The organism is Klebsiella sp. JN_Kp121, assembly GCF_040062145.1.
In the GTDB taxonomy this organism is placed as follows: domain Bacteria; phylum Pseudomonadota; class Gammaproteobacteria; order Enterobacterales; family Enterobacteriaceae; genus Klebsiella; species Klebsiella aerogenes.
This window is the reverse complement of the sequence record NZ_JBEAHX010000003.1, coordinates 115,344-173,014: the sequence shown is the minus strand read 5'-3', so window position 1 is coordinate 173,014 and position 57,671 is coordinate 115,344. Positions and strand designations below refer to the sequence as shown.

Below are 57,671 nucleotides of genomic sequence, written 5' to 3'. Positions count from 1 at the left end.
ATCAATATCGAACATTGTTCATTTGCTTGAAGTTAATGGCGTTAGAGTATTTTCACTAGCTGAGAATTGCGTTGAAGTGGATGCGTTTTCATTTTGGATGGACGACAAACCTTTCGTCCTATTAAATACGATGAAAACTCCAGAACGAAGCCGCTTCGACGCTGCTCATGAGCTTGGTCATTTGGTTCTTCATAAGCACTCAAGCAACAATGGTCGACAAGCTGAACAGGATGCTGATCGTTTTGCTTCAGCATTCTTGATGCCTGAGCGTAGTATCTTAGCCTCGGTACCGAGGATGCCTAGCCTAGATCAACTCATTATGTTGAAAAAGAACTGGAAAGTATCTCTAGCGGCATTAGTTCGGCGTACATTCGATGTCGGTTTGTCTTCTGAGTGGCATTACCGACAACTTGCGATAGAACTTAACCGTCGTGGTTATCGCACGGGGGAACCGCAAGGTATGCCAGAACGAGAAAACTCATTAATTTTGGAGAAAGTTTTTTCCGCGTTGCGCTCTCAGGGGGTTAAGCGTTCCGAAATCCTCAGGCAACTGTATTTCCCTGCTGATGAAATAGGTGCACTCACATTTAACAATCGTTTCTTCATGGAAGCGATTACGGGTAACGGCCTTTCTTCATCTGTTGAGCATAAGCGACCACCTCACCTAAGTCTTGTCAAATAACCTTACCTTTTACATACGGCGGTTGACTCCGCCGTACTTTACATCCCCTTAATAACCCCTACATCACCGTCTTAAATGTGTTTCTACAGACAGCCAATGCTTCAGATTCCCACTGTCTCAGTTGGGTATACCCGATATAGACCATGAAACATTGTCTCAATAGGGTTTAAATAAACTCTATTGAATACAAACACAGGTGATGTATCATATGGGTATTGATTAAACACTCTAATGAGATAACCCATGAATGTCCGTATCTATTGCCGCGCATCTACAGAAGGCCAACATGCCGATCGTGCACTGATTAGCCTGCGCGAATTTGCGCAAAGCAAGAACTGGCAGATTGCCGAAGAGTACATTGAGAATGCCAGCGGTGCGAAGCTGGATCGCGTAGAGCTAATGCGCCTCCTTGCAGAAGCTCAACCGGGTGATCTGCTTCTTATTGAAGCGATTGACCGTCTCAGCCGTCTTAAACATGAAGAATGGGCTGAACTCAAAGCTACGCTGAATAGTAAAGGGCTGGTTATTGTATCAATGGATTTGCCAACCAGTTGGCAGATGGTTGAAATATCCGGGAATGACCTTACCAGTGGCATTCTGCGTGCAGTCAATGCAATGCTGATCGATATCCTCGCGACAATGGCACGACAAGATTATGAGACCCGGCGTAAACGTCAGGCGCAGGGGATCGCGAAAGCAAAACAGGCAGGTTTGTACACGGGGAAAGAAAAAGATCTGGAAGCCCGTGAGACAGTTCGCGAAATGCTGGCGCAGAACGTTAAACCAGCTCACATCATGAAAGCGGCGGGTATCAGTCGCGCCACGTTTTACCGAATCAAGAAGGAGTTTGTAAGCTACTCGAACTGACAGTTTCAGCAGACAGACTGCAACCGATCTGTCCGTCCACTCTGAGTGATGAGCAGTCATGCTTCTCTATTGAATAGATGCTAGTTGGTGGCATCACTTGATAATGAAGGGATGAAGGGATGAAGGGAAGCAGACCAACGAATCGTAACAGGAAAGCCCAGTATACGCGTGTATACTGGGCTTTCCTGTTACGATACGGCGAGCTTAGTGAAGGTCCTCAGCGAGTGAAGAGCAGACGTCAAAACATGACGACGCGGTAGTTCTGCCACATTCGGCATAAAAATCTAAGAGTCAAGCAGCGTACATTTTGTACGCACAAGTAAAGTATTTAAAAATCACTTTTGTTTTGCTTTTACTCAGAACATACTTGACACTTAAATCCCTAAACAGCATATCAGAGGCGTTACATGTCAGATTCGTTTTGTACTCCTTATAAAAATCCCAGAACCAAAAATGTGACCTATGGCGGAGCTGCTCGGAATGGTCGAATTAAAACTCTTGGTGGCATGGATAAGATCAACGAAAGAATCACAGATAACGTCATGTCCGAGCTTCTTCAAGCAGCTAACGCTCCTGAAGGTGATTCAAAGCAGGGAAATGAATGAGTAAGGTCGTACCATTCCCGGGAAAGCCAGTTACTCCGGAAGAGCAATTACGTAAAAAGATTGCGAAATCTTCAATGGATCTGCTTCTTAAAGAAGCGGATTTTATTGCGGAAACACCTGATAAAGTAGAACCTACCCCTTCCTTTCAAATCATTCGAATCATGGGTTCTACTTTACTCATGACTTCCTTATCAATCGGAAGGATTGGCATGCTCAACGCCTACGATAAAACACGCATATTGATCATTAAAAAATCAAAGTCAGGGCGAGTTTACAAAGCATCGTTTGGAAAGAGGAAAAAAACTTAGCATCTAGTGTTGTGATTTCTTGATTGTTGTTTATAACGTGCTGCGCTCAAGAAAAACTCCTTCATTCTCAGTCTAAATCCGATCTGTTCAAGTTAATAGCCATTATCAGTCGCGCCACGTTTTACCGAATCAAGAAGGAGTTAGTAAGCTAATTATATTAGCTCGAACTCCAGTTGACGGCGAAAAGCGGGCGTTACAGCTGCACCTTTCGGAAAATTGAGTGCATCAGAATTTCGCCCGCGAGGAAGGTTTTGTTTGACACTATTTGACGACAAAATGTTGCAATGGGTTCTGCGAGCCTTGATATGTATCAATTTTACCTACTGACAACTTTGTGAACTCGCCGTTGCCGATTTTTGAAATTAACTCTTGCTCTAATGTCGATATAGACTCCTTAGCCCTACGTATATCCTTACCTAGATATTTCGCAATAGGGTACTCATCACCGACGTTGAACTCTTTGAGTTTTTCGCTAAGCAACTCCTTGAAATGTTCATATCTGGAAACTGTAGTTTCAATATTTCCATTTGCTTTCTTTTCGAGGATATACACAGAAGCTATCAAATGTTCTACGATTTGAAGTGCAACAGATAGCGCAGTACCTTTAGGTGTTTTTATGTCATGGGCTGCATCATTGCCCATAAATCTTATCCCATGTAATCGATCCGCATCATTTTTTGAAATGTATCCAGAACTTGCTAGTTTGTTAATTCTTACCTCAAGATATCGTCCTGGAATTTGTAAATCATTGCAAACCGCTTCGACAGCTGCTCTTAATCCTAATCCGGCGAGGACTTTCGAATCTTCCCGCAACGCTATGAGTACTTCGGAATAGATAGTTTTTACGATATCTGGCAGCTCCCATAAGTTTTGTATTTCCTTGTGGCCCTCAACAGCCTTGGGATAAACAGTCACATCCTCGGGAACTTCCCAGAGGTCATCATACGTGGGATACGCAGCTTCGAGATCGTAAAACACCTGACGGAAGGATTTTGTGTCACACCCTAAACATTGCAATATTTGATACGAAATATTGCAATTGTATTCTTCGCGATGCGACTCAGTATGTTCTGATAAAACAGTGTGATTAGTTTTTTTGCAACAATCGCGACAATAGCTTTTAATTTTCTTATTGCTCATTTTTCACTTTTCTTTTTCGCGTCTAAAGATTGTTCGATAGAAGGAGCCATCTTGACCACAAATTTTTACACATTTTGGATTAATCTACAGAACACTACAGGATCACCAGTATAAAAAACGATGTAGGGTATTTCGATAAAAGCTGCGTATAATTACACGATTTACCTTTTACTGAAAAGTTAGGAAGCTACGCCACAGCAGTATCAGGTCAAACCTGAGCTAATACATTTAGTTTTTTTCTGACCAAAACCATAAAACCTCGCTGGACTGAGAAGCTCGATTTCACATATACACTATGAACTGTATCAATCAGCACAATCTCTTGGGCTCTTGGGTTTTAAAACCTAACAGCGTACGTTAAAATCATAAGCTAACCAATAACCATATCTGAAAAACATCGCCAGAGGCCCTGAGAGCGATTCTCAGCAACTTTTATCACAAAAACGAAAAACCCACAACTGTTGAAATTAAATCTCTCTACGAGCTCCCTACGCAATATTTACGAATTCTGCGTTTTACTACTCAGCTTCGATGTTGAATAGTTTCGTGTTCCCTGATCTTGACCCGCCTTCTCCGTCTACAACTTACTTCTCTCTTTTGCCGGTTAGGATATCAGTCGCGCCATGTTGGTGGAATTAATCTCCCCCTCCTTCCACCTTATCAGTTGTTAAGTACGATCCTAATTACCGTTTAGGAATCAAAATTCGGAGAATACTTCACAGGAGACATTGCCCCTTTCTTTCTAAGGTCATCAGGGACTTTTTTACCGAGATAAAGCTGTGTAACTTCAGCGGATGCCACACGTCCACGGAAGCCAAAGCGTGCATTTTGAGTAGCTTCAAACTCATCATCTTCATCCCATTGGCGCATTTCAGGAAAGTTATCACGGGTAGATTTTAACCACTCATCAGCTACATATACCCCCCTGACAATTCCTTTTACGGTAGCCAGGATAACTTCAGCTTTACTTGCACGTTCGAGACTTACACGCCAACTGAAGCGTACTGCATCATAAAGATCAACGTCCTTTGAACTTCTGTTAACAGATATCATCAAAGCCTTATGCTTAAACTCTACTGTCTCAGGTTGGTAGGTTGCGATTAATTCTTTGATATGTGCAGCGCCATACTCGTTACTGCCCGCACCATTCATGATGTTGGTCAAACCTGGGTAAGCATCGATTAGAGCAGCCTCCACCTCGTAAGCAGTCTTTTCATCGGCAATACCATGCCGATGGATAACATGGATGACCTCCAGACCAGCTAATCTAATCTCACGAAGTTGCTTGAGTTTGTTACTGAGAAGTTCATCATCATCAGCGGCAGCCACTTCACCGCGCATGTGAGCAAAAACGCGATTACCTTTCCCCTTACCCACATAAAAAGTACTTCCATCTCGTGGATCAATCAGGCGATATACATACCAACCAAGATGTTCGATTACTCCCGGAGGGAACTCATTAATATCCATATCACAACACACCTATCACTTGATTAGTGGGGTATAAGTTATACTTTCAGCTGCCAATTGACAATTTGTAAGCATACAAAAATTCACACCTACCACCGTTATCACGTTCAGATACCATCCCCCTCATCAAGTAGATATTTCTACCCCTTAATCCTGGGGCGAGAGTCTTAAAAGGAAGTCCTTTTAAGACTCTAAAATCACAACAATGGCATGCGGCGCACATATGTCTCAAAAGTTTGATTTATTATTTCAAGACACTTAAAATAATAAGACATAGTTTTGAGATATGAGGATGAATAATGTCAACTATCGGATATGTTCGTGTAAGTACAGATGAGCAGACGACAGAGAATCAACAACAGCAGATAGCCGAACGCTACCATATTGACAAATGGTTTATCGATGAAGCCACCAGTGGCACGACAAAAGCCATAGGGCGTGATGGATGGTCATCACTGATGAATTATGTTCGTGAAGGAGATACAGTTGTATGTGTCGCTGTAGATCGTATTGGACGAAACACAATCGATCTATTACAAACAGTCGAAGCATTAAAAGAAAAAGGAGTCAGTGTTGTCAGCATGCGTGAAGGCTTCGATCTAAGCACTCCTGCTGGGGAAGCCATGCTTACCATCATGGCAGCATTGGCAAAAATGGAACTGTCTGTATTAGATGAGCGTAGGAAGGCAGGAATTAAACGCGCTAAATCTCAAGGGATCCATTGCGGTAGGCCTGCCAAGGCGACGACTGAAGACATACTGTTACTGATTGCACAAGGTAAGAGCCGTAGAGAGATTGAAAAGGAACTTGGGATTAGCAAGGCAACATACTTCCGTCTCAAAAAATTTTAGCTGACTATTTTATAGCCAGCTTGTGGCGTTTGAGTCAATTTCCAAGATATTTAGTAATTGCTTCAATAGCTAAAGGAGCTACCTTATCAAGGCTAGCATTTAATACTCGTTCTCCAGCTTTGCCTAGCCAATCATAAACTTTAGGCAGGAATTTTCCAGTTTCTCTTGGTGTAGGTTCGCTATCCAAAACTAATTTTAGATCCAATACATCTTCTGCCGTAAAGCCCAGAGACTCTAGATATGACTTCAAAGAGTCAAAATTGCCAGTAGTAATCTGTTGCACATTATGCTGATTAAAGCCGTGGTTTTCTGCGCCAATCACACCCGCATTGTTGATATTGCCATTAAAGTGAAAATTATTAGTTGTCATAGGTGCTCTAACCTTGTCTTGCTGTGAAAATTGTAGATTCTCACCAAGTATACCTTGCTGTTCTAGTTCCAGCGACCAGCTGAGAAGGCGATTACGAATATGTTCCACTACATTCAACATTTTACTTTGGGTGATCCGTCTTACAATTGGAAATCGCAAAAAATCAGGCTGATTACTCTGTAGTTGATTTGAAAACTCAGTTGACAAAGGAAAAACCATTGTAGAACCGGGGCTATCATACGCCAAAGCGAGTTCAGTGATTGGCGCTCTAATATGTACAGTACTCAACATATCCTCATCCTGTTGATTACTTACCAACATCGGAATGAGTCCATTTATCGGGTTATGCCCTAAGATCCTTCCCCTCGTGATGCGATAGTCAGGTACGGTCACTCCCGCAGGATACCCATCAAGCTCAAAATCGATCCATTCAATTACATCTGTCAATTGAAGCTTTACTGCAATAGCTTTAGCCATCCTGAGTAAATCTGACGTAGATGTTTCGTTATCAAGTGCCATCCTCTGGAAACGGAGGACCATTGGCTCACTCATTTGCTCTCCTTCGTGTAGAACTTTATCTGGGTCAGTATCAGTTATCAGAAAATCATGTGTGTGGTTAACATGTTTTCGATAGGATTTCAAATCTAAGTCAATAATAAATATTGACTTTCCTATTTGACAATGGTTCTTATCACTCATATCCTGTATGCCAACAACGTAATTTTCACGGGGCGCAGCAACCTCTCCAGACTGGACCGTGATGCCAGGAAGTGATGACCTGGTCCAAGGGAGCAAACCTATTGCTTCTTGTAGTACACGATGTACTACTGTTTGTCCGCAACTCCCTTCTATTGATCCCTTTCCAGATCGGTTTTCTTGACCTTAACGGTAAACCCTTTGCCTTTATTCCGTCTTGAAATCATCGAATGAATGATCTTTACAACAATATTTTATTCTGATCACTGATCTGAAGAATTTGTTACGTCTTTTCGTTTTTTTCCCGAAAAGGGGGAAGGACAAGAGGACAAGGGCATCAATACTATGTTGCATAAATACTACTAACAAATTACCGCAAACCCGTGTACAGCAAGGCCTCCAGCCCACTTAGCGGTTTTGTAAAACGAGAATATGATATGAACCTTAAACCACGCAACTTTGATGAAGTCATTGAAAATGTATTAGTTGATAAAGGTGTTTGCACCTCTGATATATTGAATAAATATTCAAAAAAAGAGAAATCTTATTACTTTAATCAGTTTCTGATCGGAGCCACCAACAGGAGAAAGCATCCCAAAGATGAGTACGCTTTCTTACTTTATTCCTCTGAGAGACGAAAACATATACCGAGAGCTTCGAGATTTGATGACATGATAAAAGATATTCCTTTAATCAAAAAAAGTTGTAATTACTGGGCAGATAATTGGCCTAACGGCTATAGAGTAACTAGTGCTGGATATAACATTTTTTCGGCATGTTGCAAGGCAGTTCCTAGTAAATGCGGTCTCTATAACGAAGGAAAACCATACAACCCACCTCGGAATGGCATCCGCTCCCAATTAAAAAATAGCAATAAATGTAGTATAGAAGTCAAGGTCCCTAAAGAAATTCTTCTTAATGAGTTATCTCTCAGGCGATACCTGAAGAGCCTCCAACAGAGTGACAACCATAGAAATATGATTAGTCAAATTGAATACCTGTTAACGCTTGCGAAAGCGAGTAAAAGTGGTTTATTACCGATAACATACGTGCAAAGTAATGGGGGACGTTTATATGCAGAAGGCTCTGTAAATCTTCAAAATTGTAAGAGAGAGATTCGTAAAGCTTCATTGGCTGGCATGTTTGATGTGGATATCGAGAATTGTCACTACAACTTACTGGAACAGATGTGCGCTCGGATCGGTATAAAAACGCCGCGTATTAGCCATTATGTCCGTAACAAAAAACAGGTCCGTAAAGAAGTAGCCACTACGTTACAATGCACAGAAGAACAAGCGAAGGTAGTTTTGATTGCCCTTATTTATGGCACAAATCTAGGGCCTCGTGGGGTACTAAAAAAGCTGGACATTGATACCAGTGACGAGGCTATCAAAGATACCTGGATTAGCAAACTAGCTGAGGAAGTCACCAATGTGAGACGTTATGTGATTGAGGATTATACAGCGCGGACTAGAGGCTGTTACAAAATCAAAAACGACGCTGGGATGATTGTTAAGACCATAACAGAAAACGGAGAATCGGTTAAGAAATCAAAATTATTAGCTCATCTTCTCCACGGTGCAGAATCACTGATACTTCAGCACATGATTAGCTTTCTTGGTGATAATGTTGTCTTGCTTCAGCATGATGGTGTCACATGCCCCAATCCTGTAGATACAGATGAACTCAGTGACTATATCGCAGAGAAAACAGGCTATCGTGTTCAATTTGATATTGAGCAACTGAAACTAGACCTCAATGTCGATGCCACTGATCGATTTCAACAACAAGACCTGGAAGACATTTTTGAAGATGAAATGGCTGCGTGATAGCTATCCTATAAGAGAATGGGGGAATCCCCCCCATTCCTGTTGATATAAAAAACCAAATATACATCACCAAAGGTTATGTGTTAGCAAGCGATGTTCTACAAATACTTATGGTGCTGTGCTGGACTCCAAGTGAAGCAGATAAGTCATAGCGGCGTCACGATCCGTTGAACACATATCTAAAGAAGGTTGAAGATTACCGCACACTTTTGGTCGTAGTTCCGAACCGAAAATGTTACATAAGTTGTCATTAGATAATTGAACACACCTTACATTCGCGGGTTTCCCCTCAGGCATGCCAGGAATTGGGCTTGATATAGACGGTGCAATACAACAAGCCCCACAGTCAATACGACACTGCATTAGATATGCCTCACGCTACCTTATACTTCCCATGACATTAACAGAAGGCCACGCAATCAGATAGTCTGCCCCATACTTACCAGTTGGCATACTATGAATAATTGACAATTAGGCTTGCCGTCAGGCATTCCGGGAATGGGGCTTGAGATGGACGGCGCGGTGCAACAGGCTCCGCAGTCCGGGCGACATTCCATACCTAACTCCTTAATGAGTGGGAGGCGGACAGTAGCAAAATATCGCCCGTCAGGAAAGCTGAAGCTGGCGACACGGCTTTTTCAGCAGCGCCGATCGAAGATTTGCCAGGAGATAGCAAAAGTCGCGAATTCCGCTTGCCTGAAAGGCCCGGCGCGAGTAGTTTTACGCGATATTTTTGACCCTTTAAGTGACAGGATTACTGCAATGCCAAGAGCGAATGAAATTAAAAAAGGTATGGTGCTGAATTACAACGGCAAACTGCTGATTGTTAAAAATATTGATATTCAGTCGCCAAGCGCCCGTGGCGCAGCAACGCTGTATAAAATGCGTTTTTCCGACGTGCGTACCGGCCTGAAAGTAGAAGAACGTTTTAAGGGCGACGACATCGTTGATACCGTTACCCTGACCCGTCGTTTCGTTGACTTCTCCTACGTCGATGGCAACGAATACGTGTTCATGGATAAAGAAGACTATACCCCGTATACCTTCACCAAAGAGCAGATCGAAGAAGAGCTGCAGTTTATCCCGGAAGGCGGCATGCCGGATATGCAGGTTTTGACCTGGGATGGCCAGCTGCTGGCGCTGGAGCTGCCGCAAACCGTTGACCTGGAAATCGTAGAAACCGCGCCGGGAATCAAAGGCGCTTCCGCCAGTTCGCGCACCAAACCGGCCACCATGAGCACCGGGTTGGTGATTCAGGTTCCGGAATACCTGACCAGCGGCGAGAAAATCCGCATTCATATCGAAGAGTGCCGCTATATGGGCCGCGCGGACTAACCTCCCGCCTCTGACGGTTGCCAGGCCCAGCGTCACGCAGGCCGGACTCTTCCCGGATAGCGGCGCTGCGCGCCTTATCCAGGCTACCCGCTGCCAATATCAGGCACAAAAAAGGACAGCCGTTGGCTGTCCTTTTGCTTTCCCTCACGCCACGATTACAGCAGCTCAGGGTATTTGGTCATCTTCAGCGCCAGCTCAACGCCGCGCACTTCCGCCATGCCTTTCAGACGGCCAATCGCCGAATAACCGGGGTTGGTTTTCTTACGCAGATCGTCAAGCATTTGATGCCCATGATCCGGACGGAACGGGATCGGGCGCAGATCGCCGGCTTTCTTACGACGCAGCTCTTCACTCAAAATCGCATCAACCACCGCCACCATATTGACGTCACCGTTCAGGTGCGCCGCCTCGTGGAAGGTTTTAGGATTCTCTTCACGGCAGGTAGAACGCAAATGGGTAAAGTGGATACGATCGCCGAAGGTTTCCACCATCTTCACCAGATCGTTATCGGCACGCACGCCGTAGGATCCGGTACACATGGTAAAGCCGTTATAAATGCTGTCCACCGTCTCTTTCAACCACTGCATATCTTCGATAGTCGACACGATACGCGGCAGGCCGAGGATCGGACGCGGCGGATCGTCCGGGTGAACCGCCAGGCGCACGCCGACTTCTTCGCACACCGGCACAATCGCCCGCAGGAAGTAAGCCATGTTCTCACGCAATTGCGCTTTATCGATATGGTCATACTCCGCCAGACGTGCGCGGAACTGATCGAGGGTATAGCCCTCTTCCGCTCCCGGCAGACCAGCGATGATATTGCGGGTCAGCTTGTCGATATCCGCCGCGCTCATCGCCTTAAAGTAAACGTCCGCTTGCTGCTGTTCTTCAGCGCTATAGTCAGCTTCGGCGCCCGGGCGTTTAAGGATGTGCAGTTCAAAAGCGGCGAAAGCAATCTGGTCAAAACGCAGCGCTTTGGAGCCATCAGCCAGCTGATATTCCAGATCGGTACGCGTCCAGTCCAGAATCGGCATGAAGTTATAGCACACGGTATCAATACCGCAGGCCGCCAGATTGCGGATGCTCTGCTGATAGTTGGCAATCCACTTCTCATATTGCCCGCTGTGAGTTTTGATATCCTCGTGCACCGGGATACTCTCAACAACCGACCAGCTCAGGCCTTTTTCCGTCAGTAGCGCTAAACGCTGTTGGATCTCTTCTACCGGCCAGACCTGGCCATTCGGAATATGATGCAACGCGGTCACGACACCCGTGGCGCCCGCCTGGCGCACATCATCAAGCGATACCGGATCGTTAGGTCCATACCAACGCCAGGTTTGCTCCATCGCAATGCCCTCTTTAAGCTGTTATACCAATAATGTGGAACATCATGACGACTACCATACATGCTTCTGCTGAATGGTCAATTTCCCCCGTAGCATTGATTGATCCAGCTCACACTAAGCGGATAAATTCGGCTTACCAATTTAAATTGTTGTCATATAACTTTACACTACCTCATGTTAATCATTGGTTAATCAGGTGTATAAAAATGACAACTATCGCTACCGCCGCGCTGCCAGCAGGCGTGCAACTTCCGCAATACGATCGCCGCCAATTGCGCTCGCGTATCGTGCACCTTGGTTTTGGCGCATTTCACCGTGCGCATCAGGCGCTGCTAACCGACCGGGTGCTTAACGCCAGCGGCGGCGACTGGGGAATTTGTGAAATCAGCCTGTTCAGCGGCGATAAGCTGATGAGCCAACTGCGTGCGCAAGACCACCTGTTTACGGTGCTGGAAAAAGGCGCTGAGGGTAACCAACCGATCGTGGTTGGCGCAGTACATGAATGCCTGAACGCCAAACTTGATTCGCTGGCAGCAATTATCGAAAAATTTTGCGAACCGCAGGTGGCTATCGTTTCGCTGACGATTACTGAGAAAGGTTATTGCATCGATCCGGCCACCGGTAAACTGGACCCAACCCAGCCGCGCATCGTTCACGATCTGGAAAACCCGACGCTGCCGCAGTCGGCTCCCGGTATTTTAGTTGAAGCGCTCAATCGCCGCCGCGAACGCGGACTCGCTCCCTTTACCGTACTCTCCTGCGACAATATTCCCGACAATGGTCACGTCGTGAAAAACGCCGTCCTCGGCATGGCTGAGAAACGTAGTCAGGAGCTGGCCAACTGGATTGCTGAACATGTCAGCTTTCCCGGCACCATGGTTGACCGCATCGTGCCAGCCGCCACCGAAGAATCTCTGGCTGAGATTGCCTCCGTGCTGGGCGTTGAAGATCCCTGCGCCATCAGCTGCGAACCGTTTATTCAATGGGTGGTGGAAGACAATTTTGTCGCCGGGCGTCCAGCCTGGGAAACCGCGGGCGTACAGATGACCCGCGACGTCCTGCCGTGGGAACAAATGAAACTGCGCATGCTCAACGGTAGCCACTCCTTCCTCGCCTGGCTGGGCTACCTGGCGGGGCATGCGCACGTTAGCGACTGCATAAAGGACGATGTTTTCCGCCATGCCGCCCGTCGCCTGATGCTTGATGAACAAGCGCCAACGCTATCTATCACCGGTGTGGATTTAGTTGCCTATGCCGACAGCCTGATAACGCGCTTCGCCAATCCGGCGTTAAAACATCGCACCTGGCAAATAGCCATGGACGGCAGCCAAAAGCTGCCGCAGCGGATGCTCGATAGTATACGCGTTCATCTGGCAAACGACAGCCGCTGGCCACTGCTGGCGCTGGGCGTGGCGGGCTGGATGCGTTACGTAAGCGGCGTCGACGACGCCGGGCAAGCCATTGACGTGCGCGACCCGCTAGTCGACAAAATCAAACGGTTGGTTGACGCCAGCCAGCAAGAGGAACGCGTCAGCGCCCTGCTTGGCCTGGAAGAGATATTTGGCAAAGATCTGCCGGGCAACCCGCAGTTTGTTGCTGAAATCACTTCAGCCTGGCAGCAACTGACAACATTCGGCTCCCGCCAGGCCGTGGCTAACGCTCTGCATAGTTAACAATTTCTGCTGTTTAGCGGACAGAATGTTTTTCTGTCCGCAGTAACCCTTCTCTTTTTCCCCTTTTTTCGTCAGGATAGTCTCAACTGTTACAACATTACATTTCTATGCTGGAGGGGATGTGACCAAAACTAACCTGATCACGGGCTTTCTCGGCAGCGGCAAAACAACCTCGATTCTTCATTTACTGGCCCACAAGCCTGCAAATGAAAAATGGGCCGTGCTGGTCAACGAGTTCGGCGAAGTCGGCATCGACGGCGCCCTGCTGGCGGAAAGCGGCGCGTTGCTAAAAGAGATCCCCGGCGGCTGCATGTGCTGCGTCAACGGTCTGCCAATGCAGGTTGGGCTCAATACGCTGTTGCGCCAGGGAAAGCCCGATCGTCTGCTGATTGAACCAACCGGACTGGGTCATCCCAGGCAGATCCTTGATATCCTCACCGCTGCGGTCTACGAGCCGTGGATCGATCTGCGCGCGACGCTGTGCATTCTCGATCCGCGCCAGCTGTTGGAGGAAAAGATCGTGGCCAATGATAATTTCCGCGATCAGCTGGCCGCAGCCGATATCATCGTCGCCAATAAAAGCGATCGGGCGACGCCGGAAAGCGAGGCCGCTTTTGCCAACTGGTGGCAACAGTACGGGGGCGAGCGCCTGCAGGTGAACGCCACCCAGGGTAACATCGAGCTCGCGCTGCTGGATCTCCCGCGCCGTAACACCGCCCCGCTGCCGGCAAGCCCGGACCACGTGCATAGTCACGGGCAAAAGCAGGGTCTGGCGGCGTTAAATTTGCCGGCACATCAACGCTGGCGTCGCAGCGTTAACAGTGGTCAGGGATACCATGCCTGCGGCTGGATTTTTGATGCTGATACCCAATTTGACACCGTTGGGTTGCTGGAATGGGCGCGTCTGGCGCCGGTTGGCCGGGTGAAAGGCGTGATGCGAATTGCCGAGGGTCTGGTGCGTATCAACCGCCAGGGACTCGATCTGCATATCGAAACCCAAAACGCGCCGCCGCCGGATAGCCGCATCGAACTGATTTGTGAATCAGACGTTGACTGGAATGCCCTGCAGTCCTCGCTGTTGAAGCTTCGTTTAAGTTAATGCGGCTATGTTTGGCCGCTGTTTAAAAAAATCGCATCTGTTATGACTAAAAACCGTATTCCCCTTATCTTGCTGCTGAACGTCGCGGGCGTAGCCTTATTTTGTTCCTGGTATCTACCGGCAAATCACGGTTTCTGGTTCCCGCTTGACTCGGCTATTTTTCACTTCTTTAACCAGGGCGTCAGCACCAATCGCGCGTATGCCTGGCTGTTAGCCATTATCAACAATCGCGCGTTCGACGCCTGCTCGCTGCTGGCGATGGGCTGCCTGATGCTCAGTTTCTGGATCAAAGCGCAGAGCGCTGAGCGCCGCCGCATAATCATTATGGGGCTGGTGATGTTGCTCGCAGCGGTAATTATCAATCAACTTGCCCAGCATCTGATGCCGGTAAAACGCGCTAGCCCTTCGCTGTTCTTTACGGATATTACGAAAGTCAGCGACGTGGTCTCACTGCCCACCAAAGACGCTTCAAAAGATAGCTTCCCGGGCGACCATGGCATGATGCTGCTCATTTTCGCCTCGTTTATGTGGCGATATTTCGGCCGCCGGGCATTTACCATTTCACTGATTATTTTTGTGGTTTTTGCTTTCCCGCGAGTGATGATCGGCGCCCATTGGTTCACCGATATTGCCGTAGGTTCACTCAGCGCGGTGCTGATTGGCGCGCCATGGGTATTAATGACCTCGCTTTCCGATAAGGCCATCGCCTGGTTTGACCGTTCGCTTCCGGGTGGAATAGCAAAAAATTAAGATCATTTTTACATTTTATTAATATTATCCATAAGGGGTCGTTCTGACCCCTTTTTTTATATTTGCTGATGATTTATTCGCGACATCATCTTCCTGTCACATTAATCATCATTGAAATGAAGATATTGCATATTTTTCAGCCAAAAAAGGCGCTATTTTCCCCTTTGCCGATGATTCACTTTTGGTCGCAAAAATACTTATAAGAAATCGCGCAAAACCGCTCGCCATCCCACGTTTGATAGGGTAATCTCTTTCTCGTTTTGCCTTCCCAAGCAACACAATTCATCATCCAAATAAATTTGTGCGGTACTCCACATTTTTAGGCTTAAGGAATTGTCTCATTGCTTTCTGGAATCTAGGCTCTACCACGTTTGGCATTTTTTATAACGACATTGTCGTTAAGGACAACAAGGGAAAATAAACATAATGGTCAAATCTCAGCCGATTTTGAGATATATCTTGCGGGTCGCCCCCGCGATTGCAGTTGCGGTTCTGCTTTCCGCGTGTAGTTCAACAAGTACCGCCAAGAATATGCATTCTGAGACGCATGCTGTGGGTAGTGGAGATTTATCATCACTGCAAGCTTCTCAGGATGAATTTGAAAAAATGGTCAGCAACCTGGACGTGAAGTCCCGTTTGATGGACCAGTATGCTAGCTGGAAAGGCGTGCGTTACCGCCTTGGCGGCAGCACCCGGAAAGGGATCGATTGCTCGGCATTCGTGCAGCGTACTTTCCGTGAACAATTTGGCCTGGAGCTGCCACGCTCAACTTCCGAGCAACAGGATTCCGGCAAATCGATTTCGCGCACTCAACTGCGTACCGGCGATTTAGTGCTGTTCCGCGCTGGCTCTACGGGTCGTCATGTTGGTATCTATATCGGCAACAACCAGTTTGTTCATGCCTCTACCAGCAGCGGCGTCACCATCTCAAGCCTGGATGAGCCATACTGGAAAAAGCGCTATAACGAAGCGCGTCGCGTTCTGAGTCGTTCCTGATTCTTCTTCTTACCGTGAGTTATCCCTTGGCTGACGGTAAGAAATGAAAAGAACACTGCCCCGGCAGTGTTTTTTTTTTGCTTCTCCGCCGGTGAACCCCGCAAAATAGGCTATGTCTTTATAAGCTATGTCTTTTAAAGGAAATGGAACCATACTCTTCAGGCATCCCATTGGCGTGATTCAATAATACGGACAGATTCTGGCCTATGCTAACCCGCTACTTTTCACCCCGACGTAAAATCTGGCTTACCAGTATTTGTATCGGCGTTGCCGTCGCACTACTGGCCGGCAGCATCCAGTTTATGGTTATCTACCACAACCGCTCTGAGCGTTTCGATCAGATAATCAATAACGTCAGCCACTACCTTAATAGCTATTTCGCTGATTTAAGCAAAACCATTGATGGCCTGCAGCCGCTGCTCGATCAGCCCTGCGAACATATTGACTCCGGCCTCGCCGCCAGCGCCGCCTTTAGTCCCAACGTGCGCGCCTTCCTGCTGGTGAAAAACGGCAAAGCGTTCTGCTCATCCGCCACCGGCGCAATGGACACACCGTTTAAACAATTGATACCGCAGCTTGATACCAATAAACCTCTGGATATGGCCATCCTCCAGGGCACGCCGATGATGCCGAACACCGCCGCGCTGGCAATGTGGGTACAACGTCCCGGCGATCGAGACAGCGGCATTTTTGTATCCATCAATGCCAATCTGACGCCTTATATCCTCTATACCGCACGACAGAATGATTTCAGCGGCATTGCGCTGGCCATCGGCCATACGGCAATTTCGACCTTCAGCAGCAAAATTATCGACCCGCTATCATTGCCCAATGAGCCGATACGCCAGATTCAGGTTCCGGGGCTACCGCTAAAAGTGTATCTCTTTTCTAACAGTTGGCTCGGCGAGAATACCCAGTTCGCCCTGTTGCTTGGCGTAGTATGCGGCATGCTTGCCGGCTTGCTCAGCTACTACATCCTGACGATCAAATCCGATCCGCGGAAATCGATCCAACTGGGGATCAAAAACAACCAGTTCTACGTGGTCTACCAGCCGGTGGTAAAGGCCGATACCCTGCAGATTAGCGGCGTTGAAGTGCTGATGCGCTGGCGGCATCCGGTGGTAGGTGAAATCCCGCCAGACGTCTTTATTAATCTGGCAGAGACGCAGCAGATGATCGTGCCGCTTACCCATCACCTGTTAATGTTGATTGCCCGCGATGCGCCGACGTTGCAGCGTATTTTGCCGCGCGGTACCAAGCTCGGTCTGAATATCTCACCTGCCCACCTGCATGCCGCCGGATTTCAGCAAGATATGCAACGTTTTGCCGCCGCGTTACCCGCAAACTACTTCGACGTCGTGCTGGAGATAACTGAACGTTCGATGATCGATAAAAACCAGTCGATGGCCATTTTTGAATGGCTGCATCAGCAGGGCTTCGAAATTGCTATCGATGATTTTGGTACCGGCCATAGCGCGCTGATTTATCTGGAGCGCTATAACTTTGATTATCTGAAGATCGATCGTGGTTTTGTGCAGGCGATCGGTACCGAAACCGTCACCTCTCCCGTGCTGGATGCGGTGTTAACGCTAAGCCGCCGTCTGCAGCTGAAAACCGTGGCTGAAGGTGTAGAAACGCCTGAACAGGCGGAATGGCTGCGCGCTCACGGCGTGAAGTATCTGCAAGGTTACTGCTTCAGCCGCCCGCTGCCGCTGGATAAACTGGTCGCCGCCCATGATGAACCGGCAAATTATTTCACAAGCCGCTGAGGGTCGCTTATGATGCGAAACCACCGGGGTTAATGGTCAGAGGATGATATTCCAACTATGTTTGCGCGCATCGGCCTGCTGCTGCTGGCTTTATTTAGCCTGAGTAGCCAGGCGCAAACCATTAAAGAGAGCGAAGCGTTCGCTATTATCGGCGAGCCAAAGTATGCCGTTGACTTTCATCACTTCGATTACGTCAATCCGGACGCACCTAAAGGCGGCAGTATAACGCTTGCCGCCATTGGCACCTTTGACAATTTTAACCGCTACGCCCTGCGCGGTAACCCCGGCGTACGCACCGATGCGCTGTATGACACCCTGTTTACCACCTCGGACGATGAACCGGGCAGCTACTACCCGCTGATAGCCGATCGCGCGCGCTTTGCCGATGATTTCTCGTGGATGGAAATTACCATCAACCCGCGTGCCCGCTTTCATGACGGTAGCCCGATTACCGCCAGCGACGTTGCTTTCACCTTCCACAAATTTATGACCGAAGGGGTACCGCAGTTCCGTCTTATCTATAAAGGGACGACCGTCAAAGCCATCGCCCCGCTGACGGTGCGCATCGAACTGGCCAAGCCGGGCAAAGAAAATATGCTCAGCCTGCTGTCGCTGCCGGTAATGCCTGAGTCATTCTGGCGCCATCATAAACTGAGTGACCCGCTTTCAACGCCGCCGCTCGCCAGTGGCCCCTATCGTATCAGCCGCTGGCGAATGGGGCAGTATATTGTCTATTCGCGAGTCGAGAACTACTGGGCCGCCGACCTGCCGGTAAACCGCGGGCGCTGGAACTTCGACACGATTCGCTACGACTACTATCTTGACGATAACGTCGCTTTCGAAGCCTTCAAGGCCGGAGCAGTAGATATGCGCGAGGAGAGTTCAACAAAAAACTGGGCCACGCGCTATATCGGGCGCAACTTTAGCAACGGTTATATTGTGAAAGACGATCGAACGAATACCTCGGCAACGGATACCCGCTGGCTGGCTTTTAATATTCAGCGCCCGGTCTTTGCCGACCGTCAGGTACGTGAGGCCATCACCCTTGCATTTGATTTCGAATGGATGAATAAGGCGCTGTTTTACGGCGCCTACAGTCGGCCAAACAGCTACTTTCAGAACACAGAATATGCCGCTCGTGATTACCCGAAGGCCGATGAGCTCGCCCTGCTGGCGCCGATGAAAAAAGAATTGCCGCCTGAGGTCTTTACCCGGATTTATCAGCCGCCAGTTTCCAGCGGCGATGGTTTTGACCGCGCCAATTTACTCAAAGCAGATGCCCTATTGAACCAGGCGGGATGGGTGCTAAAAAACCGTCAGCGCGTTAATGCCAAAACCGGCAAACCGCTGCGCTTTGAGCTGCTGCTCGCCTCCGGCGGCAACGTCAGTTGGGTTCTACCGTTCCAGCATAATTTACAGCGTTTAGGCGTGACGATGGATATCCGTCAGGTGGATAACTCCCAGGCCAACAGCCGACTGCGGAGCCGCGATTACGACATGATGCCCTCACTGTGGCGCGCCACCGCCTGGCCAGATACGGGCTTACAGGTTTCGTGGGCCTCGGACTATATTAACTCCAGCTATAACGCGCCGGGAGTGCAGAACCCGGCGGTCGACGCGTTGATTGCGCAGATCGTGCGCTGGCAGGGCAACAAACAGAAGCTTCTGCCGCTGGGCCGCGCGCTCGACCGGGTGCTGACCTGGAACTATTACATGCTGCCGATGTGGTATATGGCGCAGGACAGGACGGCCTACTGGAATAAATTTTCCTTCCCGCAAACACGCCCGACCTACTCCTCCGGTTTTGATGGCTGGTGGTACGATGTTAACAAAGCCGCCAGGCTTCCTGCGGACCGACGTTAAGGATTAAAGATGGGCGCCTACCTGCTCCGCCGACTATTACTGGTGATCCCGACGCTCTGGGCCATCATCACCATCAATTTTTTTATCGTGCAGATTGCGCCAGGCGGTCCGGTCGATCAGGCGATCGCCGCCGTGGAATTCGGCGACCGCGGCGGGTTGCCCGGCGCAGTAGATAGCGGTATAGGCGCCAGCCATGCACGTACCGGCGTTGGCAATATCAGTGAAGGCCATTATCGCGGCGGACGTGGGCTCGATCCGGAAGTGATTGCCGAAATCACCCACCGCTACGGCTTCGATAAACCCATTCACGAACGCTACTTTAAGATGCTCGGCGACTATCTGCGTTTTGATTTTGGCGATAGCCTGTTTCGCAGCGCCTCGGTGCTGCAGTTGATTAAAGACAGCCTGCCGGTATCTATTACCCTCGGCCTGTGGAGCACGCTGATTATCTACCTGGTGTCGATACCGCTGGGGATCCGTAAAGCCGTCAGTAACGGCAGCCATTTCGACGTCTGGAGCAGCACATTTATCATCATCGGTTACGCCATCCCGGCGTTTTTGTTCGCGATATTACTGATCGTGATCTTCGCCGGCGGCAGCTATTTCGATCTTTTTCCGCTGCGCGGCCTGGTCTCCGCTAATTTTGATAGCCTGCCGTGGTATCAGAAGATCGCCGACTATCTCTGGCATATCACCCTACCTGTGCTGGCGACGGTGATCGGCGGTTTCGCCGCCCTGACCATGCTGACTAAAAACAGTTTCCTTGATGAGATCCGCAAGCAATATGTGGTAACGGCCCGCGCCAAAGGCGTCGGTGAAAAACAGATCCTGTGGAAACACGTTTTCCGCAACGCCATGCTGCTGGTGATTGCCGGTTTTCCCGCCACCTTTATCAGCATGTTCTTTACCGGTTCGCTGCTGATTGAGGTGATGTTCTCGCTCAATGGTCTTGGGCTGCTCGGCTACGAAGCCACCGTGTCGCGCGATTATCCGGTGATGTTCGGCACTCTGTATATCTTCACGTTAATCGGCCTGTTATTAAACATTATCAGCGACATCAGCTATACGCTGGTCGATCCGCGTATCGATTTCGAGGGCCGCTAATGTCATTTCTCTCCCCCGTTAATCAGGCCCGCTGGGCGCGTTTTCGCCACAACCGCCGCGGCTACTGGTCGCTGTGGATCTTCCTTGCGCTATTTATTTGCAGCCTGTGCGCCGAGCTTATCGCCAACGATAAACCACTGCTGGTGCAGTATCGCGGTAGTCTCTACGTACCGGTGCTGAAAACCTATAGCGAAACAACCTTTGGCGGTGATTTTGCCACCGCCGCCGACTATCAGGATCCCTGGCTGCAAAAACGGCTGGCGGAAAACGGCTGGGTGCTGTGGGCGCCGGTGCGTTTCGGCGCCACCAGCATCAATTTCGCCACCGACAGCCCCTTCCCTTCGCCGCCGTCCCGGCACAACTGGCTGGGTACCGACGCTAACGGCGGCGATGTATTCGCACGGATCCTCTATGGCGCACGGATCTCATTATTATTCGGCCTACTGCTGACGTTCTTCTCCAGCGTGCTTGGCGTGCTTGCCGGGGCGCTGCAGGGCTACTACGGCGGTAAGCTCGACCTGTGGGGGCAGCGTTTTATTGAAGTATGGTCCGGCATGCCGACGCTATTTTTAATTATTCTGCTCTCAAGCGTGGTGCAACCTGATTTCTGGTGGCTGCTGGCGATTACCGTTTTATTTGGCTGGATGACGCTGGTCGGGGTGGTTCGCGCCGAGTTCCTGCGAACCCGTAACTACGATTATATTCGCGCCGCACAGGCGCTGGGGGTCAGCGATCGCCATATAATCCTGCGCCATATGCTGCCGAATGCGATGGTCGCCACCCTCACCTTCCTGCCGTTTATTTTGTGCAGTTCGATTACCACCCTGACCTCGCTCGACTTTCTCGGCTTTGGCCTGCCGCTAGGCTCGCCATCGCTGGGCGAACTGCTACTGCAGGGGAAAAATAACCTGCAGGCGCCGTGGCTGGGGATGGCGGCATTTTTGTCGGTGGCGGTGCTGCTGACGCTGCTAATTTTCATTGGCGAAGCGGTCCGCGACGCCTTCGATCCGGGTAAGGCGGTATAACATGGGCCAGCCGTTATTAGACATTGACGACCTCTCTATCGCCTTCCGCCAGCAAGGGGCAAGCCAAACGGTCGTCAGCAACCTGACGCTGCGGATTGCCGCAGGTGAAACGCTGGCGTTGGTCGGCGAATCAGGCTCCGGCAAGAGCGTCTCCGCGCTGTCGGTACTGCGCCTCCTGCCCTCGCCGCCGGTCAGCTACCCCAGCGGCGATATTCGCTTTCACGGTCAATCATTGCTGCACGCCGATGAACGAACCCTGCGTGGGATCCGCGGCAACCGCATCGCGATGATTTTCCAGGAGCCGATGGTGTCGCTCAATCCGCTGCATAATCTGGAGAAACAACTGTACGAGGTGCTTTCGCTGCACCGCGGCATGCGCAAAGAGGCGGCGCGCGGCGAAATCCTCGACTGTCTGGATCGGGTTGGCATCCGCAACGCCTCACGACGGCTTGCCGACTATCCGCACCAGCTTTCCGGCGGCGAACGCCAACGGGTGATGATCGCCATGGCGCTGCTGACGCGCCCGGAGCTGCTCATTGCCGATGAACCGACCACCGCGCTGGACGTCTCGGTACAGGCGCAGATTCTGCAACTGCTGCGCGAACTGAAGCGTGAGCTCAACATGGGGATGTTGTTCATCACCCACAATCTGAGCATCGTCCGCCAGCTTGCCGACCGGGTGGCGGTGATGCAAAACGGCCGCTGCGTCGAACAAAACGGTTGCCGGGAGCTGTTTCAGGCGCCAACGCACCCGTATACCCGCCGCCTGCTGGATAGCGAACCGGCCGGCAAACCGGTGCCGCTCCCCGCCGACGCGCCCATCCTACTGCAGGCCCGCGATCTTAATGTCGCCTTCCCAATCCGCAAAGGGATCCTGCGCCGGGTGGTCGATCACAATCGAGTGGTCAACCATCTGACTTTTACCCTGCGGGCCGGAGAAACGCTGGGGCTGGTGGGAGAATCCGGCTCTGGCAAAAGCACTACCGGGCTGGCGCTGCTGCGGCTGATTAACTCCAGCGGAGAAATGCAGTTTGCCGGCGAGTCGATCCAGGGACGAAATCGCCGCCAGATGCTGCCGCTGCGCCGACGCATTCAGGTGGTCTTTCAGGATCCGAATTCATCCCTCAACCCGCGTCTGAACGTCCTGCAGATTATCGAGGAAGGATTACGCGTTCACCAGCCGACGTTGACGTCCGCGCAACGTGAACACGCGGTGATTCAGGTGATGCAGGAAGTGGGGCTCGACCCCGCGACGCGACAGCGCTATCCGGCGGAATTCTCCGGCGGCCAGCGCCAGCGTATTGCCATTGCCCGGGCGCTGATCGTCAAACCGCAGCTGATTGTGTTGGATGAACCGACGTCATCGCTGGATAAAACCGTGCAGACGCAGATCCTGGCGCTGCTGAAGACGCTACAGCAAAAGCATCAGCTGGCCTATCTGTTTATCAGCCACGATTTACGTGTTGTACGGACGCTCTGCCATCAGGTGATAGTGCTGCGGCAGGGAGAAGTCGTCGAGCAGGGAGAATGCGAGCGCGTATTTACGGCACCGCTTCAGGAGTATACCCGCCAGCTGCTGGCGTTAAGCTGACGGTCAGAAGGGGTTGTTGCCAGAGAAAGGCTCGGCAATGGCCACGCCGAAATTTTTCAGACGACAGGTAGCGGCAAACTCATCCTGCATATTAACGAACAGGCACGGTTCGCCTTCACACTCAAGAATGGAACAGTCCACTTCGATGTCGCTCAGCGCCTGGCTCAGCGTGCGCATCACCGGCCACGCTTTCTCGCCGTCCGGGCTGAGCAGTTTTAATGCCACAAGGCTATTTTCGCCCTCAGCGCCGTTTTGCGGAATCGGTTCAACTCTTGAACCCGCAAAACCGGCCAACCAGCGATAGCTCTGCGGCAGTCGGTGTACGATAGAGAGTTGCTGTGTATTCACTTGGTTTCCCCGGAAGCAAAAGGCTTCACAATAAATTTACATCAATATTAACACATTGTTGACAAATAGTCCTGCAACAGCTTAGAAAACGCTTACACCCGCATGGGGTCAGGGCTAACAGCTTATTATCCAGAACTTTATAGTTGCCTTGCGGAAACAGTTCGCGGCTATATGTACCCGTTTCTGTGATCCAAAACAACTTTTTTATCGCAACATTGCGACTTTTTACACTAATTGATTTTACATAAAAGAAACATATAGCTAAACAGGGAAGCCGATTTCGGTTGACATGTATCAAAAAAGGGGCGGAAATCGCCCCTGAAAATGTGACTTAATGTGCGACTTTTCGTCGCCGGCTGGCGTACAGATAGAAGAGAATGGAGCTAACGGCGCAAAATGCGATAGAAATCAGCATCGGCCAGGCGGTGGTAAAGGTGGCCATCGACAGCAATGCGCCGATAATCGCGCCAATCCCAAAGCGAAATGTTCCGGCCAGCGACGATGCGGTTCCCGCCATATGCGGAAACTCGTCGAGGATCACCGCCATGGCGTTAGAGGAGACCATCGATACGCAGCCGACGAACGCCGCCACGCCCACCACCAGCGACCAGAAACCAACATCAAGCAGCGCGCACACCACCATCCACACCGCCATCGCCAGCTGGATCCACAGCCCGGCTCTGAACATGTTCAATGCGCCGACCCGGCGGACAAAGCGGCTGTTAATGATGGTCATGATGAACAGGAACACGATATTCAGCGCAAAATAGTAGCCAAAGTGCTGCGGCGACACGTGATTAATGTTGATGTAGACGAATGGACCCGCGCTGAGAAATGAAAACATGCCGGCAAAACTGAAGCCGCTGGCCAACATATAGCTAAGTACCCGCTTGTGGCGGAACAGGGTGGCGAAGTTGCCAAGCGTGGTGCGAATATGAAATTTCTGCCGCCGTTCTACCGGCAGCGTCTCGCTAATAAAGAAAGCGATCATCGCCGATGCCAGCAGCGCCGCCAGCGCCAGGATCCAGAAAATCGCGTGCCAGCTGAACCATACCAGCACCGCGCCGCCGACCATCGGCGCCACCAGCGGCGCAATGGTGGTGACCAGCATGACAAACGACATCATGCGCGAGAACTCCTCTTTCGGGTAGATATCGCGCATCAGGGCGTTGATCACCACGCTGGCCGCCGCGGCCGCCAGGCCGTGGAAGAAACGCATAGTAATCAGCATCTCGATGGTCTGCGACAACGCGCAGGCCACCGCCGCCGCGGCGAATATCAGCGTCCCACCAAGGATCACCGGTTTACGGCCAATGCTGTCGGCCATCGGCCCGTACAGCAACTGCCCCAGCGCAAAGCCCAGAATATAGGTACTGAGCGTCATTTGCGCGCTGCCGTCCGGCACGTTGAACTGCGACGAGATGACCGGCAGCGCCGGCAGATACATATCAATCGACAGCGGCATTAACATGGCCAACAGGCCAAGAATAAACACAATCCCAAATGAAGAATTCTGCTTTGTCGTCACGTTTTACTCCGTGCTTGTGGGGCGCCAACGCTGGCGATTTCATCTTCCGTCAGCGGGCGGTATTCGCCGGGCTCCAGCGACGCATCGAGGGTAATGTCGCCGATACGCTCGCGATGTAATCCCACGACGTGGTTACCCACCGCCGCGAACATGCGTTTTACCTGGTGGTAGCGGCCTTCGCTGATGGTCAGGCGCACTTCTGTCGGAGTGATAACTTCGAGGACTGCAGGTTTGGTGAGATCTTTTTCATTATGCAGCTGCACGCCTTTGGCAAACTGCTCGGCGACGCCCTCTTCCAGCGGATTTTCCAGCTCCACCAGATAGGTTTTTTCGCAGTGATGACGCGGCGAAGTGATGCGGTGCGACCACTGACCGTCATCGGTCATCAGTACCAGACCGGTGGTGTCGATATCCAGACGCCCGGCGGCGTGCAGCTTATGGGCAACCGGCTCATCGAGAAAATAAAGCACCGTTGGATGATCGGGATCGTCTGTTGAACAGACATAACCCTGCGGCTTGTTGAGCATAAAGTAACGGGGGCCGTGCTGCTGGGTCAGCGTATTGCCGTCATATTCCACCTCGTGCTCTGGCTGGAGCTTAAAGGAGGCATCTTTCACAATGTCGCCGTCCACGGTAACGCGGCTGCCGCGGATTTCACGCCCGGCAATAGCACGGCTGACGCCAAGCTGCTGAGCGATAAACTTATCAAGTCGCATGAGATTTTTTAGCCTGTAATAATGCTGGAGCGGGCATCTCGCCCGAAAAAGAAGAATTCCATTGGTTAGTATAACGGGCTCTTAACACCACTCAAGGGAAAAGATTCATGGCATACTATTTGCGAGTTAATTAACCCCCGAGAATTGATGACTTTTACACTACGTCCCTACCAAAAAGAGGCCGTTGACGCCACGCTCGCCTGGTTCCGCCGTCACCATGAGCCCGCCGCCATCGTACTGCCGACCGGCGCCGGCAAAAGCCTGGTGATCGCCGAACTGGCGCGGCTGGCGCGCGGACGCGTACTGGTTCTGGCCCACGTTAAAGAACTGGTGGCGCAGAATCACAGTAAATACTGTGCGCTTGGGCTGGAAGCGGATATTTTCGCCGCCGGTCTGCAGCGTAAGGAGAGCCAGGGCAAGGTCGTCTTCGGCAGCGTGCAGTCGGTGGCGCGTAATCTTGAGCAGTTTCAAAGCGAATTCTCCTTACTGATCGTCGATGAGTGCCACCGTATCAGCGACGATGACGACAGTCAGTATCAGCAAATCATCAGCCACCTGCGGCAGGTGAATCCGCATCTCAGGCTGCTTGGCCTGACCGCCACCCCTTTCCGCCTGGGCAAGGGTTGGATCTATCAGTTCCACTATCACGGTATGGTACGCGGCGACGAGAAAGCGCTGTTCCGCGACTGCATCTATGAACTGCCGCTGCGTTATATGATTAAGCACGGCTACCTGACGCCGCCTGAGCGCCTCGATATGCCGGTGGTACAGTACGATTTCAGCCGCCTGCAGGCGCAGAGCAATGGCCTGTTCAGCGAAGCTGACCTTAACCACGAGCTGAAAAAACAGCAGCGCATCACGCCGCATATCGTTAGCCAAATCGTTGAGTTTGCCGAAAACCGTAAAGGCGTGATGATCTTCGCCGCGACCGTCGAACACGCGCGGGAAATTACCGGCCTGCTGCCGCCCGCGCAGGCGGCGCTGATTACCGGCGAAACCCCGGGGCCGGAGCGCGATCGCATCATCGAAGCCTTTAAGGCGCAGCAGTATCGCTATCTGGTGAACGTCGCGGTACTGACCACCGGCTTTGACGCGCCGCACGTCGATCTTATCGCGATTCTTCGGCCAACCGAGTCGGTAAGCCTTTACCAACAAATTGTTGGCCGCGGCCTGCGTCTGGCGCCGGGCAAAACCGACTGTCTGATCCTCGACTATGCCGGCAACCCTCACGACCTGTATGCGCCGGAAGTCGGCACGCCAAAAGGCAAAAGCGATAATGTCCCGGTACAGGTCTTCTGCCCGGCCTGCGGTTTCGCCAATACTTTTTGGGGGAAAACCACCGCCGACGGCACGTTGATTGAGCATTTTGGCCGCCGCTGCCAGGGCTGGTTCGAAGACGACGACGGCCACCGCGAACAGTGCGACTTCCGCTTTCGTTTTAAAAACTGCCCGCAGTGCAACGCCGAGAATGACATTGCCGCCCGCCGCTGTCGCGAGTGCGATACGGTGCTGGTCGACCCGGACGACATGCTGAAGGCGGCGCTGAAGCTTAAAGACGCGCTGGTGTTGCGCTGCAGCGGCATGGCGCTGCAGCATGGCGGCGACGAAAAAGGCCCGTGGCTAAAAATCACCTATTACGATGAGGACGGCGCCGATGTGAGTGAGCGCTTCCGTTTGCAAACGCCCGCACAGCGTACCGCCTTTGAGCAGTTGTTTATCCGCCCGCATACCCGTACGCCGGGCGTGCCGCTGCGCTGGATAACCCCGGCGGATATCATTGCCCAGCAGGCGCTGCTGCGCCATCCGGACTTTGTCGTCGCCCGTATGAAGGGGCAATACTGGCAGGTGCGGGAAAAAGTGTTCGATTATCAGGGGCGTTTCCGTCGCGCCAATGAGCTACGTTAATCCGTCAAAAACTGAGGTTTTGATTGCCGCTGTGCCGATAGGCGGCTATAATGCCGCCCGCTTTTGCATTCGCAAAGCAGATAATCTGCCTGCTGCTGGGTCGCCTGTTGCAGGCTTTATATATAGAGAGACATCAATGTTTACTATCAACGCAGAAGTACGTAAAGAGCAGGGTAAGGGTGCGAGCCGCCGCCTGCGCGCAGCTAACAAGTTCCCGGCAATCATCTACGGTGGCGAAGCTGCTCCGGTTGCTATCGAACTGGACCACGACAAACTGTGGAACATGCAGGACAAAGCTGAGTTCTACGGCGAAGTTCTGACCCTGGTTGTCGATGGCAAAGAAGAAAAAGTTAAAGTTCAGGCTGTTCAGCGTCACGCGTTCAAGCCGAAACTGACCCACATCGACTTCGTTCGCGCTTAATCGCCGATAGCAAGTTGTATGGCAAACGCCCTGGTGTCTTCTGACCCGGGGCGTTTTGTTATCTGCGCTGCCATAACCCTGGCGCGTCGTCAACAATCTCTCCCAACGCGCGGTGTTTATTCATTCCCGGCAACCACAGCATCACCATGGTAACGTTAAGCCCCTGATTACCGACCTCGGTAGCAATTTCAGCTACCCCCTGCCACTCGCCGGGCTGTAAATGGTCGGGTAAAAAACCCCACCCCTGCCCCTGCTCCATTGCGTGGCGCAACATGGTGATTTCATTCATATACAGCGTATGCCCGGATATCTGCAACCGGCGGGCGATTTGATCGTCGCTGCGCCGGTGCATGACTAACTGCGGGGTGAGCGATAAATTCAGCAACGTCAGCGGCCTTGCGGTACCAGCGAACAACCGCTGCGCGGCGTAAAAGCGTAAATCAACGGTACCCAGCGCCCGCCACTCCATTTCGCTACCCAGCGTACGATTGTTCGCCTGGCAAATGGCCATATCCGCGACGCCATCGCTCAACGCCTGCTCGGCTTCGCGACGCGAAGCGCTCCAGCAGCTTAAACGGATCTGCCGCCGGGCAAGCGTATCGGCCAGCAAACAGAGAAATTCACGCGGCACGAAGGGATCGTACACAAGGCGTAATTCCTGCCAGGCCGTTTGCGGCAGCGTTTGCGCAAAAGATTCGAAAGCCTGCGCCTGACGCAACAACAGGTGCGCCTGGCGAAAAAGCTGCTCGCCCTCGGCGGTTAAGGTCAGGCTACGCCCTGCACGGCTGAATAGCCGGTAGCCCAACGCATCTTCCAGGTAATCCAGCAGATCGCGAAGCGTCGTACGGTCTTTCCCTAAACGGATCGCCGCCCGCGACAGACTACCGGTCTCAGCAATCGTCGCGAAGGCTTCAATCTGTGCAAATGAATACTGCAGGGTTTTCATCCTTCTCTCCCTTTCGGGGGAAAATCCCCCATGTAGTGATTTTAGCCGCTGCGCGCCGATTTATATACTGCGATGCGAATCTATGGCAAACGAGGAAATGAAAATGATAAGAAAACCACTGGCCCTGGCGTTAATTTTGGCGGCGCTGCCGGCGGCGGCAATGGCGCAAAACTGCGGCGGCCTGACGCTGGATGTCTGCCCCACGCCTTACGATCAAACGCTACCCGCGGCCAAAGACATGCTCACCTGGGATCAGACTTCACGCGTGATTGGCTTTCGTAATGACTATCGAAACTATGCTGGCGATGTATTCCGCCACAGCGCCTCGGTCCCGCTGGAGCGCGCTGAAAAGCAACTGACCGATGCCCGCTATACGCTCAACGGCCACACCTGGAATTTGCAGGATTACCTGAAGCGCGAAAACGTCAGCGGTATGCTGGTGCTGAAAGACGGTAAAGTCGCCTGGAAATATCTCGCCGAAGGTAATACCGACACCACGCTGTGGACCTCGCGCTCGGTGGGCAAATCGGTCGTCTCAACGCTGGTCGGCATCGCTATTCAACAGGGTAAAATCCACTCCCTCGACGACCTGATTACCGTTTATGAACCCGAACTGAAAGGCACCGCCTGGGACGGCGTAACGCTCAAGCAGCTCATTCAACATACCAGCGGCGTGGAATGGAATGAAGATTACACCAATCCACAGTCGCACTTCGCCCGTCTGACCCAGTGTGAAGCACAGCCCGGCGCCTATGATTGCGTGCGTAAAATTGTGTCGACGCTGTCGCGTAAACACCCGGCAGGCGAGCAGTGGTCCTACTCTTCCGGCGGCGCCTGGCTGCTGGGCGATGTGCTGGAGCGCGCGACCGGTATGTCGCTGGCCGCCTGGCTTGAACAATCACTGTGGCAGCCTGCGGGTATGGCCCACGATGGTGTATGGCACGCCTACAAAAAAGGACAACATGATGTCGGCGCTCACGGCTTTAACGCCACCCTCGAAGACTGGGGCCGCTTTGGCGAGTTTGTCGCCCGCGATGGCCGCCTGAGCAACGGTAAACAGCTGGTGCCCGCTGGCTGGTTCGATCAAGCCGCAAGCTGGACAAAAGCGCTGAACTCGGTTTCAGCCGCGCATCCGGAAGGTATCTATGGCTATCAATGGTGGAATAACGCCATTCCGGCCAATGCGCAAAACGTACAGCCGACGCCGCAGGAAGGGCTGAAAGGTTCGCTGTGGGCGCTGGGGATCTACGGCCAGGTGATTATGGTCAACCGTGCGGAACATCTGGTGATCGTGCAGTGGTCAACCTGGCCACAAGCGGAACCGTCCTTTAACGCACAGCCGCTGGAAGCGGCGCTGATGTACAGCGCCATTGCCCGCGAATTGCGCTAATCTCCCCTGCTCCTTGCCGCTTAACCGGCAAGGAGCGTATCGGCATTTAACGCCAGGTGCTGCAGCAGCATAATGGTTTTCGCATCCACGATTTCACCCTCGCGAATGGCCTGTAACGCCCGCGCCAGCGGCCACTCCAGCACTTCAATATCCTCTCCTTCCGCCGCCAGCCCGCCGCCATCGCCACGGCGATCGTCCGCGGAATATTCTGCAATAAAGAAATACAGCTTCTCGGTAACCGACCCCGGGCTCATAAACGCGGTGAATACCGGCTCAATGCGGGTAACGCGAAATCCGGTCTCCTCTTCCGCTTCGGCGATAATGCGCTCTTCCGGCGAGGCGTTATCCAGTAATCCCGCGGCGGCTTCGATCAGAAAGCCGTCGTGACCGTTGATCCACACCGGAAAACGAAACTGGCGGATGAGCACCACACTCTGCTTGTGGCGGTTATAGAGCAGAATAACCGCGCCGTTGCCGCGGTCGTAGGCTTCCCGGCTCTGCTCCTGCCAGCGCCCATCCCGGCGCAACAGCTCAAAGGTATATTTTTTCAGCGTGTACCAGTTATCGGACAAGAGCGTTTCGCGAATGTGGCGAACGCGCGGTGCGTCTTCATGCATGATTTTTCCCCTTCCAAGGTGACAGTGGGCAACATAACATGCATAATCGTGCACAAACAAGATCAATCGTGAAGTAAACAAAATGCTCGCCAGCCAGAGAAAACAGCACATCCTGCAGATCCTTGCCGCAGAAAAACAGGTGATGTCGGGGGAGTTAAGTCAGCGCTTTCAGGTCTCAGAAGACTCCATTCGTCGCGATCTGCGCGAACTTGCGGCGGAAGGTAAACTGCAACGGGTCCACGGCGGCGCGCTGCCGGTATCCGCCGCTATCGCGCCAATCGAAAGCAGAAAAAGCGTGCAGATGGCTTCCAAACAGGCGATAGCTTGCCGGGCAGCGGCGCTTATCCAGCCAGGGCAGGTGGTCATCGTCGACGGCGGCACCACCACCACGGCGATGATCGCCGCGCTACCTGCCGACCTTGCTTGTACCGTGGTGACGCACAGTCCGGGGATCGCCGTGGCGCTGGTCGAGCATCCGCGGATCGAAGTGATCCTGCTCGGCGGTACATTGTTTAAACATTCCGTAGTTACGGTCGGCGCCGGGACGCTGGCGGCGGTGGCGCGGATTCATGCCGATCTGTTCTTTATGGGGGTTACCGGCGTGCACCCGCAGGCGGGCTTTACCACCGGTGATTATGAAGAGGCGGGCATTAAGCGCGCGCTGGCGGCCAGAGCCGCAGAAACCGTGGTGATGGCCTCGGCCGAAAAAATTAATTCCGCCTCCGCGTTTGCCATCGGCGAGCTTAATCTTGCCAGCACAGTGGTTATCGATAGCGAACTGGATGACAGGTTACGTCAGAAGCTTAAGCAAAGCGGCGTCGGGATTATTCAGGTAGCAGGTTAACCCGGCGGCATCATGTTCCGCCGGGATAATCAGCAGGGATTAATTACCGCCTGAGGTACGGCGCTGCAGCTGATCGCGCAGGTTCGGCGGCGTACCTTTGATGGTCAACGTATCCGTTGCCGGATCCCAGAATACGCGCTCGCCGAGCAGCATCGCATCAAAGTTAATGGTCAAGCCGCCGCCGCTACCGGCAAATTTGGTCAGCTGGCGCAGCGTACTACGATCCGCCGGGAAGCTCTCTTCGAGCTCATAACCCTGCTCGGCGGTAAACTCCTGGAAACTCTTTTCGCTGACGCCGGAGAGCTCTTTCGACAACGATTCCAGCTCGATCTCTTCGCCCGCCTGCAGCTGTTCGTTACAGTAGGCGTACACCTGCTGGCGCACGTTCTGGCGCTCGGATTTATCCAGCTGCGCGTCAGCGGCGAAATCATCCACCGCCTGCAACAGACCGCGGTTCTGCGCTTTGGCATTGAGCCCTTCGCTGGCGCCGAGGAAGTCCATGAAGAAATCGGCGACTTTACGCCCCACCCGCCCTTTCAGGAAGGTCAGATAACGGGTCGATTCGGGATTGGTTTCCCACTCGGTCAGATCGATACGCGCCACGATGTCGGCATGGTTGATGTCCAGATAATGGGTGGAACTGATATCCAGCTCTTCGTTAACGCGCATGCTGCTCAGATTATTGAGCACCGCCACCAGCAGATACTCGACCGCCAGGTAACGATACTGACAGAACAGCACAATGCCGCCTTCGGCAAATGGATACTTCGCCAGCTCATCGCGCAGGCGGCCGGTGGCCGCACGGCTGAAAGGAAGAAATTCTTCTTCACCCTGACGCTGTAAACGCAACGCTTGCGCCAGCTCGCTCTCTTCATTAAAGAGGCCATAGGCTTTGCTTTTTGCGCTGTAGACACGATGCAGTTCGGCCATCATCTCCACGACAGTGGCATTTGGTTCCAGCAGCGACTCGCGTAGCACCAGTTCCAGATTCTGTTCATCACGTTTGATCAACTGATGCAGGGCAATCTGGTCGATATCCAGACTCATGTTAAACTCTCCTTTTAGACCGGGCGGTATTCAACCACCACCGGGACGACGACGCAACCGGCAGACGCCTCTTTTATGCTTGAGACTCGCGTGGCCGGGCGCTTTTGCGCCGTGGCGAAAAAATGCGGAAAAAAAGCTGCTGCTACGGTAATATGTTGCCCTTTCACGAACAAACAGATTTTGAGTTTATGCCACAAATATCCCGCTATAGCGATGAACAGGTCGAGCAGCTGCTCAGCGAGCTAACGAACGTCCTGGAAACACACAAAGCGCCGGTTGACCTGTCACTGATGGTGCTGGGCAATATGGTGACCAACCTGCTCAACAGTAGCGTCGCGCCGGCTCAGCGTCAGGCAATCGCCCGTTCTTTCGCCCAGGCGCTGCAATCGTCCATTAACGACGATCCCGCGCACTAAGGATAACGAACAACAGTATATGGTGACTCTTCGTCAGCCCTACCGAGAAAAAGTCTCCCAGATGGTCAGCTGGGGACACTGGTTCGCCCTGTTCAACATATTGTTGGCTATGGCGCTCGGCAGCCGCTATCTTTTTGTCGCCGACTGGCCAACGACGCTTGCCGGACGAGTATTCTCGTATGTCAGCCTCGTTGGTCATTTCAGTTTTCTGGTTTTCACCAGCTATGTACTGATTCTCTTTCCGCTGACCTTTATTGTCGGCTCGCAGCGGCTTATGCGCTTCCTGTCGGTTATCTTCGCCACCGCGGGGATGACGCTGCTGCTAATCGATAGCGAAGTCTTCACTCGCTTCCACCTGCACTTAAATCCCGTCGTCTGGGAACTGGTGATTAACCCCGATCAGAACGAGATGGCTCGCGACTGGCAGCTGATGTTTATCAGCGTACCGATCATCTTCCTGATTGAGATGCTCTTCGCCACCTGGAGCTGGCAAAAGCTGCGCAGCCTGACGCGCCGCCGCCACTACGCGCGCCCCGTCGCCTGGTTTTTCTTTATTTCGTTTATCAGCAGCCACCTGATTTATATCTGGGCGGATGCCAATTTTTATCGCCCGATCACCATGCAGCGGGCCAACTTGCCGCTTTCTTATCCGATGACCGCCCGCCGCTTCCTTGAGAAGCATGGCCTGCTCGATGCGCAAGACTATCAGCGTCGTCTGGTTGAGCAAGGCGCGCCGGAAGCGGTTTCGGTGCAGTATCCGCTGAGCGATCTGCGCTATCGCGACCTCGGTACGGGTTACAACGTGCTGCTCATTACCGTGGATAACCTTAACTATTCACGTTTCGAGAAGAACATGCCGCAACTGGCGGCTTTTGCGAAAGAGAGCGTCAACTTTAGCCAGCATATGAGCTCCGGTAATAGCACCGACAGCGGGATGTTCGGCCTGTTCTACGGCATATCGCCGGGTTATATGGATGGCGTGCTCTCGGCGCGTATCCCGGCGGCGCTGATTACCGCCCTCAACCAACAGGGTTACCAGCTGGGCCTGTTCTCATCAGACGGTTTCAGCAGCCCGCTTTATCGCCAGGCGCTGCTGTCGGACTTCTCGCTGCCGGCGGCTAAAACGCAGAGCGATGAACAAACGGCTGACCAATGGATCGGCTGGCTGGATCGCTACGCCCTGGACGAGAACCGCTGGTTCTCGTGGGTATCGCTGAACGGCACTAATCTTGATAACAGCCAGCAGCAGAATTTTGCGCGCACCTATGGCCGCGCCGCAGGCAACGTCGATACACAAATTGGCCGCGTGCTGGACGCGCTGCGTAAAGCGGGCAAACTGGATAATACGGTGGTGATTATCACCGCCGGGCACGGTATGCCGCTGGATAACAAGCAGGGTAAATTCGACTGGTCACGTGGCAATCTGCAGGTGCCGCTGGTTATCCACTGGCCGGGAACCCCAGCGCAAGAGATCGCAACGCTCACGGATAACAAAGACGTGATGACCACACTGATGCAGCGTCTGCTGCACGTGTCGACGCCAGCGAATGAATATTCGCAGGGCGAAGACCTGTTTAGCCCGGCACGCCGCCGCAGCTGGGTCACTGCGGCCAATAGCGATACTCTGGCGATTACCACGCCAACGATGACCGTGGTGCTCGACCACAACGGCACCTACCACACGTGGAACAGCGATGGTGAGAAGATTAAAGACCAAAAACCGCAGCTCAGCCTGCTGCTGCAGGTGCTGACGGATGAAAAACGCTTTATCGCTAACTGATTGATTAATTTTAAATCAATCAGTTGTCGGTCGCTTGCATTCGATGGGGGAACGGGTAATATTATCCTCCACGCGTCGGCACGTAGCGCAGCCTGGTAGCGCACCGTCATGGGGTGTCGGGGGTCGGAGGTTCAAATCCTCTCGTGCCGACCAAAAATTTAACCGGTAGGTTGCTACAACCACCGGTCCCCTTTAGAACCCGCACTCTCCCTGAGAGCGCGGGTTTTTTAATGTTTGTACTCCCCTTCCCTTTGTGACTGCGATTATCCTGATGGCAAATTGTTAAATTCCATCTATCATTCGACTGTATTCGTTATCATCTGGAGCGGACCCAATGAGAGTTAAAGGACTTACCAAAGGATTTTTTATCCTTATTTTACTGATCGTTACCCTGGCCTTTTTTGACGTACTCTCCCCTTACTATTCCGCTATCCTGTGGGCAGCTATCCTGGCGGTGATATTTAATCCGGTAAAAAACAACATCCGTACGCGCATCGGTGAGCGCAACGGTATCGCGGCGCTACTGACCGTCGTGATTATCTGTCTTATTGTTTTCACCCCGTTGGCGATTATCATTTCGTCGCTAGCCTTCGAACTCAACGTGGTCTACACCAAGTTACAGCACAACGACACCCAGTTTCCGACGGTGGTCGCCAACCTGTTTGCCCATCTCCCGAGCTGGGCCAGAAGTTTCCTCTCCGAGCACAATCTCGATAGCGCGGAACAGATTCAGCAGCAGCTGTCCGATGCCGCCCTGAAAGGCGGGCAGTATCTGGCCGGTAGCGCCTTCCTGATTGGTAAAGGGACCTTTGGCTTTACCGTCAGCTTCGGCATTATGTTATACCTGCTGTTCTTCTTGCTGAAGGATGGCCCCTATCTGGTACTTCTGATCCTTGAATCCTTGCCGCTATCCAATTACGTAAAACAACATCTGTTTGCCAAATTCGCCGCCGTCGCGCGGGCGACGGTTAAAGGCACCGTTGCCGTCGCGCTGGCGCAGGGGGCGCTCGGCGGCTTTGCATTCTGGATTGTCGGTCTTGATGGCAGCATTCTGTGGGGCGCTTTAATGGCCTTTCTGTCGCTCATCCCGGCGGTAGGTTCCGCCATCATCTGGGTGCCGGCGGCGATTTACCTGTTTGCCACCGGGCAATTGTGGCAAGGGGCGTTTATTGTCGGTTTCTTCGTGATTGTCATCGGCCTGGTGGATAACATTCTGCGTCCGCTACTGGTGGGGAAAGATACCAAAATGCCGGATTATCTGATCCTGATTGCCACCCTTGGCGGCATGGAAATCTATGGCATCAACGGCTTTGTCATCGGCCCGCTGATTGCCGCCTTGTTTATTGCCTGCTGGAACCTGTTATCGGGCCGTGAACACGCCGGGAACGCCGACTTACTGGACGAAGAGTTTATTGAAGAAGCCAAAAACAGCCGCGATGAATAGCTAACGCAAGCCTCAGCTTGCTAGTGCATTTCACTATTCATATTGAAAATAATGGTAAATAACCCTTACCATTCACGACAATGATGTTAGTCTGTATTGGTTAGTAACGATAATAAAGGATGATCAACCGTGAAAAAAATCGCTACGCTCGCTGTTTCTCTGCTGGCCGTTGCCTGTGTTTCCACCAGCGCCTTAGCCGCTGAACAGCCGCTGGAGAAAGTCGCCCCCTATCCGAAAGCGGAAAAAGGGATGAAGCGTCAGGTGATTCAGCTGCCGCAGCAGCAGGATGAATCCGCGTTAAAAGTTGAACTGATGATTGGCCAGACGCTGGAAGTCGACTGCAACCATCACCGCCTGGGCGGTCAACTGGAAAGCAAAACCCTGGAAGGCTGGGGCTATGACTACTATGTCTTTGATAAGCTGACGTCCCCGGTTTCCACCATGATGGCCTGCCCGGACGGTAAGAAAGAGAAGAAATTTATTACCGCTGGTCTCGGCGATACAGGCCTGCTGCGTTACAACAGCAAGCTGCCGATCGTGGTTTATACTCCGGCCAACGTCGAAGTGAAATACCGCATCTGGAAAGCTGAAGAAACTATCGGTAATGCCGTTGAGCGTTAATCGCCTGCGGTAATACAAAACGGCAGCCCGAAGGCTGCCGTTTTTGTTATAGCGCGATATCCGCCATCGGTTTGCCGCCGGTCAACGGTTTGAGTTCGGCCTGCGGCACCTCGTCCGCCGCGGTCGTCGGCTCGTAGTGTAGCCCCAGCACTTCACTGGTCCACGCCAGCGCCTGCTCAATAGCGGCTGGGTTACCATCCAGACGCATACCGTAGCTCGGCACGATCTCTTTCATCTTCGCCTGCCAGGCCGGCGTCTGTACTTTGTCTTTGAAGACTTTCTCCAACAGCTGCACCATGATCGGCGCCGCCGTCGACGCGCCAGGAGAAGCGCCCAGCAGCGCGGCTACGGTGCCTTCATCATCGCACACCACTTCGGTGCCAAGGCGCAACACGCCGCCCATCTTCTTATCACGTTTGATAATCTGTACACGCTGACCGGCCTGCCACAGGCGCCAGTCCTCTTTGCGCGCTTCCGGGTAGTACTCGCACAGTGCGGCATGACGATCTTTATCTTTCTGCAATACCTGGCTAATCAGATATTTCACCAGGTCGAAGTTATCCATCCCGACGTTAAGCATCGGCAGAATATTCGAGGTATTCGTCGAGGCCAGCAGATCCCAAAGCGATCCATTTTTCAGGAAACGGGTCGAGAAGGTCGCGAATGGCCCGAACAGCACCACGCGTTTGCCGTCGATAATACGGGTGTCGATATGCGGCACCGACATCGGCGGCGCGCCAACTTCCGCCTGGCCGTAGACTTTCGCCAGGTGATGATTAACCACTTCCGGGTTCTCACACACCAGGAACTGTCCGCCAACCGGGAAGCCCGCGTACTCTTTCGCCTGCGGAATGCCGGTTTCCTGCAGCAGCGTCAGAGCAGCGCCGCCCGCGCCAATAAAGATGAATTTGGTTTTGATTGTCCGCTTCTGGTGACGATTGTTGGCATCCGCCAGCGTCACCGTCCAGCTGTTGTCCGCATTGCGCTTAAAGCGGCGAACGACGGTACCCAACTGGAGAGAGAAGTTATCATGCGTCTGTAGCCCGGCGATCAGCTGGCGAGTGATCTCGCCGTAGTTAACGTCGGTGCCCATTTCGGTACGCGTCGCCGCCACTTTTTGCTGCGGATCGCGACCTTCCATCACCAGCGGCGCCCACTCCTTGATCTGCTGATGATCTTCAGAATAGCGAATACCGCGGAACAGCTCGCTCTGCTGCAACGCGGCGTAGCGCGCGCGCAGGAAGTTAACGTTGTCTTCACCCCACACAAAGCTCATGTGCGGCACGCTATTAATAAAAGATTTCGGCTTAGTCAGGATGCCGCGGGTCACCTGGTGGGCCCAAAACTGACGAGAAATATGGAAGGACTCATTGATATCGACCGCTTTGTCGATATTGATTCCATTGGCGGTTTGCGGCGTGTAGTTAAGCTCCATCAGCGCCGCATGGCCGGTACCCGCATTGTTCCAGCCGTTCGAGCTCTCCTCGGCAACGCTGGTCATCTGCTCGACCATGGTAATAGACCAATCCGGCTCCAGTTCCTGCAGCCAGGTTCCCAACGTGGCGCTCATGATACCGCCGCCAATCAACAATACATCCGTCTCTTGCTCATGGCGGGTGTTGGTCCGATTTGTATTGGAACCAACCGCCTGTGAGCTGGGTACGGCCATCTTTTTCTTCATCGGATTTGAGCCTTACTTTTACTCGCTTTTTTATTTAGCGCAGGTGAAACGATTCTCGGGATCAAAGGTACCACCTGTACTCAAAAATTTAAATATTGTTTAAATTTTAAGTTGAGTTTTGAGATCTGTTATAAAAATGTTTAATAAATGTGTACACAAAATCACTTTTTGTACTGGTATGATGGTCATTTCCGCGCTATCATCTCCCGTTCTGTGATGGAGCGCACGCCAACGGCGGCATGCCTCACTTCAAATTTTTTATCATCCGCGAACTTTTATGCCCTCAACTTTCCGCTCTCTCTCTCCGGCGTTGATAACACGCGAGACCCTTGCTGGCGTGCTGACTGCCCTGGCGTTAATCCCTGAAGTCATTTCATTTTCGGTCATTGCCGGCGTTGACCCACAGGTCAGCCTGATTGCTTCGGTAGTGCTCTGTCTGGCGATGTCGGTTCTTGGCGGGCGCCCGGCGATGGTGACGGCGGCGGCAGGTTCTGTCGCCCTGGTGATCGGCCCGATGGTACATCAGCATGGCGTAGGGTATATTCTGCCTGCTGTCATTCTGGCTGGTATTATTCAAATTTTGTTTGGGATATGCGGTATGGCGCGGTTAATGCGCTTTATCCCGCCACCGGTGATGACCGGGTTTGTTAATGCGCTAGGCATTCTTATTTTTTTCGCCCAGGTTCCCCATTTCTGGAGCAGGCAGCCGCTCATCGTCGGCCTGTTCGTTCTGACGCTGCTCATCGTGCTGTGGGCGCCGCGTTTTATCAAAGCCGTGCCGGCGCCGCTTATCGCTATCGTCCTCCTTACTGCTTATACCGTCACCAGCGGACAGCTCCTGCCGACCGTGGGTGATGAAGGCGCTATGAGCGGCGGTCTGCCGGGCTTCAACGCGCTGGCGGTGCCGCTGGATTTAAGCACCTTAAAAATTATCTGGCCCTGCGCCCTGAGTATCGCCTTTGTCGGCCTGATGGAATCGCTGCTGACGGCAAAGCTGGTGGACGATCTCACCCATACGCCGTCAAATAAGTCACGTGAGAGCGCAGGACTGGGGATCGCCAATATCCTCGCGGGCTGCTATGGCGGCATCGCCGGATGCGCGATGATCGGCCAGACTATCGTTAACGTAGAAATGGGCAAGGCGCGTAGCCGCCTATCGACGATAGTGGCCAGTATGGTACTGCTGCTTCTGGTGACGGTGCTAAGCCAGGTGATGGCCAAAATTCCAATGGCGGTGCTGGCCGGGGTCATGGTGATCGTGGCAGTGAAAACCTTCAGCTGGCAGAGTATTCGCCCAACCGCGCTGGCGCGCAATCCGTGGCCGGAAACGGTGGTCATGGCAGCGACCGTTGTCGTGACGGTCACTACCAGTAATCTGGCGATCGGCGTACTGGCGGGGCTTATCGCAATGGCGCTCATCCCTCGCCGCCTGCGCGTAAAAGCGCAGCTTACATCAGAAACAGCGTCGCCAGACCAAGGAAAATAAAGAAGCCGCCGGTATCGGTAATCGCGGTGATCATCACGCTGGAGCCGACCGCCGGATCGCGCCCCAGCTTGACCATCACCATCGGGATGATAACCCCCATCATCGCCGCCATCAGCAGGTTGAGCATCATCGCCAACGTCATCACCCCGCCAAGCTGCGGGTCATCGTACAGCCACCAGGTGATAGCGCCCATTATCCCGCCCCATACCAGGCCATTAATCAGCGCGACGCCCATCTCGCGCAGGATGAGGAAGGTAAAACTTCCCGGCTGGATCTGCTGCAGCGCCATCGCGCGGACGATCATGGTGATCGTCTGATTGCCGGTATTCCCACCAATCCCGGCGACGATCGGCATCAGCGAGGCCAGGGCCACCAGCTGCGAAATCGTATGTTCAAAGCCGTCGATCACCCGTGAAGCGATAAACGCCGTACAGAGGTTCACCGCCAGCCACGCCCAGCGGGTTTTCACCGCTTTGCTCACCGGCGCAAAAACATCATCATCTTCGCTCAGACCGCCCATCCGGCGTAGGTCGTTATCGGTCTCTTCGTACACCACATCGACGATCTCATCGATGGTCAAACGCCCCATCAGCTTGCCGTCGGCATCAATCACCGCAGCACTCAGTAAGTCATCACGCTCGAAGGTACGCGCCACTTTTTCCGCCTCTTCCTGCGGCTGGAAAGTCACCGGATCGCCTTCCATCACTTCGCCAACGCGCTTTTGCGCATCATTGAGCAGAATAGTCTGCAGCTCCAGCTCGCCAAGCAGCAGTTTATTACGGGTGGTGACGAACAGTTTGTCGGTGTTTTCCGGCATTTTGCCCAGACGGCGCAGATAGCGCTGTACCGCCGCCAGAGTGGCTTCCGGGCGTACGGTAATCACTTCAAATTCCATGATCGCGCCAACGGTGTTATCGGCGTAGCGCATCATCTGACGAATGCGCGCGCGTTTATCCGGCGGCAGCGTCGCCAGCAGGCGGCCGGTTAAGTCGCGCGGCAGGTGCTGCAACAGGTAAACCTGTTCATCAATATCCAGCGATTGCAGGGCAAATATCAGGTCGTGATCGCTCATCTTGTCGATGAGATCGCCCCATACGCTCTCTGACGCCTCCAGCAGCACCTCGCCGCGCTTGTCATCGGCAACCAGCCCCCACAGCGCGGTACGCGCGTCATAGGGCAGCGCTTCCAGGGCATCGGCGAGGTCCGGCGGCGGCAGATGCGACACCAGCACTTCCACTTCCGCCAGGTCATCGGCCAGCGTCCCTTCATCATAGCGCTCCGCGAGGGTGAGTTTCCCCAGCAGCGCGGAGGTGACGGCTTTATCAGTGCTCAATAGCCAAATCAGGCGGGCGCGTTCTTCATCGCGTAATCGGGCGCTTTTTTTATGCAAAACGGACATCGCTCAGGCAATCCTTGTGAGAATAGAAGTCGACCTGCATGGCCGCAGCCATAAGCATAGCGCGAGGAGGGGGAAATAATAACCGCCAGCAATTTATCTGCCGTAAAAAACAGCAATATGGCCCGAACGGGCGAGCACGCCCGCTCGGGTTACCAGCAAAACCGTCAGGCAGTACGCGCGACCGCGTCGCGGGTCGCCAGTTCGCGCTCAACGCCGGTGAGCTCGCTAAGCTTGCCACTGCGCATCTCCAGCAGGCGATCGGCATGCTGGAAATAGTGATCATCGTGGCTGATGGCAAACACGGTTTTCCCCATTTGCTGCATCAGCGGCAATAGCACCTGATAAAACTCGCGGCGGAAATGTGGATCCTGATCCGCAGCCCACTCATCGAGCAAAATAATATCGCGCTCTTCGGCCAGCGCCAGCAGCAGCGCCACGCGTTTTTTCTGCCCTTTAGACAGCTTCAGATCGAGGATTTTCCCCTCTTCCAGCTGCAGCTTGTGGTCCATCTTCAGATACGCCAGCCACTTCGCGACCAGCGCCGGATCGGCGCGTTCGCCTTTTGGCCCTAACAGACGGTCGAATAGCCAGACATCGGTAAACACCGCCGAGAACAGCTTGCGGTAATCTTCTGGTTTTTCCGCCGCCAGCGGCTGACCATCGAGCAGGATCTGCCCGGAGATCGGTTGATACAGCCCGGTCAGCAACATCGCCAGCGTCGACTTGCCGCTGCCATTGCCGCCAATCAGAAACACCAGTTCGCCGCGTTTGAGAGTCAAATTAATCGGCCCGACGGCAAAACTGTTATCCGGGTAGTGGAACGACACGTCGCGCAGCTCCAGGGTCTGCCAGTGCGGATGCGCCTGCGGCTCGGGGAAACCGGGGCGGTAAGGCGCCAGCGCGAACTGATGCAGTTTATTGAATGCCACCTGGGCGCTGAGCAAGGTCGGCAGTGCCCCCACTGCCGACAGCAGCGGCGTACGCAGGAATAGCAGCGTCAGAGAATAGGTCGCCGCCACCGCGGTATTGGCCCACCCGAGGCCATTCGCCATCCAGAACACCAGACCGATGGCGCCAAGCATCATGATATTCGACCAGTTCACCGCGCTCAGGTGGAACGTATCGGCGCGAATGATGTGGTGGCGATAGTCGCGGGCATCCGGCTGATACAGCTGATTAAAAACATATTCGGCGCGTTCACGGTTCAGCGTCAGCTCTTTGCGCCCTTCCAGCACCGTCTGATAATCATGATACAGCTTATCTTCGGTCTCGCGCAGCGTCGCCATATGCTTATAGACGCGCGCCACCAGCACAAAGCCGCCCCAGATGGTGACCGCCATCCAGACCGCGGTCACCAGCATCATTTTTCCGGACAGAAACGCCAGGTAGGCGGCGGACCCGAAGGTCAGGATAATCCCCTGCACCAGCTCCGGCAGGCGCACAAAGGCGATGGTAATGTTACGCACGTCGCTGGTTAAGCCCGCCAGCAGCGAAGCGCTGCCGATTTTTTCGATCTTTTCGATTTGGGTGTCGAGAATGCGTTTAATAAATTCGCCGCGCAGGCGATAGACAAAGTGGTGACCAAGGGTGGTTAACGCCAGCTGCGAGCCGAGCGTGACCGCCATCAACAGCAGCAGCAGGCCGAGAAACTCCGGCAGCACGGTGAGCGAGGTATCCACAAGGGAAATCAGGCGCAGGTTAATAAAGGCGATAAGCCCGATACCCAGCGCCGCGCTGAGCAAACTGAGCGCCATGACGGCAATGAACGGCCAGCGGTACTGGCGCCAAACAAGAACAAGTAATTCCATAAGCTACGATCCGGACAAGCAAACAGCCAGCAGTTTAAACGGCTTGCCGACGACAGCAAGAATAATTCTTATTTTTGTTTTTGCCGGTGACCCGCGAGGCGAAAAGTGAGGTTGTAGCGACAGGCGCCGGTCAGCGGATGCACCCCCGGTTTAAGCGGCTGAATGCCGTGATAGAAGAGCCGTGATTCGCCGCCCCACACCACCACATCGCCATATTCAAGCAACAGCCGGCGCAGCGGATCGTTACGTTTCAGCCCGCCAAACTGAAACACCGCCGGCAGTCCCAGCGACACCGAAACGATAGGCGCACGCAAATCCCGCTCGTCTTTATCCTGATGCAGCGACAGCTTCGCGCCCGGCTGGTAGCGGTTAATCAAACAGGCGTCCGGGGAAAAATGCGCATAGCCCGCCTCCTGCGCCGCCTCCGCCGCCAGTTGTTGAAAAACCAATGGCATCGGTGGCCAATGTTCGCCGGTCAACGGATCGCCCGGCGCATAGAGATAGCCGTGCATATCGGTTGTCCAGCCGAGTTGGCCACAGTTGGTCATGGCCACCGACATGGTATAACCACCTGGGGTCACCATCTGGCGGAACGGAGAAGCGCTGGCCACCCCGGCGATGGCCTGCAGCAGCGTCGGCGCACGCTGCACGGCAAAGCGCCGTAATATCATCGCTCCGGGAGCCAGCGGCTCCTGCCAGGGTGGCGTATCTGCAAACAAATCGAGCATTATTTCTCCCGTATTTTCGCTTCGCGCGCCAGCAGCAGCGCTTTACGTTCGCTGCCCCAACGATAGCCGGAAAGCGCCCCACCCTCACGCACTACCCGATGGCAAGGAATGACTATCGCCAGCTTATTGGCAGCGCAGGCCCCGGCTACCGCTCTGACCGCGCGCGGTTGACCGATGCTGTGCGCCACCTCGCGGTAGCTGCGGGTTTCGCCTGCCGGGATCTGGCGTAAGGCTTGCCAGACCCGCTGCTGGAAAGCGGTACCGCGAATATCCAGCGGCAAATTCACCGCCTGCTGCGGATTATCCAAATGGGCAACCACCTGCGCCACGCGTTCGGCAAACATGTCATCACCCGGCTGTAATTGGGCGCCCGGAAACAAGCTCGTCAGCTGCGCATATAACGCCTTATCGTCATCGCCCAGCAACACGGCGCATACGCCACGTTCGCTGAACGCCACCAGGCACCGGCCAGAGGTACTATCGCTGCAAACCCAGCTAATCGCCACATCTTCGCCACCGCGTTTAAACTGGCGGGCGGTCATGCCCAGCGTCTCGTTTGCCTGGCGATAATAGCTGGCGGAATCAGGGAAGCCGGCGGCTAATGCCGCGCTGGTGACGTTCTGGCCATGGCTTAATGCTTCGCGTAGGCGCCGCGCGCGCCAGGCCTGCTGCCAGGCCCTTGGCGTGAGCCCGGTGACGGATTTAAAGATACGATGAAAGTGAAACGGACTGACCGCCAGCTGCTGCGCCAGCGCCTCAAGGGTGACTGTCGCCTCTTGCTCCAACAGGCGACAGGCGGCGGCAACCTTCTCGACCCGCTGTTGGTCCGGGTCGAGATTATCCGGCCGACACCGTTTACAGGGGCGATATCCGGCGGCCTTTGCCGCTTCAACATCAGAATAAAAACGGACATTCTCCCGTAGCGCACGCCGTGAACGGCACGAGGGACGGCAGCAGACGCCAGTGGTCAACACGGCGAAGACAAACTGCCCGTCGGCGCTGGCGTCACGTTCGCAGACCGCCTGCCAGCGGCGGTCATCGTTAGTCATATCGGCAATCATCGGTTTCATAGCGGGCTCCTGCTGTAAGTGTATCCTTACTTTGCGCCTTGCTCCGATCTAAAAAACTGCGCTTCTTGCTTTTTAATTCTGCTCGCCGACCAGGAAGGTGCGGAACTGCGGCGACATCCAGGTCTTAAAGCCGTCGCCCTCTTTGACGATCATATAGACCGCCAGCCCCTGCTCGTGTGCCACCTGTTGCGCTTTTTCCGGCCCTAATACCATCAGCCCGGTATCCCAGCCGTCGGCTTCCAGCGCCGTCGGCGCAATCACCGTCACCGATACCAGCTTATGGTTGATGGGGTGGCCGGTTTGCGGATCGATAACGTGAGAAATACGTTTGCCGTCCAGCTCGTAGTAGTTGCGATAGCTGCCGGAGGTACTGATGCCGTGGCCGTTGATATCGACTATCGCCTGCACAGCGTTTTCACGGTCGGTCGGTTTTTGAATCGCCACCCGCCACGGTTTATCGTCGCCGTTCATGCCGCGGCTGACCAGCGCGCCGCCAACCGACACCAGATAGCGGGCGATCCCTTCCTGCTCCATCAGGCGCGCCAGATGATCGGCGGCATAGCCCTCGCCGACGGTGGAAAGATCGACAAATAAATCCGCAATATCTTTTTGTAGATATTGTTTATCGGCGCGGTTAATCACCGTCAGATGCTGCAGCCCGGTACGCGCTTTTGCCGCCGCGATTTGCTGCTCCGTCGGCGTTTTTACCGGCTGCTTATCCGGGCCAAAACCCCATAAATTGACCAGCGGCCCGACGGTAATGTCCATCGCTCCGGCGGTTTTGGCGCCAATACGCAGCGACAGAGTGACGATATCCGCCATCGCCTCGTTCACCGGCCACGGTTCGGTGGTGGCGGCATGATTGAAGCGCATCAGCGCGGAGTCGTTTTTCCAGGTCGAAAGCAGCCAATCATCGCCGTCGAGCTGCGCCTGAACTTTATGGCGTAAATCTTCGGCTTTCGCCGGATCCAACCCAACAACGCTAACGCGCCAGTAGGTCCCCATCGTTTTGCCATCGAGCACGGTGGCGGCGGATTTTGGCGTGGCCGGGGATGTCGCGGAATCACAGCCGGTAAGCAGAACGCAGAGGCCGAAAAAGGCGGCGCGGAAAAAGGTGGTATCCATGAAAACGGGCTCCTGTTACAAAGGCAGCCAGAGTATACCAGCGAGGTTAAACCGGGCATAAAAAAAGGCGCCCGCAGGCGCCTTTTTCAACACTTCAGCTTGCTTAGAACTGGTAAACCAGGCCCAGAGCCACAACGTTGTCAGTAGAGATGCTTGCATCTTTAGTGAACTTGTTGTCGTCCAGCAGGTTAATTTTGTAATCAACGTAGGTGGACATGTTTTTGTTGAAGTAGTAGGTCGCACCCAGGTCAACATATTTCAGGATGTCCTGGTCGCCGTAACGGCCCATGTCTTTACCTTTAGACTGCAGGTAAGCCACGGACGGACGCAGACCGAAGTCGAACTGGTACTGAGCAACCACTTCGAAGTTCTGCGCTTTGTTAGCAAAACCGATGTCGCCAGTGCGAGTTGCGTTGTAGGTCTGGGTGTACTGAGTCGCCAGGTAAATGTTGTTGGCGTCATATTTCAGACCACCGGTATAGGTTTCAGCGTGATCGCCTTCACCCAGAACACCGTATGTACGCTGATAGGACTTAGAAAAATAAGTAGAGTTGTTCTGCTCATCGGTACGTTTAGAGCTGGAGTACGCGAAACCAGCGCTGATGCCGTCCCAGATCTCATAAGTCACGGAGGTGCCGAAGCCTTCGCCGTTCTGTTTCTGGAAGCCGCGACCGTTGTTGGTCTGATCTTCGCCGCTCACGCTGCCGTTTTTACCCTGGTACTGCAGAGCAAAGTTCAGGCCGTCAACCAGACCGAAGAAGTCAGAGTTACGGTAGGTGGCAACGCCGTTAGCACGGGACTGCAGGAAGTTGTCGGAACCGTAGGTGTCGCCGCCGAATTCCGGCAGAACGTCGGTCCAGGAAGTTACGTCGTAAACAACGCCGTAGTTACGACCGTAGTCGAAAGAACCCGCGTCGCCGAATTTCAGACCCGCGAAGGCCAGACGAGTCCATGCCTGGTCGCTGGAGCTTTCAGTGTTGTTCGCCTGAACGTTGTATTCCCACTGGCCGTAACCGGTCAGCTGGTCGTTGATCTGGGTTTCGCCTTTCACGCCGATACGCATGTAGGTCTGGTCGCCGTCGACGCTGTCGTCGGAAGAGAAGTAGTGCAGACCGTCGATTTTACCGTACAGGTCTAATTTGTTGCCGTCTTTGTTATAAATTTCAGCCGCATTTGCTGCGCCCGCTACCAGCAGTGCTGGTACCAGGAGGGACAGTACTTTAACTTTCATGTTATTAACCCTCTGTTTGTTATATGCCTTTTATTATTGCCACTGCTTACTGATTACCCTTCTAATCAGTCGGCTGTATTCATTGTGCTGCAAAATGCAGAATAATCCAACAAGAATATGATACGAAAACTTCTAAGGTGTTTCAAAATGCGCACAAGATGTTTCAATTTGTAAATGCCAAGGAACTTTTTAGGCGCAATAAAGGTCGCAAAAATAAGCACCAAAAATCAAAAAAATAATATTTTCATTAAAAATCATTGCATTATAAGCATTCAAATGTATAGCACTGAATGGTAAAACAAAATCCTCCCCGAAGACTAAAATAATCCTCGCTATCATCATTAACTTTATTTATTACCGTCATTCAGTTCTGAATGTCTGTTTACCCCTATTTCAACCGGATGCCTCGCATCCGGTTTTTTTTACCCTTCTTTACGTATCTTGAATTATGCTGTGCTAACGCAGCAAAAAAATAACGACTATTAATCAATCAATTCCGAATGAAAGTCAGCCTATTTGGCCAATTTCTTGTTTTTTCGTGCTATTTATCTGCAAGAAATGTCGGTTAATTGTACAAGATCAATTCAGCTGTACATATTTGTCGCATCTATGGTTTTGAGAGAAATCTCAGCATTAAAAGATCCCTCAGCGTCAATCTGTTGTATGGATTTCCCGCGTTAGCCTTTATACTTCCTGCCAGTATTCGTTGTGCTGCCCGTCACTATGGCGCAACATCCTGTTTACAAACACTACTGAGCAGCTCTGCCACGCGATGACCCAAAAAAAATTCTCCCTGATCCCCGGTAGCATCACCCGGTTCTTCATCTTGATGGTTATCGTCTTGCTCGCGACGATGGGCGTGATGATCCAAAGTTCGGTTAATACGTGGCTAAAAGACCGGAGTTACCAGGTGGTTGATATCAGCCACGCTTTACACAAACGCATCGATACCTGGCGTTATGCCACCTGGCAGATTTACGACAACATTGCCGCCACCAGCTCAAGTACCTCAAGCGATGGTCTGCAGGAGACGCGGCTGAAGCAGGATGTCTACTATCTGGAAAAGCCGCGACGTAAGACCGAAGCGCTGATCTTCGGCTCTCATGACAGCTCGACGCTTGAGATGACGCAGAAAATTTCCAACTATCTCGATATTTTATGGGGCGCGGAAACCATTCCCTGGTCGATGTATTACCTGAATGGGTTGGATAACAGCCTGATTCTGGTCTCTACCCTGCCGCTGAAAGATCTGTCTTCGAGTTTTAAAGAATCGACGATTAGCAGCGTGGTGGAATCCCGCCGCGCCGAAATGCTCCTGCAGGCAAATACGCTGGACGAACGGGAAACCTTTTCTTCGCTGCGTCATCTGACGTGGCAAAATGGCCATTACTTCACGCTGCGTACCACCTTTAACCAGCCGGGTCATCTGGCAACGGTTGTCGCCTTCGATTTACCGATTAACGACCTCATCCCCCCGAGCATGTCGCTGGACAGCTTCCGTCTCGAGCCAGATCCGGCGCAAAATGGCGCTACCAGCTCAGACAAAGAAGCCGTTGATAACGTTAGCGTCAGCTTTAATGGCCTGCGTATTGAGATAACCACAGCCATCAATACCACCGGCATGCGGCTGGTGTGGGTCGTGCCGTTCAGCACTTTGCTAATGGAATCCTTACAGAATATTTTACTGCCGCTGCTGCTCACCATTGGCCTGCTGGCGTTAACTCTGTTTGGCTTTACCACTTTCCGCAACTATAGCGGCCGCCGTACCCCCGGCAGCGTAAGCACGGCCCCCGCCGCGGCCAACAGCGAGCTGCGCGCTCAGCGCGCAATTAATGAAGAGATCGTCTCTTTGCTACCGTTGGGCCTGTTGGTGCACGATCAGGAAGCCAACCGCACCATTATTAGTAACCCGATTGCCGATCATCTGCTGCCGCACCTCAACCTGCAGAACATCACCAATATGGCCGATCAGCATCAAGGGGTGATTCAGGCGACGATCAATAATGAACTTTATGAAATCCGCCAGTACCGCAGCCAGGTGGCTCCTCGCACGCAGATCCTGATTATTCGCGACCAGGATAGAGAAGTGATGGTGAACAAAAAACTCAAACAGGCCCAGCGTCTGTATGAGAAAAATCAGCAGGGGCGCATCGCCTTTATGCAGAATATTGGCGCCGCGCTGAAAGAACCGGCGCAGGCGCTGGCGCAGGAGGCGGCGGCCGTCGGGATTCATGAAAGCCGCAAACTGGCGCAGCACGCTGATGAACTGGTTCATCTTGTCGATGAGATTCAGTTGGCGAACTTACTGGAAAGCGATACCTGGAAAACCACCCCCGGTTTGTTCTCCATTCAGGGCTTAATAGATGAAGTGGTTCCTGAAGTCCTGCCGATGGTGAAACGCAAAGGACTTCAGCTGTTAATCAATAATGCGCTGCCGGCCAATGAGCAGCGCTACGGCGACCGCGACGCGCTGCGCCGCACGCTATTACTTCTGATTCAATACGCGATCACCACCACCCCCATCGGTAAAATTACGCTTGAGGTGAGCAAAGATGAATCTGCCGACGATCGTCTGACCTTCCGTATCCTCGATACCGGCAATGGCGTGAGCGGCAATGAAATCGATAATATGCACTTCCCGTTCCTTAATGAGACGCAAGCCGACCAGTACGGCAAAGCCAACGCCCTCACCTTCTGGCTGTGCGACCGGTTAACTCGCAAGCTTGGCGGACAGCTTAATATTAAGGCGCGGGAATCGCTCGGCACCCGCTACTCGCTACACCTTAAAATGGCGGCGAGCGAGGAAGAGAGCGATTCCGGCGAACATCTGCTGGACGATGTGGTCGTGATGATTGACATCACCGCCAATGAAGTGCGCCGCATCGTGACGCGTCAGTTAGAGAGCTGGGGCGCAAGCTGTATCACCCCGGACGAAAGGCTCACAAGTCAAGAGTATGATCTCTTTTTAACGGATAATCCGTCTAATCTTACTGCTTCAGGCTTGCTTTTAAGCGATGATGAGGTTGGGATACGCAAAATTGGCCCAGGTCAGTTGAGCGTCAATTTTAATATCAGCACTGCAATGCAGGAAGCTATCCTGCAGCTGATTGAGCAGCAGCTGGCGCAAGAAGAGGTTCAGCCCTCCTCAACAGGAAATGAGGGGAATGCGGAACTCCATGCCAGCGGCTATTACGCGCTGTTTGCCGACACGGTACCGGATGATGTTCAGAGATTGTATACTGAATTCACCACCAGCGATTTCGCTGCGCTGGCGCAGACCGCTCACCGCCTTAAAGGCGCGTTTGCTATGCTTAATTTGATACCCGGCAAGCAGTTATGTGAAGCGCTTGAGCATCTGATTCATGAACGAGATACTCAAGGTATAGAAAAATACATCAGCGACATTGACGGTTACGTCAAGAGCTTGCTGTAGCAAGGTAGCCTAATACATGAACAATATGAACGTAATTATTGCCGATGACCATCCGATCGTACTGTTCGGCATTCGCAAATCACTTGAGCAGATCGAGTGGGTGAATGTTGTTGGCGAATTTGAAGATTCCACAGCCCTGATTAACAACCTTCCTAAGCTTGACGCGCACGTTCTGATTACCGACTTGTCGATGCCTGGCGACAAATATGGCGATGGGATCACCCTGATCAAATACATCAAACGCCATTTCCCGGAGCTGTCGATCATTGTCCTGACGATGAACAACAACCCGGCGATCCTGAGCGCAGTACTGGATCTCGACATTGAAGGGATCGTGCTGAAACAGGGCGCGCCGACCGATCTGCCGAAAGCGCTGGCCGCGCTGCAGAAAGGCAAAAAGTTTACCCCGGAAAGCGTCTCCCGCCTGCTGGAGAAAATCAGCGCCGGCGGCTATGGCGACAAACGCCTGTCGCCGAAAGAGAGTGAAGTTCTGCGTTTGTTCGCTGAAGGCTTCCTGGTCACCGAAATCGCCAAAAAGCTGAACCGCAGCATCAAGACCATCAGTAGCCAGAAGAAATCGGCCATGATGAAGCTGGGCGTTGAAAATGATATCGCGCTGCTGAACTACCTCTCTTCCGTTTCTCTCACCTCAACGGATAAAGAGTAATTCACATTTCCCGGATGGCGGCAAGCCGCCGTTTCCGGGCCATTCTGAAGCCTTATTCCCCCACCCCGGAAAGCATCACGCTCCGGGGCGATCTCAACACGATGAAGTGCGACTTCAGCTTGTTTTTCTGGCTTTACGCACCTGCGCGGCATAGGTGGCCAGCGTGTGCTTGAGGATATCCAGCGTCACTGGTTTTGACAGACAGCTATCCATTCCCGACTCCAGACAGCGTTGTTTTTCTTCCGCCAGCGCGTTTGCCGTCACGCCAATAACCGGTAGCGTCATCTCCAGTTGACGGATCCGCTGCGTCAGACGGTAACCATCCATGTTTGGCATGTTCACGTCGCTGAGAACAATATCAATATGTTGTTTACTCAGGACGTTAAGCGCATCGACGCCATCATTGGCCGTCACGCATTGATAACCCAGTGAGCCAAGCTGATCGGCCAACAGGCGGCGGTTAATCGGGTGATCGTCGACCACCAGAATCATCATGTCGTCATTGCTGACCGTTGGCGCGTCGTGGGCCGACAGCGCCGGACCATTCTCTTCGACCGCCAGCGCCAGATGCAGCAGGCGTCCCAGCAACGGCAGAAGTTCATGCGGCGTGGTGACGCTATGCAACCACTCTCCCGGCGCGCGCTCAACGGGGATACCGATATGCCGACGGCAGAAGATCACCGCAGCGCTTCCCGGCCAACGCTCGCTGAGTTCATCATCGGTTAATAAAATATCGTCAGCGGCTGGCGTCTGGCCAGCAAATTGCCGTACCGTCAGGCCATGATATTGCAGCAACGATTCGATAAACAACGCCAGTGACGTATTATGAATCGCCAGCCAACAGGTGCTGTTGCTGTGCTGTTCGGCCAACAGCGGCGGCATCTGCTGCATGCCGTATAACGGAATGCGAATGGTGAAACGGCTCCCCATGCCGGGTTCAGTTTCCACGTCAATGTCGCCATCCATCATGCTGATGAGTTTTTCACAGATAGCCAGTCCCAGGCCGGTGCCCTGGAAATTACGCTGCACCCCGGTACCAACCTGGAAGAACGGGTCGAACAGGCGCACAACCTCTTTCGCCGGGATCCCTTCGCCGGTATCACGTACGCTTATTTGCAGATAGTCGCCGGCCCGCCGTACATGCAGCACGATACAGCCGGTATCGGTAAATTTAATGGCGTTACTCAGCAGGTTGGAAATGACCTGCTGCAGGCGCATCGGGTCGCCAATCATCGTCTGCGGGACATCCGGCTCAATGAAGCAGTACAGCCCAAGCTGCTTGCGCACCACCAGCGGTAGATAGTTCGCCGAAATATGATTCATAACCTCGCGCGGCGAAAACTCTCGCGGCTCGATTTTGAGCTGCTCAGACTCAATTTTCGAGAAGTCGAGAATATCGCTGATAATCTTCAAAAGCAGGCTGGAGGAGTTATTCATCGCCGTCACCAGCCGATCGACTCCCTTCGGCAACGCTTTGGTCTGCAGCAGGTCGAGGTTGCCAATAATGCCGTACAGCGGCGTACGCAGCTCGTGGCTGACGGTGGCGAGGAACATCGATTTCGACTGACTGGCCTGCTCTGCCGCCTGGGCCATCTCCTGCAGCGACTCTTCCATTTTCACACGGGCGGAAACGTCAACCAGCACGCAAATCGCGACGTTTTCATTACGATATCGCGAGTGTACAAAACTAATCTGCAGGTTGGTGTTGTTGCTGGTTAACACGTCGACGAAGTTGACCTGCTGGCCGCAAATAATCTGCGTGAGCCGCTGGCGATCTTCGTGAGTCAGCATATTCAGATAGTTATGCGCCAGTTCGTTACTCAGTATATTGGTGCCGTCCTGCGTGCGTAGAATGCAGATCCCGACCGGCGCGGAGGCGACGATCTTACGGTTGAACTGCTCATGTTCCTCCAGCCTTTGAGCGTCGTTTTCCGCCGGTATAAAGATCCGCCGTTCATACATACGCGCCAGCGCGAACAGGATCGCGCCGGTCAGGATATTCAGTACGATAGCGTTGAGGATCAGCATCCTGATACGCTCCAGCACCTGATCGACGGAAACCGAATAGACAATGCTCAGCGATGATGGCAGCAGGCTCTTTTTCAGCACCAGCTCGCGGAAACCAGAGCTGTAGCCAAACCACATCCGCTCCTGCATCCAGCGGGTTTCCGGTTTAATGCTGTTATCCGGCCCGGCAAGGGAAATGAGCTGCTGACCGTTATCATCGAGGATCGTCACGCTCATCGGCAGGCTACCTGGCGTAAAGAAGCTCTCCATGCGGATAGTCTGCTCAACGCCAAGCATCGCCTGCAGGCGGTTAGCCATGTAGATTGGCGTCAGAGCATAGAAATAACCGACGCCTGGACGCACGCCCTGGCTAATCCAGAACAGGTTGTTGCCGCGCTCGTTTTGCGGCGCATCGCGATATTGTTCGATACGCTGATGCAGCACCTTCAGCGCCTGATCGCGCTCCAGCGGCATATCGCGCAGGCCGAAGTTAGCCATGCAGAGGTTGTCGCTGCCAATTAAAAAGATACGGTTCAGGTCGTAGGCGGCAGAGAAATTATCCCGCCAGTAGCGCATGAACCACGCCAGCGATTGCAGTGAGTTGCGCCAGGTGCCGCTCATTGCGCCGCAGTCGGAATCCGGATACAGCGGTTCAAAATTAGGGATTGTGATATTGCCACTATTGGCAAGTAGCGCGCTACCCTCGCTCCCGGTCGCCGCGCGGTTGCCTGCGACGTACTTCAGCTCTTTGATGACATCCGCGGTACGCTGGATGTAGCGCTGGGCCTGGTCGGCGTTAAGATTCAGTTCCTGACGAATTTCCGATTCCCGTTCATGCAGCGCATTAACGATATAAAACACGGAGACAAAAGCAATCAGCATCCATAGCAGAACCGCCAGCGCTCTGAACAGATAACGAGAAACCTTTAAGGTCGTATGAAACGAGGCAAGATATTTCAATGGGGCAATGCTCGGTCGTCAGGGGCTCAACAGAATGGGGTTAAAGTAGCGGTAAATGGGCTTTGCCGCAATGTTAATGCAAAAAGGGCCGGGATAACACCCGGCCCTTTCAGAACATTTACCTGCGACGATTACTCTTCGTCTTCGGCGATGTCGTCGTCAGCGTCGTTATCCGGCGCGATATCATCATCGCCTTCCGCTACGCTGCCATCGATGGCATCCAGTTCTTCGTCGTCAACCGGCTCAGCCACGCGCTGCAGGCCGACAACGTTTTCATCTTCCGCGGTACGGATCAGAATCACGCCCTGAGTATTACGACCCACGATGCTCACTTCAGAAACGCGAGTACGCACCAGGGTGCCCGCATCGGTAATCATCATGATCTGGTCGCAATCATCGACCTGCACGGCGCCGACCACGGAACCGTTACGTTCGGTGACCTTAATAGAGATAACGCCCTGCGTCGCACGCGACTTGGTCGGATACTCTTCGGCCGCGGTACGCTTGCCGTAACCGTTTTGCGTCACGGTCAGGATCGCCCCTTCGCCACGAGGAATAATCAGCGACACGACGCTATCTTCGCCCGCCAGCTTGATACCGCGTACGCCGGTTGCGGTACGGCCCATCGCGCGAACGGCGTCTTCTTTAAAGCGCACCACTTTACCAGCGGCGGAGAACAGCATCACTTCGTCCTGGCCAGAAGTCAGATCGACGCCGATCAGTTCGTCGCCTTCGTTCAGATTGACGGCAATGATACCGGCAGAACGCGGGCGGCTGAACTCGGTCAATGCCGTTTTCTTCACGGTACCGCTGGCGGTCGCCATAAAGACGTTAACGCCCTCTTCGTACTCGCGAACCGGCAGGATAGCGGTGATACGCTCGTCAGCTTCCAGCGGCAGCAGGTTGACGATTGGTCGACCACGCGCGCCGCGGCTGGCTTCCGGCAACTGATACACTTTCATCCAGTACAGACGACCACGGCTGGAGAAGCAGAGGATCGTGTCATGGGTGTTGGCCACCAGCAGACGGTCGATAAAGTCTTCTTCTTTAATACGCGCTGCCGATTTACCTTTACCGCCACGACGCTGCGCTTCGTAGTCGGTTAACGGTTGATATTTCACATAGCCCTGGTGCGACAGGGTCACGACAACATCTTCCTGGTTAATCAGGTCTTCGATATTGATATCAGCGCTGTTGGCGGTGATTTCGGTACGACGTGCATCGCCAAACTGTTCTTTAACCAGCTCCAGCTCTTCGCGAATAACTTCCATCAGACGATCGGCGCTGCCCAGGATGTGCAGCAGCTCGGCGATCTGATCCAGCAGCTCTTTGTACTCGTCGAGCAGTTTTTCATGCTCCAGACCGGTCAGTTTCTGCAGACGCAGATCCAGAATCGCCTGAGCCTGCTGTTCGGTCAGATAGTACTGGCCGTCACGCACGCCGAACTCTGGCTCCAGCCATTCCGGACGTGCGGCGTTATCGCCGGCGCGCTCCAGCATCGCGGAGACATTGCCCAGATCCCATGAACGCGCGATTAAACCCGCTTTTGCTTCCGCCGGCGTCGGCGCGCGGCGAATCAGTTCAATGATCGGATCGATGTTAGCCAGCGCAATCGCCAGCGCTTCAAGGATATGCGCACGGTCGCGCGCCTTGCGCAGTTCGAAAATAGTACGACGAGTGACAACTTCGCGGCGGTGACGAACAAACGCCGCAATGATGTCCTTCAGGTTCATGATCTTCGGCTGACCGTGGTGCAGCGCAACCATGTTGATACCGAAGGAAACCTGCAGTTGGGTCTGGGAGTAGAGGTTGTTAAGAACCACTTCACCCACCGCGTCGCGTTTCACTTCGATAACGATACGCATACCGTCTTTGTCAGACTCGTCGCGCAGCGCGCTGATGCCTTCAACGCGTTTGTCTTTCACCAGCTCGGCGATTTTCTCAATCAGGCGCGCTTTGTTCACCTGATACGGAATTTCGTGCACGATGATGGTTTCACGGCCGGTTTTCGCGTCAGCTTCGACTTCCGCGCGCGCGCGAATGTAAACTTTACCGCGACCGGTACGATAGGCCTCTTCAATACCGCGACGGCCGTTAATGATAGCGGCGGTCGGGAAGTCCGGGCCCGGAATGTGTTCCATCAGCCCTTCAATGCTGATGTCTTCGTTGTCAACGTATGCCAGGCAGCCGTTGATGACTTCCGTCAGGTTATGCGGCGGAATGTTGGTCGCCATACCTACGGCGATACCGGAAGAACCGTTCACCAGCAGGTTAGGGATTTTTGTCGGCATGACGTCAGGGATTTTCTCCGTGCCGTCATAGTTGTCGACGAAATCAACCGTCTCTTTTTCGAGATCGGCCATCAGCTCATGAGCGATCTTCGACATACGGATTTCCGTATAACGCATCGCTGCGGCGGAGTCGCCATCGACAGAACCAAAGTTACCCTGGCCATCGACCAGCATATAACGCAAGGAGAACGGCTGCGCCATACGTACGATGGTGTCATAAACGGCGGTATCACCATGCGGGTGGTATTTACCGATTACGTCGCCAACGACACGGGCTGATTTTTTATAGGCTTTGTTCCAGTCATTGCCCAATACGTTCATGGCGTATAGTACGCGACGGTGTACCGGCTTCAGGCCATCTCGGACATCCGGCAGCGCACGGCCAACAATGAC

47 protein-coding genes, 1 tRNA gene and 1 pseudogene (2 of these 49 cut by a window edge) are annotated in these 57,671 nt (G+C 53.2%); 28 read left to right on the top strand and 21 right to left on the bottom strand.

The features are described from left to right. The 4 genes from ABLU86_RS07790 to ABLU86_RS07775 all read left to right on the top strand — a co-directional run. A protein-coding gene (locus ABLU86_RS07790; RefSeq protein ID WP_200144913.1) for an XRE family transcriptional regulator crosses the window boundary here: on the top strand, nucleotides 1-682 show its 3' portion. Its footprint begins 431 nt before the window's first position; 682 of the gene's 1,113 nt are visible here — the last part of the coding sequence; the start codon falls outside the window, past its left edge; it ends in the stop codon at nucleotides 680-682. Nucleotides 683-925: 243 nt separating this feature from the next. Next, on the top strand, nucleotides 926-1,549 hold the full coding sequence (locus ABLU86_RS07785) for a recombinase family protein (protein ID WP_224260469.1): 624 nt from the start codon (nucleotides 926-928) through the stop codon (nucleotides 1,547-1,549). 407 nt (nucleotides 1,550-1,956) lie between these two features. Next, nucleotides 1,957-2,154, top strand: coding sequence for a hypothetical protein (locus tag ABLU86_RS07780; protein ID WP_200144911.1), 198 nt, complete (start codon nucleotides 1,957-1,959; stop codon nucleotides 2,152-2,154). Next, complete coding sequence (locus ABLU86_RS07775; RefSeq protein WP_200144910.1) at nucleotides 2,151-2,462, top strand: hypothetical protein; 312 nt, start codon at nucleotides 2,151-2,153, stop codon at nucleotides 2,460-2,462. Before ABLU86_RS07780 ends, ABLU86_RS07775 begins: the two co-directional genes overlap by 4 nt. Nucleotides 2,463-2,723: 261 nt before the next feature. On the opposite strand, the gene ABLU86_RS07770 is transcribed toward ABLU86_RS07775, so the two are convergent. Both ABLU86_RS07770 and ABLU86_RS07765 read right to left on the bottom strand, forming a co-directional pair. Then, a complete protein-coding gene (locus tag ABLU86_RS07770; protein WP_224260468.1) occupies nucleotides 2,724-3,602 on the bottom strand; it encodes a DUF4145 domain-containing protein in 879 nt (292 codons plus the stop codon). 690 nt (nucleotides 3,603-4,292) lie between these two features. Continuing rightward, entirely contained in the window at nucleotides 4,293-4,979 is a 687-nt protein-coding gene (locus tag ABLU86_RS07765) for a hypothetical protein (protein WP_177330511.1), read from the bottom strand. A 392-nt stretch (nucleotides 4,980-5,371) separates the two neighbouring features. Between ABLU86_RS07765 and ABLU86_RS07760 the strand changes: the two genes are divergently transcribed. Beyond that, nucleotides 5,372-5,923, top strand: coding sequence for a recombinase family protein (locus ABLU86_RS07760; protein ID WP_004849178.1), 552 nt, complete (start codon nucleotides 5,372-5,374; stop codon nucleotides 5,921-5,923). Between the two features lie 34 nt (nucleotides 5,924-5,957). On the opposite strand, the gene ABLU86_RS07755 is transcribed toward ABLU86_RS07760, so the two are convergent. Continuing rightward, nucleotides 5,958-6,992 carry a hypothetical protein gene (locus tag ABLU86_RS07755; protein ID WP_348816909.1) on the bottom strand — a complete coding sequence of 345 codons (1,035 nt, stop codon included), beginning with the start codon at nucleotides 6,990-6,992 and terminating at the stop codon, nucleotides 5,958-5,960. 434 nt (nucleotides 6,993-7,426) lie between these two features. Here ABLU86_RS07755 and ABLU86_RS07750 point away from each other — a divergent pair, with 434 nt between their 5' ends. Next, nucleotides 7,427-8,818: a hypothetical protein gene (locus tag ABLU86_RS07750; RefSeq protein WP_181245095.1), complete on the top strand. Its 1,392-nt coding sequence runs from the start codon at nucleotides 7,427-7,429 to the stop codon at nucleotides 8,816-8,818. 108 nt (nucleotides 8,819-8,926) lie between these two features. On the opposite strand, the gene ABLU86_RS07745 is transcribed toward ABLU86_RS07750, so the two are convergent. Then, complete coding sequence (locus tag ABLU86_RS07745; protein WP_074188868.1) at nucleotides 8,927-9,181, bottom strand: YkgJ family cysteine cluster protein; 255 nt, start codon at nucleotides 9,179-9,181, stop codon at nucleotides 8,927-8,929. 110 nt (nucleotides 9,182-9,291) lie between these two features. After that, nucleotides 9,292-9,375, bottom strand: a pseudogene (locus ABLU86_RS07740) (YkgJ family cysteine cluster protein); the annotation flags it as partial. Nucleotides 9,376-9,580: 205 nt separating this feature from the next. Here ABLU86_RS07740 and yeiP point away from each other — a divergent pair. Continuing rightward, nucleotides 9,581-10,153: an elongation factor P-like protein YeiP gene (gene yeiP / locus ABLU86_RS07735; protein ID WP_015365690.1), complete on the top strand. Its 573-nt coding sequence runs from the start codon at nucleotides 9,581-9,583 to the stop codon at nucleotides 10,151-10,153. Nucleotides 10,154-10,308: 155 nt separating this feature from the next. Here the strand turns inward: yeiP and uxuA are convergent, their stop codons facing one another. Next, nucleotides 10,309-11,499 carry a mannonate dehydratase gene (gene uxuA, locus ABLU86_RS07730; RefSeq protein ID WP_047041592.1) on the bottom strand — a complete coding sequence of 397 codons (1,191 nt, stop codon included), beginning with the start codon at nucleotides 11,497-11,499 and terminating at the stop codon, nucleotides 10,309-10,311. Nucleotides 11,500-11,705: 206 nt separating this feature from the next. Here uxuA and ABLU86_RS07725 point away from each other — a divergent pair, with 206 nt between their 5' ends. From ABLU86_RS07725 to yejF, 9 genes are all read left to right on the top strand, one after another. After that, complete coding sequence (locus ABLU86_RS07725; protein WP_059476454.1) at nucleotides 11,706-13,172, top strand: fructuronate reductase; 1,467 nt, start codon at nucleotides 11,706-11,708, stop codon at nucleotides 13,170-13,172. 121 nt (nucleotides 13,173-13,293) lie between these two features. After that, on the top strand, nucleotides 13,294-14,271 hold the full coding sequence (locus ABLU86_RS07720; protein ID WP_048229090.1) for a GTP-binding protein: 978 nt from the start codon (nucleotides 13,294-13,296) through the stop codon (nucleotides 14,269-14,271). Nucleotides 14,272-14,313: 42 nt separating this feature from the next. After that, nucleotides 14,314-15,021: a phosphatase PAP2 family protein gene (locus ABLU86_RS07715; RefSeq protein WP_047041596.1), complete on the top strand. Its 708-nt coding sequence runs from the start codon at nucleotides 14,314-14,316 to the stop codon at nucleotides 15,019-15,021. A 426-nt stretch (nucleotides 15,022-15,447) separates the two neighbouring features. Continuing rightward, nucleotides 15,448-16,017 (top strand): bifunctional murein DD-endopeptidase/murein LD-carboxypeptidase, encoded by a 570-nt coding sequence (gene mepS / locus ABLU86_RS07710; protein ID WP_015706124.1) that lies wholly within the window; start codon nucleotides 15,448-15,450, stop codon nucleotides 16,015-16,017. Nucleotides 16,018-16,223: 206 nt separating this feature from the next. After that, nucleotides 16,224-17,786 carry a cyclic di-GMP phosphodiesterase gene (locus ABLU86_RS07705; RefSeq protein WP_015365683.1) on the top strand — a complete coding sequence of 521 codons (1,563 nt, stop codon included), beginning with the start codon at nucleotides 16,224-16,226 and terminating at the stop codon, nucleotides 17,784-17,786. A gap of 57 nt (nucleotides 17,787-17,843) precedes the next feature. Continuing rightward, on the top strand, nucleotides 17,844-19,649 hold the full coding sequence (locus ABLU86_RS07700) for an extracellular solute-binding protein (protein ID WP_020078277.1): 1,806 nt from the start codon (nucleotides 17,844-17,846) through the stop codon (nucleotides 19,647-19,649). 9 nt (nucleotides 19,650-19,658) lie between these two features. After that, nucleotides 19,659-20,753 carry a microcin C ABC transporter permease YejB gene (locus tag ABLU86_RS07695; RefSeq protein ID WP_126027660.1) on the top strand — a complete coding sequence of 365 codons (1,095 nt, stop codon included), beginning with the start codon at nucleotides 19,659-19,661 and terminating at the stop codon, nucleotides 20,751-20,753. Further along, complete coding sequence (locus ABLU86_RS07690; RefSeq protein ID WP_046883887.1) at nucleotides 20,753-21,778, top strand: microcin C ABC transporter permease; 1,026 nt, start codon at nucleotides 20,753-20,755, stop codon at nucleotides 21,776-21,778. The genes ABLU86_RS07695 and ABLU86_RS07690 overlap by 1 nt, the downstream gene beginning before the upstream one ends. A gap of 1 nt (nucleotide 21,779) precedes the next feature. Continuing rightward, a complete protein-coding gene (yejF, locus tag ABLU86_RS07685) occupies nucleotides 21,780-23,369 on the top strand; it encodes a microcin C ABC transporter ATP-binding protein YejF (RefSeq protein ID WP_063444968.1) in 1,590 nt (529 codons plus the stop codon). 3 nt (nucleotides 23,370-23,372) lie between these two features. On the opposite strand, the gene ABLU86_RS07680 is transcribed toward yejF, so the two are convergent. The 3 genes from ABLU86_RS07680 to rsuA form a co-directional block, all read right to left on the bottom strand. Beyond that, nucleotides 23,373-23,717 (bottom strand): YejG family protein, encoded by a 345-nt coding sequence (locus tag ABLU86_RS07680; protein WP_015365678.1) that lies wholly within the window; start codon nucleotides 23,715-23,717, stop codon nucleotides 23,373-23,375. Nucleotides 23,718-24,048: 331 nt separating this feature from the next. Continuing rightward, nucleotides 24,049-25,245: a Bcr/CflA family multidrug efflux MFS transporter gene (locus ABLU86_RS07675; RefSeq protein WP_015365677.1), complete on the bottom strand. Its 1,197-nt coding sequence runs from the start codon at nucleotides 25,243-25,245 to the stop codon at nucleotides 24,049-24,051. Then, complete coding sequence (rsuA, locus tag ABLU86_RS07670) at nucleotides 25,242-25,961, bottom strand: 16S rRNA pseudouridine(516) synthase RsuA (protein ID WP_015365676.1); 720 nt, start codon at nucleotides 25,959-25,961, stop codon at nucleotides 25,242-25,244. The genes ABLU86_RS07675 and rsuA overlap by 4 nt, the downstream gene beginning before the upstream one ends. Nucleotides 25,962-26,108: 147 nt before the next feature. Here rsuA and ABLU86_RS07665 point away from each other — a divergent pair, with 147 nt between their 5' ends. After that, nucleotides 26,109-27,866, top strand: a complete 1,758-nt coding sequence (locus ABLU86_RS07665; RefSeq protein ID WP_032712059.1) for a DEAD/DEAH box helicase — start codon at nucleotides 26,109-26,111, stop codon at nucleotides 27,864-27,866. A 136-nt stretch (nucleotides 27,867-28,002) separates the two neighbouring features. Continuing rightward, nucleotides 28,003-28,287, top strand: coding sequence for a 50S ribosomal protein L25 (rplY, locus tag ABLU86_RS07660; RefSeq protein WP_015365674.1), 285 nt, complete (start codon nucleotides 28,003-28,005; stop codon nucleotides 28,285-28,287). A 58-nt stretch (nucleotides 28,288-28,345) separates the two neighbouring features. On the opposite strand, the gene ABLU86_RS07655 is transcribed toward rplY, so the two are convergent. After that, entirely contained in the window at nucleotides 28,346-29,233 is an 888-nt protein-coding gene (locus ABLU86_RS07655; protein ID WP_047064016.1) for a LysR family transcriptional regulator, read from the bottom strand. Between the two features lie 103 nt (nucleotides 29,234-29,336). Here ABLU86_RS07655 and ABLU86_RS07650 point away from each other — a divergent pair, with 103 nt between their 5' ends. Then, on the top strand, nucleotides 29,337-30,623 hold the full coding sequence (locus ABLU86_RS07650) for a serine hydrolase (RefSeq protein WP_047064015.1): 1,287 nt from the start codon (nucleotides 29,337-29,339) through the stop codon (nucleotides 30,621-30,623). Nucleotides 30,624-30,643: 20 nt separating this feature from the next. Here the strand turns inward: ABLU86_RS07650 and ABLU86_RS07645 are convergent, their stop codons facing one another. Further along, nucleotides 30,644-31,240, bottom strand: a complete 597-nt coding sequence (locus ABLU86_RS07645) for an NUDIX domain-containing protein (protein ID WP_047064014.1) — start codon at nucleotides 31,238-31,240, stop codon at nucleotides 30,644-30,646. An 82-nt stretch (nucleotides 31,241-31,322) separates the two neighbouring features. On the opposite strand from ABLU86_RS07645, the gene ABLU86_RS07640 reads away from it, so the two are divergent. Then, the gene (locus ABLU86_RS07640; protein ID WP_032714995.1) at nucleotides 31,323-32,084 is read left to right on the top strand and encodes a DeoR/GlpR family DNA-binding transcription regulator; all 762 of its coding nucleotides are present in this window, start codon (nucleotides 31,323-31,325) and stop codon (nucleotides 32,082-32,084) included. A 39-nt stretch (nucleotides 32,085-32,123) separates the two neighbouring features. Here the strand turns inward: ABLU86_RS07640 and yejK are convergent, their stop codons facing one another. After that, nucleotides 32,124-33,131, bottom strand: a complete 1,008-nt coding sequence (yejK, locus tag ABLU86_RS07635; RefSeq protein WP_015365669.1) for a nucleoid-associated protein YejK — start codon at nucleotides 33,129-33,131, stop codon at nucleotides 32,124-32,126. A 188-nt stretch (nucleotides 33,132-33,319) separates the two neighbouring features. Between yejK and ABLU86_RS07630 the strand changes: the two genes are divergently transcribed. The 5 genes from ABLU86_RS07630 to eco all read left to right on the top strand — a co-directional run bounded on the left by ABLU86_RS07630 (nucleotide 33,320) and on the right by eco (nucleotide 37,392). After that, complete coding sequence (locus ABLU86_RS07630) at nucleotides 33,320-33,547, top strand: YejL family protein (RefSeq protein ID WP_015365667.1); 228 nt, start codon at nucleotides 33,320-33,322, stop codon at nucleotides 33,545-33,547. 19 nt (nucleotides 33,548-33,566) lie between these two features. Further along, nucleotides 33,567-35,327, top strand: a complete 1,761-nt coding sequence (yejM, locus tag ABLU86_RS07625; protein WP_047044938.1) for an LPS biosynthesis-modulating metalloenzyme YejM — start codon at nucleotides 33,567-33,569, stop codon at nucleotides 35,325-35,327. Nucleotides 35,328-35,403: 76 nt separating this feature from the next. After that, nucleotides 35,404-35,480, top strand: a tRNA-Pro gene (locus tag ABLU86_RS07620). Between the two features lie 181 nt (nucleotides 35,481-35,661). Further along, nucleotides 35,662-36,771, top strand: coding sequence for an AI-2E family transporter (locus ABLU86_RS07615; RefSeq protein WP_015365665.1), 1,110 nt, complete (start codon nucleotides 35,662-35,664; stop codon nucleotides 36,769-36,771). Nucleotides 36,772-36,900: 129 nt separating this feature from the next. Continuing rightward, a complete protein-coding gene (gene eco / locus ABLU86_RS07610; protein ID WP_032715000.1) occupies nucleotides 36,901-37,392 on the top strand; it encodes a serine protease inhibitor ecotin in 492 nt (163 codons plus the stop codon). 46 nt (nucleotides 37,393-37,438) lie between these two features. On the opposite strand, the gene mqo is transcribed toward eco, so the two are convergent. Further along, nucleotides 37,439-39,073 carry a malate dehydrogenase (quinone) gene (gene mqo / locus ABLU86_RS07605; RefSeq protein ID WP_042893836.1) on the bottom strand — a complete coding sequence of 545 codons (1,635 nt, stop codon included), beginning with the start codon at nucleotides 39,071-39,073 and terminating at the stop codon, nucleotides 37,439-37,441. Between the two features lie 277 nt (nucleotides 39,074-39,350). Here mqo and ABLU86_RS07600 point away from each other — a divergent pair, with 277 nt between their 5' ends. Then, nucleotides 39,351-40,559: a SulP family inorganic anion transporter gene (locus ABLU86_RS07600; protein ID WP_046883415.1), complete on the top strand. Its 1,209-nt coding sequence runs from the start codon at nucleotides 39,351-39,353 to the stop codon at nucleotides 40,557-40,559. On the opposite strand, the gene mgtE is transcribed toward ABLU86_RS07600, so the two are convergent. From mgtE to ABLU86_RS07570, 6 genes are all read right to left on the bottom strand, one after another. After that, nucleotides 40,522-41,958, bottom strand: a complete 1,437-nt coding sequence (gene mgtE, locus ABLU86_RS07595) for a magnesium transporter (RefSeq protein WP_015706137.1) — start codon at nucleotides 41,956-41,958, stop codon at nucleotides 40,522-40,524. The two genes, ABLU86_RS07600 and mgtE, sit on opposite strands and share 38 nt — an antisense overlap. Nucleotides 41,959-42,122: 164 nt before the next feature. Continuing rightward, nucleotides 42,123-43,766, bottom strand: coding sequence for a multidrug ABC transporter permease/ATP-binding protein (locus tag ABLU86_RS07590; protein ID WP_046883416.1), 1,644 nt, complete (start codon nucleotides 43,764-43,766; stop codon nucleotides 42,123-42,125). A gap of 68 nt (nucleotides 43,767-43,834) precedes the next feature. Beyond that, on the bottom strand, nucleotides 43,835-44,494 hold the full coding sequence (gene alkB / locus ABLU86_RS07585) for a DNA oxidative demethylase AlkB (protein WP_348796137.1): 660 nt from the start codon (nucleotides 44,492-44,494) through the stop codon (nucleotides 43,835-43,837). Next, a complete protein-coding gene (gene ada, locus ABLU86_RS07580) occupies nucleotides 44,494-45,564 on the bottom strand; it encodes a bifunctional DNA-binding transcriptional regulator/O6-methylguanine-DNA methyltransferase Ada (protein WP_046883418.1) in 1,071 nt (356 codons plus the stop codon). The genes alkB and ada overlap by 1 nt, the downstream gene beginning before the upstream one ends. Before the next feature lie 72 nt (nucleotides 45,565-45,636). Further along, on the bottom strand, nucleotides 45,637-46,689 hold the full coding sequence (gene apbE / locus ABLU86_RS07575) for an FAD:protein FMN transferase ApbE (protein ID WP_042893842.1): 1,053 nt from the start codon (nucleotides 46,687-46,689) through the stop codon (nucleotides 45,637-45,639). Between the two features lie 103 nt (nucleotides 46,690-46,792). Further along, entirely contained in the window at nucleotides 46,793-47,920 is a 1,128-nt protein-coding gene (locus ABLU86_RS07570; protein WP_015365628.1) for a porin OmpC, read from the bottom strand. Nucleotides 47,921-48,692: 772 nt separating this feature from the next. Between ABLU86_RS07570 and rcsD the strand changes: the two genes are divergently transcribed. Further along, nucleotides 48,693-51,353: a phosphotransferase RcsD gene (gene rcsD, locus ABLU86_RS07565; protein WP_045412291.1), complete on the top strand. Its 2,661-nt coding sequence runs from the start codon at nucleotides 48,693-48,695 to the stop codon at nucleotides 51,351-51,353. 16 nt (nucleotides 51,354-51,369) lie between these two features. Next, nucleotides 51,370-52,020 (top strand): response regulator transcription factor RcsB, encoded by a 651-nt coding sequence (gene rcsB / locus ABLU86_RS07560; protein WP_015365624.1) that lies wholly within the window; start codon nucleotides 51,370-51,372, stop codon nucleotides 52,018-52,020. A 114-nt stretch (nucleotides 52,021-52,134) separates the two neighbouring features. Here rcsB and rcsC read toward each other — a convergent pair whose 3' ends face one another. Together rcsC and gyrA are read right to left on the bottom strand one after the other, a co-directional pair. Continuing rightward, entirely contained in the window at nucleotides 52,135-54,987 is a 2,853-nt protein-coding gene (gene rcsC / locus ABLU86_RS07555; protein ID WP_323769633.1) for a two-component system sensor histidine kinase RcsC, read from the bottom strand. Nucleotides 54,988-55,118: 131 nt separating this feature from the next. After that, a protein-coding gene (gene gyrA, locus ABLU86_RS07550; protein ID WP_348796138.1) for a DNA topoisomerase (ATP-hydrolyzing) subunit A crosses the window boundary here: on the bottom strand, nucleotides 55,119-57,671 show its 3' portion. Its footprint extends 81 nt past the window's final position; 2,553 of the gene's 2,634 nt are visible here — the last part of the coding sequence; its start codon lies beyond the right edge, outside the window — the gene reads right to left on this strand; the stop codon is at nucleotides 55,119-55,121.

What these genes read in the sequence shown, in the direction of transcription:
- ABLU86_RS07700 (WP_020078277.1), top strand. Translation starts at nt 17,844, where the DNA reads ATGTTTGCGCGCATCGGCCTGCTGCTGCTGGCTTTATTTAGCCTGAGT.
- ABLU86_RS07770 (WP_224260468.1), bottom strand. Translation starts at nt 3,602, where the DNA reads ATGAGCAATAAGAAAATTAAAAGCTATTGTCGCGATTGTTGCAAAAAA.
- ABLU86_RS07695 (WP_126027660.1), top strand. Translation starts at nt 19,659, where the DNA reads ATGGGCGCCTACCTGCTCCGCCGACTATTACTGGTGATCCCGACGCTC.
- yejK (WP_015365669.1), bottom strand. Translation starts at nt 33,131, where the DNA reads ATGAGTCTGGATATCGACCAGATTGCCCTGCATCAGTTGATCAAACGT.
- ABLU86_RS07775 (WP_200144910.1), top strand. Translation starts at nt 2,151, where the DNA reads ATGAGTAAGGTCGTACCATTCCCGGGAAAGCCAGTTACTCCGGAAGAG.
- mepS (WP_015706124.1), top strand. Translation starts at nt 15,448, where the DNA reads ATGGTCAAATCTCAGCCGATTTTGAGATATATCTTGCGGGTCGCCCCC.
- ABLU86_RS07640 (WP_032714995.1), top strand. Translation starts at nt 31,323, where the DNA reads ATGCTCGCCAGCCAGAGAAAACAGCACATCCTGCAGATCCTTGCCGCA.
- yejM (WP_047044938.1), top strand. Translation starts at nt 33,567, where the DNA reads ATGGTGACTCTTCGTCAGCCCTACCGAGAAAAAGTCTCCCAGATGGTC.
- mqo (WP_042893836.1), bottom strand. Translation starts at nt 39,073, where the DNA reads ATGAAGAAAAAGATGGCCGTACCCAGCTCACAGGCGGTTGGTTCCAAT.
- ABLU86_RS07570 (WP_015365628.1), bottom strand. Translation starts at nt 47,920, where the DNA reads ATGAAAGTTAAAGTACTGTCCCTCCTGGTACCAGCACTGCTGGTAGCG.
- ABLU86_RS07715 (WP_047041596.1), top strand. Translation starts at nt 14,314, where the DNA reads ATGACTAAAAACCGTATTCCCCTTATCTTGCTGCTGAACGTCGCGGGC.
- ABLU86_RS07645 (WP_047064014.1), bottom strand. Translation starts at nt 31,240, where the DNA reads ATGCATGAAGACGCACCGCGCGTTCGCCACATTCGCGAAACGCTCTTG.
- ABLU86_RS07655 (WP_047064016.1), bottom strand. Translation starts at nt 29,233, where the DNA reads ATGAAAACCCTGCAGTATTCATTTGCACAGATTGAAGCCTTCGCGACG.
- rsuA (WP_015365676.1), bottom strand. Translation starts at nt 25,961, where the DNA reads ATGCGACTTGATAAGTTTATCGCTCAGCAGCTTGGCGTCAGCCGTGCT.
- ABLU86_RS07750 (WP_181245095.1), top strand. Translation starts at nt 7,427, where the DNA reads ATGAACCTTAAACCACGCAACTTTGATGAAGTCATTGAAAATGTATTA.
- rplY (WP_015365674.1), top strand. Translation starts at nt 28,003, where the DNA reads ATGTTTACTATCAACGCAGAAGTACGTAAAGAGCAGGGTAAGGGTGCG.
- ABLU86_RS07630 (WP_015365667.1), top strand. Translation starts at nt 33,320, where the DNA reads ATGCCACAAATATCCCGCTATAGCGATGAACAGGTCGAGCAGCTGCTC.
- ABLU86_RS07590 (WP_046883416.1), bottom strand. Translation starts at nt 43,766, where the DNA reads ATGGAATTACTTGTTCTTGTTTGGCGCCAGTACCGCTGGCCGTTCATT.
- ABLU86_RS07615 (WP_015365665.1), top strand. Translation starts at nt 35,662, where the DNA reads ATGAGAGTTAAAGGACTTACCAAAGGATTTTTTATCCTTATTTTACTG.
- ABLU86_RS07665 (WP_032712059.1), top strand. Translation starts at nt 26,109, where the DNA reads ATGACTTTTACACTACGTCCCTACCAAAAAGAGGCCGTTGACGCCACG.
- apbE (WP_042893842.1), bottom strand. Translation starts at nt 46,689, where the DNA reads ATGGATACCACCTTTTTCCGCGCCGCCTTTTTCGGCCTCTGCGTTCTG.
- yejF (WP_063444968.1), top strand. Translation starts at nt 21,780, where the DNA reads ATGGGCCAGCCGTTATTAGACATTGACGACCTCTCTATCGCCTTCCGC.
- ABLU86_RS07690 (WP_046883887.1), top strand. Translation starts at nt 20,753, where the DNA reads ATGTCATTTCTCTCCCCCGTTAATCAGGCCCGCTGGGCGCGTTTTCGC.
- uxuA (WP_047041592.1), bottom strand. Translation starts at nt 11,499, where the DNA reads ATGGAGCAAACCTGGCGTTGGTATGGACCTAACGATCCGGTATCGCTT.
- rcsB (WP_015365624.1), top strand. Translation starts at nt 51,370, where the DNA reads ATGAACAATATGAACGTAATTATTGCCGATGACCATCCGATCGTACTG.
- ABLU86_RS07745 (WP_074188868.1), bottom strand. Translation starts at nt 9,181, where the DNA reads ATGCAGTGTCGTATTGACTGTGGGGCTTGTTGTATTGCACCGTCTATA.
- ABLU86_RS07760 (WP_004849178.1), top strand. Translation starts at nt 5,372, where the DNA reads ATGTCAACTATCGGATATGTTCGTGTAAGTACAGATGAGCAGACGACA.
- ABLU86_RS07755 (WP_348816909.1), bottom strand. Translation starts at nt 6,992, where the DNA reads ATGAGTGATAAGAACCATTGTCAAATAGGAAAGTCAATATTTATTATT.
- rcsD (WP_045412291.1), top strand. Translation starts at nt 48,693, where the DNA reads ATGACCCAAAAAAAATTCTCCCTGATCCCCGGTAGCATCACCCGGTTC.
- alkB (WP_348796137.1), bottom strand. Translation starts at nt 44,494, where the DNA reads ATGCTCGATTTGTTTGCAGATACGCCACCCTGGCAGGAGCCGCTGGCT.
- ABLU86_RS07705 (WP_015365683.1), top strand. Translation starts at nt 16,224, where the DNA reads ATGCTAACCCGCTACTTTTCACCCCGACGTAAAATCTGGCTTACCAGT.
- ABLU86_RS07785 (WP_224260469.1), top strand. Translation starts at nt 926, where the DNA reads ATGAATGTCCGTATCTATTGCCGCGCATCTACAGAAGGCCAACATGCC.
- yeiP (WP_015365690.1), top strand. Translation starts at nt 9,581, where the DNA reads ATGCCAAGAGCGAATGAAATTAAAAAAGGTATGGTGCTGAATTACAAC.
- ABLU86_RS07725 (WP_059476454.1), top strand. Translation starts at nt 11,706, where the DNA reads ATGACAACTATCGCTACCGCCGCGCTGCCAGCAGGCGTGCAACTTCCG.
- ABLU86_RS07600 (WP_046883415.1), top strand. Translation starts at nt 39,351, where the DNA reads ATGCCCTCAACTTTCCGCTCTCTCTCTCCGGCGTTGATAACACGCGAG.
- mgtE (WP_015706137.1), bottom strand. Translation starts at nt 41,958, where the DNA reads ATGTCCGTTTTGCATAAAAAAAGCGCCCGATTACGCGATGAAGAACGC.
- ABLU86_RS07650 (WP_047064015.1), top strand. Translation starts at nt 29,337, where the DNA reads ATGATAAGAAAACCACTGGCCCTGGCGTTAATTTTGGCGGCGCTGCCG.
- ABLU86_RS07780 (WP_200144911.1), top strand. Translation starts at nt 1,957, where the DNA reads ATGTCAGATTCGTTTTGTACTCCTTATAAAAATCCCAGAACCAAAAAT.
- ada (WP_046883418.1), bottom strand. Translation starts at nt 45,564, where the DNA reads ATGAAACCGATGATTGCCGATATGACTAACGATGACCGCCGCTGGCAG.